This is a genomic window from Hansschlegelia zhihuaiae (assembly GCF_004103825.1).
GTDB lineage: Bacteria > Pseudomonadota > Alphaproteobacteria > Rhizobiales > Methylopilaceae > Methylopila > Methylopila zhihuaiae.
On sequence record NZ_RYFI01000018.1, the window covers coordinates 1 to 48,975 of the forward strand.

At 68.5% G+C, this 48,975-nt stretch carries 44 protein-coding genes, 1 tRNA gene and 2 pseudogenes; 13 read left to right on the forward strand and 34 right to left on the reverse strand.

Translation table 11 applies throughout. The features are described from left to right. Positions 1–48: 48 nt before the first annotated feature. The 4 genes from yihA to rpmH all read right to left on the reverse strand — a co-directional run bounded on the left by yihA (position 49) and on the right by rpmH (position 3,287). Positions 49–702, reverse strand: a complete 654-nt coding sequence (yihA, locus tag EK403_RS16995) for a ribosome biogenesis GTP-binding protein YihA/YsxC (protein WP_128778666.1) — start codon at positions 700–702, stop codon at positions 49–51. 157 nt (positions 703–859) lie between these two features. Next, a complete protein-coding gene (yidC, locus tag EK403_RS17000) occupies positions 860–2,710 on the reverse strand; it encodes a membrane protein insertase YidC (RefSeq protein WP_128778667.1) in 1,851 nt (616 codons plus the stop codon). Then, the gene (rnpA, locus tag EK403_RS17005) at positions 2,711–3,118 is read right to left on the reverse strand and encodes a ribonuclease P protein component (RefSeq protein ID WP_128778668.1); all 408 of its coding nucleotides are present in this window, start codon (positions 3,116–3,118) and stop codon (positions 2,711–2,713) included. It lies immediately after the preceding gene. Between the two features lie 34 nt (positions 3,119–3,152). Then, on the reverse strand, positions 3,153–3,287 hold the full coding sequence (gene rpmH / locus EK403_RS17010) for a 50S ribosomal protein L34 (protein ID WP_020179492.1): 135 nt from the start codon (positions 3,285–3,287) through the stop codon (positions 3,153–3,155). Between the two features lie 320 nt (positions 3,288–3,607). On the opposite strand from rpmH, the gene EK403_RS17015 reads away from it, so the two are divergent. After that, complete coding sequence (locus EK403_RS17015; RefSeq protein ID WP_128778669.1) at positions 3,608–5,074, forward strand: sensor histidine kinase; 1,467 nt, start codon at positions 3,608–3,610, stop codon at positions 5,072–5,074. 121 nt (positions 5,075–5,195) lie between these two features. Beyond that, a tRNA-Arg gene (locus EK403_RS17020) sits at positions 5,196–5,272 on the forward strand. Here the strand turns inward: EK403_RS17020 and EK403_RS17025 are convergent. The 16 genes from EK403_RS17025 to hpnI all read right to left on the reverse strand — a co-directional run bounded on the left by EK403_RS17025 (position 5,273) and on the right by hpnI (position 20,136). Next, a complete protein-coding gene (locus tag EK403_RS17025; protein WP_128778670.1) occupies positions 5,273–6,346 on the reverse strand; it encodes a tyrosine-type recombinase/integrase in 1,074 nt (357 codons plus the stop codon). Next, positions 6,336–6,599 (reverse strand): helix-turn-helix transcriptional regulator, encoded by a 264-nt coding sequence (locus EK403_RS17030; RefSeq protein WP_206659569.1) that lies wholly within the window; start codon positions 6,597–6,599, stop codon positions 6,336–6,338. The genes EK403_RS17025 and EK403_RS17030 overlap by 11 nt, the downstream gene beginning before the upstream one ends. Before the next feature lie 16 nt (positions 6,600–6,615). Beyond that, positions 6,616–7,152 carry a hypothetical protein gene (locus EK403_RS17035; protein ID WP_206659570.1) on the reverse strand — a complete coding sequence of 179 codons (537 nt, stop codon included), beginning with the start codon at positions 7,150–7,152 and terminating at the stop codon, positions 6,616–6,618. Between the two features lie 158 nt (positions 7,153–7,310). Further along, on the reverse strand, positions 7,311–7,943 hold the full coding sequence (locus tag EK403_RS17040; protein WP_128778672.1) for a hypothetical protein: 633 nt from the start codon (positions 7,941–7,943) through the stop codon (positions 7,311–7,313). 451 nt (positions 7,944–8,394) lie between these two features. Beyond that, complete coding sequence (locus EK403_RS17045; RefSeq protein ID WP_128778673.1) at positions 8,395–9,480, reverse strand: hypothetical protein; 1,086 nt, start codon at positions 9,478–9,480, stop codon at positions 8,395–8,397. Next, positions 9,431–9,691 carry a hypothetical protein gene (locus EK403_RS17050; protein WP_128778674.1) on the reverse strand — a complete coding sequence of 87 codons (261 nt, stop codon included), beginning with the start codon at positions 9,689–9,691 and terminating at the stop codon, positions 9,431–9,433. The genes EK403_RS17045 and EK403_RS17050 overlap by 50 nt, the downstream gene beginning before the upstream one ends. Before the next feature lie 345 nt (positions 9,692–10,036). Beyond that, on the reverse strand, positions 10,037–10,240 hold the full coding sequence (locus EK403_RS17055) for a hypothetical protein (RefSeq protein ID WP_128778675.1): 204 nt from the start codon (positions 10,238–10,240) through the stop codon (positions 10,037–10,039). Positions 10,241–10,713: 473 nt separating this feature from the next. Beyond that, the gene (locus EK403_RS17060; protein ID WP_128778676.1) at positions 10,714–11,346 is read right to left on the reverse strand and encodes a hypothetical protein; all 633 of its coding nucleotides are present in this window, start codon (positions 11,344–11,346) and stop codon (positions 10,714–10,716) included. Next, positions 11,343–11,513 (reverse strand): hypothetical protein, encoded by a 171-nt coding sequence (locus EK403_RS22480; protein ID WP_164919649.1) that lies wholly within the window; start codon positions 11,511–11,513, stop codon positions 11,343–11,345. The genes EK403_RS17060 and EK403_RS22480 overlap by 4 nt, the downstream gene beginning before the upstream one ends. A gap of 49 nt (positions 11,514–11,562) precedes the next feature. Next, positions 11,563–12,060, reverse strand: coding sequence for a hypothetical protein (locus EK403_RS17065; protein ID WP_128778677.1), 498 nt, complete (start codon positions 12,058–12,060; stop codon positions 11,563–11,565). Between the two features lie 169 nt (positions 12,061–12,229). Further along, positions 12,230–13,507: a phage major capsid protein gene (locus EK403_RS17070; RefSeq protein WP_164919650.1), complete on the reverse strand. Its 1,278-nt coding sequence runs from the start codon at positions 13,505–13,507 to the stop codon at positions 12,230–12,232. After that, entirely contained in the window at positions 13,504–14,205 is a 702-nt protein-coding gene (locus tag EK403_RS17075) for an HK97 family phage prohead protease (RefSeq protein WP_128778679.1), read from the reverse strand. The genes EK403_RS17070 and EK403_RS17075 overlap by 4 nt, the downstream gene beginning before the upstream one ends. 1,464 nt (positions 14,206–15,669) lie before the next feature. Next, complete coding sequence (locus EK403_RS17080; RefSeq protein WP_206659571.1) at positions 15,670–16,656, reverse strand: lysylphosphatidylglycerol synthase domain-containing protein; 987 nt, start codon at positions 16,654–16,656, stop codon at positions 15,670–15,672. Beyond that, entirely contained in the window at positions 16,653–17,483 is an 831-nt protein-coding gene (gene hpnK / locus EK403_RS17085) for a hopanoid biosynthesis-associated protein HpnK (RefSeq protein WP_128778681.1), read from the reverse strand. The genes EK403_RS17080 and hpnK overlap by 4 nt, the downstream gene beginning before the upstream one ends. Then, positions 17,480–18,910, reverse strand: a complete 1,431-nt coding sequence (gene hpnJ, locus EK403_RS17090) for a hopanoid biosynthesis associated radical SAM protein HpnJ (protein ID WP_164919658.1) — start codon at positions 18,908–18,910, stop codon at positions 17,480–17,482. Before hpnJ ends, hpnK begins: the two co-directional genes overlap by 4 nt. Continuing rightward, positions 18,910–20,136, reverse strand: a complete 1,227-nt coding sequence (hpnI, locus tag EK403_RS17095) for a bacteriohopanetetrol glucosamine biosynthesis glycosyltransferase HpnI (protein WP_206659572.1) — start codon at positions 20,134–20,136, stop codon at positions 18,910–18,912. Before hpnI ends, hpnJ begins: the two co-directional genes overlap by 1 nt. Here hpnI and hpnA point away from each other — a divergent pair. The 6 genes from hpnA to EK403_RS17125 are packed head-to-tail and all read left to right on the forward strand — an operon-like array spanning position 20,135 to position 26,718. Then, positions 20,135–21,148 (forward strand): hopanoid-associated sugar epimerase, encoded by a 1,014-nt coding sequence (gene hpnA / locus EK403_RS17100; RefSeq protein WP_128778683.1) that lies wholly within the window; start codon positions 20,135–20,137, stop codon positions 21,146–21,148. The two genes, hpnI and hpnA, sit on opposite strands and share 2 nt — an antisense overlap. After that, complete coding sequence (gene hpnC / locus EK403_RS17105; RefSeq protein ID WP_206659573.1) at positions 21,145–22,011, forward strand: squalene synthase HpnC; 867 nt, start codon at positions 21,145–21,147, stop codon at positions 22,009–22,011. The genes hpnA and hpnC overlap by 4 nt, the downstream gene beginning before the upstream one ends. Beyond that, positions 22,008–22,847 (forward strand): presqualene diphosphate synthase HpnD, encoded by an 840-nt coding sequence (gene hpnD / locus EK403_RS17110; protein ID WP_128778684.1) that lies wholly within the window; start codon positions 22,008–22,010, stop codon positions 22,845–22,847. The genes hpnC and hpnD overlap by 4 nt, the downstream gene beginning before the upstream one ends. Next, positions 22,844–24,097, forward strand: coding sequence for a hydroxysqualene dehydroxylase HpnE (gene hpnE, locus EK403_RS17115; protein ID WP_128778685.1), 1,254 nt, complete (start codon positions 22,844–22,846; stop codon positions 24,095–24,097). The genes hpnD and hpnE overlap by 4 nt, the downstream gene beginning before the upstream one ends. Before the next feature lie 9 nt (positions 24,098–24,106). Then, positions 24,107–26,038, forward strand: a complete 1,932-nt coding sequence (shc, locus tag EK403_RS17120) for a squalene--hopene cyclase (protein ID WP_128778686.1) — start codon at positions 24,107–24,109, stop codon at positions 26,036–26,038. Positions 26,039–26,076: 38 nt separating this feature from the next. Next, positions 26,077–26,718 (forward strand): phosphorylase family protein, encoded by a 642-nt coding sequence (locus tag EK403_RS17125; protein WP_206659574.1) that lies wholly within the window; start codon positions 26,077–26,079, stop codon positions 26,716–26,718. Here EK403_RS17125 and hpnH read toward each other — a convergent pair. From hpnH to EK403_RS17155, 6 genes and pseudogenes are all read right to left on the reverse strand, one after another. Beyond that, the gene (gene hpnH, locus EK403_RS17130; protein WP_128778688.1) at positions 26,641–27,786 is read right to left on the reverse strand and encodes an adenosyl-hopene transferase HpnH; all 1,146 of its coding nucleotides are present in this window, start codon (positions 27,784–27,786) and stop codon (positions 26,641–26,643) included. The two genes, EK403_RS17125 and hpnH, sit on opposite strands and share 78 nt — an antisense overlap. Before the next feature lie 23 nt (positions 27,787–27,809). Beyond that, positions 27,810–28,757 (reverse strand): 4-hydroxy-3-methylbut-2-enyl diphosphate reductase, encoded by a 948-nt coding sequence (ispH, locus tag EK403_RS17135; protein WP_245479759.1) that lies wholly within the window; start codon positions 28,755–28,757, stop codon positions 27,810–27,812. A 163-nt stretch (positions 28,758–28,920) separates the two neighbouring features. Then, a complete protein-coding gene (gene hpnN / locus EK403_RS17140) occupies positions 28,921–31,518 on the reverse strand; it encodes a hopanoid transporter HpnN (protein WP_128778689.1) in 2,598 nt (865 codons plus the stop codon). A 44-nt stretch (positions 31,519–31,562) separates the two neighbouring features. Beyond that, positions 31,563–31,838, reverse strand: a pseudogene (locus tag EK403_RS17145) (1-deoxy-D-xylulose-5-phosphate synthase N-terminal domain-containing protein); the annotation flags it as partial. A gap of 232 nt (positions 31,839–32,070) precedes the next feature. Further along, entirely contained in the window at positions 32,071–33,912 is a 1,842-nt protein-coding gene (locus tag EK403_RS17150) for a putative bifunctional diguanylate cyclase/phosphodiesterase (protein WP_128778690.1), read from the reverse strand. Between the two features lie 144 nt (positions 33,913–34,056). Beyond that, positions 34,057–34,929, reverse strand: a complete 873-nt coding sequence (locus EK403_RS17155; RefSeq protein WP_164919651.1) for a LytTR family DNA-binding domain-containing protein — start codon at positions 34,927–34,929, stop codon at positions 34,057–34,059. Between the two features lie 145 nt (positions 34,930–35,074). Between EK403_RS17155 and EK403_RS17160 the strand changes: the two genes are divergently transcribed. Next, complete coding sequence (locus EK403_RS17160; RefSeq protein WP_128778692.1) at positions 35,075–35,911, forward strand: MipA/OmpV family protein; 837 nt, start codon at positions 35,075–35,077, stop codon at positions 35,909–35,911. A 195-nt stretch (positions 35,912–36,106) separates the two neighbouring features. Further along, positions 36,107–37,783: a CYTH and CHAD domain-containing protein gene (locus EK403_RS17165; protein ID WP_164919653.1), complete on the forward strand. Its 1,677-nt coding sequence runs from the start codon at positions 36,107–36,109 to the stop codon at positions 37,781–37,783. Between the two features lie 61 nt (positions 37,784–37,844). Here the strand turns inward: EK403_RS17165 and EK403_RS17170 are convergent, their stop codons facing one another. The 8 genes from EK403_RS17170 to gspD are packed head-to-tail and all read right to left on the reverse strand — an operon-like array spanning position 37,845 to position 45,138. Then, the gene (locus tag EK403_RS17170; protein ID WP_128778694.1) at positions 37,845–38,729 is read right to left on the reverse strand and encodes a type II secretion system minor pseudopilin; all 885 of its coding nucleotides are present in this window, start codon (positions 38,727–38,729) and stop codon (positions 37,845–37,847) included. Further along, a complete protein-coding gene (locus EK403_RS17175) occupies positions 38,726–39,607 on the reverse strand; it encodes a PulJ/GspJ family protein (protein WP_128778695.1) in 882 nt (293 codons plus the stop codon). Before EK403_RS17175 ends, EK403_RS17170 begins: the two co-directional genes overlap by 4 nt. 3 nt (positions 39,608–39,610) lie before the next feature. Next, the gene (locus EK403_RS17180) at positions 39,611–40,096 is read right to left on the reverse strand and encodes a PulJ/GspJ family protein (RefSeq protein ID WP_128778696.1); all 486 of its coding nucleotides are present in this window, start codon (positions 40,094–40,096) and stop codon (positions 39,611–39,613) included. Further along, the gene (locus EK403_RS17185) at positions 40,093–40,590 is read right to left on the reverse strand and encodes a prepilin-type N-terminal cleavage/methylation domain-containing protein (RefSeq protein ID WP_245479760.1); all 498 of its coding nucleotides are present in this window, start codon (positions 40,588–40,590) and stop codon (positions 40,093–40,095) included. The genes EK403_RS17180 and EK403_RS17185 overlap by 4 nt, the downstream gene beginning before the upstream one ends. Continuing rightward, positions 40,562–41,038 (reverse strand): type II secretion system major pseudopilin GspG, encoded by a 477-nt coding sequence (gene gspG, locus EK403_RS17190; RefSeq protein ID WP_128778697.1) that lies wholly within the window; start codon positions 41,036–41,038, stop codon positions 40,562–40,564. The genes EK403_RS17185 and gspG overlap by 29 nt, the downstream gene beginning before the upstream one ends. Before the next feature lie 10 nt (positions 41,039–41,048). Continuing rightward, positions 41,049–42,260 carry a type II secretion system F family protein gene (locus EK403_RS17195; protein ID WP_128778698.1) on the reverse strand — a complete coding sequence of 404 codons (1,212 nt, stop codon included), beginning with the start codon at positions 42,258–42,260 and terminating at the stop codon, positions 41,049–41,051. 7 nt (positions 42,261–42,267) lie between these two features. Next, positions 42,268–42,810 (reverse strand): prepilin peptidase, encoded by a 543-nt coding sequence (locus EK403_RS17200; RefSeq protein WP_128778699.1) that lies wholly within the window; start codon positions 42,808–42,810, stop codon positions 42,268–42,270. Between the two features lie 6 nt (positions 42,811–42,816). Then, positions 42,817–45,138, reverse strand: a complete 2,322-nt coding sequence (gene gspD, locus EK403_RS17205) for a type II secretion system secretin GspD (protein WP_245479761.1) — start codon at positions 45,136–45,138, stop codon at positions 42,817–42,819. A 786-nt stretch (positions 45,139–45,924) separates the two neighbouring features. Between gspD and EK403_RS17210 the strand changes: the two genes are divergently transcribed. From EK403_RS17210 to EK403_RS22485, 3 genes and pseudogenes are all read left to right on the forward strand, one after another. Then, on the forward strand, positions 45,925–46,641 hold the full coding sequence (locus EK403_RS17210; RefSeq protein WP_128778701.1) for a heme-binding protein: 717 nt from the start codon (positions 45,925–45,927) through the stop codon (positions 46,639–46,641). 113 nt (positions 46,642–46,754) lie between these two features. Further along, complete coding sequence (locus tag EK403_RS17215) at positions 46,755–48,437, forward strand: GspE/PulE family protein (protein ID WP_128778702.1); 1,683 nt, start codon at positions 46,755–46,757, stop codon at positions 48,435–48,437. A gap of 67 nt (positions 48,438–48,504) precedes the next feature. Further along, a pseudogene (locus tag EK403_RS22485) lies at positions 48,505–48,975 on the forward strand (pilus assembly protein PilM); the annotation flags it as partial.

The following is a 48,975-nucleotide window of genomic DNA, read 5'->3' on the forward strand; positions in this document are numbered from 1 at the left end:
CCTTGAATCAGCACGCAGTCCACACCGCAAATCTATTGGGTACAGACCCTAGCGCCGCTCGTCGATCAGCCGCGCGATCGCCGCGCGGACCTCGGCGATGCCGATCCCGTCGCGGCTCGAGGTCGCCAGGACTTCCGGAAAGGCCGCCGGCCGGCGTTTGAGCGCCGCGAGCGTCTCTTCGATCCGCGCGTCGCGCTCCGCGGCCTTCAGCTGGTCGAGCTTGGTCAGCACGACCTGATAGGAGGTCGCCGCCTGGTCCATCAGGCCAAGCGCGTCCTTGTCGACCTCCTTGATCCCGTGGCGGGCGTCGATCAGCACGAAGACGCGCGCCAGGCTCGCCCGGCCGCGCAGATAGGCTTTCACCAACCGCGTCCAGTCCCGCACCTGCTCGACCGGCGCCTGGGCGTAGCCGTAGCCCGGCATGTCGACCAGATAGGCCTGGCCGCCGAGGTCGAAATAATTCAGCTGCTGGGTGCGGCCCGGCGTGTTCGAGGTCTTGGCGAGCGTCTTGCGGCCCGTCAGCGCGTTGACGAGGCTCGACTTGCCGACGTTGGAGCGGCCCGCGAAGGCGACCTCCGGCCGGTCCATGCCCGGCAGCTGCTCGAGCTTGGCGCAGCTGCGCAGGAAGTCGCAGGGCCCGGCGAACAGCTTGCGGCCGAACTCGGGATAGGGGTCTTGGTCCAGCTCCGGCGCTTCGGACATCCCGCTCAACGTCTCCGCACCGCCGCCCTCAATGTCCCGGCCTTGAGCCGGGACCCATTCGGCTCCGGCGTTCGGAACCTTCACGGCGTGCGCGCCGCTTCTCTCGAAGTCGCCGCGCAAAATGGGTCCCGGCTCANNNNCGGGACACGATCTCAGCTCACGTCTTCGTCGCGTCCGCGGGCTTCTTTTTGAACACGTCCATCGTGTTGCCGATGATGTCCACCTTCACGCCCTGGCGCTTCATGATCACCCATTGCTGGAGGATCGACAGCAGGTTGTTCCAGGTCCAGTAGATCACCAGCCCGGCCGGGAACGACGCCAGCAGGAAGGTGAAGAACAGCGGCATCCAGTTGAAGATCATCGCCTGGGTCGGGTCCGGCGGAGCCGGGTTCAGCCGCATCTGCACGAACATCGTGACGCCCATGATGATCGGCCACACGCCGATCAGCAGGAAGTGCGGGACCTCCCAGGGGATCAGCCCGAACAGGTTGAACAGCGAGGTCGGATCGGGCGCGGCGAGGTCGTGGATCCAGCCGAAGAACGGCGCATGCCGCATCTCGATGGTGACGAACAGCACCTTATAGAGCGCGAAGAACACCGGGATCTGGACGACGATCGGCAGGCAGCCGGCCAGCGGGTTGATCTTCTCCTTCTTGTAGAGCTCCATGAGCTCCTGCTGCTGGCGGGCGCGATCGTCGGGGAAGCGCTCCTTGATCTTCGCCATCTCTGGCTGCACAAGCTTCATCTTCGACATCGAGACGTAGGACTTGTTCGCCAGCGGGAAGAACAGCAGCTTGACGATGACCGTCACGACCAGGATCGACAGGCCGAAATTGCCCAGCAGCTTGTAGAAGAAGTCGAGCGCGTAGAACATCGGCTTGGTGATGAAGTGGAACCATCCCCAGTCGATCAGCAGCTCGAATTTCTGGATCGTCGGCCGGTTCGGATCGTAGCGCGCGCCGATGAGGCGGCCGACCCAGCCCGGATTGTTCTCGTATTTGTCGATGACCGAGACCTGCTTGGCGCCGGCGAACAGCTGGCCGGTCACTTCGCCGGTCGCGCCGGGCGCGACGCTGAGCGCGTCGAGCAGATAGTCGCTCTGATAGGTCTTGCCGCCCTCGGTCGTCGAGGCGAAGCGCGCCTGGAAGCTCTTGTCCTGCGGCGGGATCAGCGCCGCCGCCCAATATTTGTCGGTGATGCCGAGCCAGCCGCCCGTGCCCTTGAAGGTCTGCGCGCCCTCCGAGACCTTCTTGTAGGAGACCTCCTTCAGGCCCTCCTCGCCGATCACGCCGATCAGGCCTTCGTGCAGGATGTAGTAGCCCGAGACATGCGGCTCGCCGTGCCGCGAGACGAGCGCGTAGGGGTAGAGGGTCTGGGCCGCCGAACCCTTGTTCTCGACCTGGTCCTTGACCGTGAACAGATAGTCGCCGTCGACCGAGATCGTGCGGCGGAAGACGAGTCCCTGGCCGTTGTCCCAGGACAGCGTCACCGGGTTGTGGGGCGTCAGCGCCCCTTGCGTCTCGGCCTTCCACTCGGTGCGGCCGTCGGGCAGCCGCGCGGTCCCGCCGGAGGCGTTCACGAAGCCGAACTCGGCGTAATAGGGCTGCGGGCTGCCGAGCGGCGCGAACAGCACGATCTCGGGGCTCTTGGGGTCGACGGTCTCGCGGTAGTCCTTGAGCTGGACGTCGTCGACCCGGCCGCCGACGAGCGAGATCGAGCCGTCGAGCCGCGGGCTGTCGATCTTGACGCGCGGGCCGGAGGCGAGCGCCTGCTCGCGGGTCTTGACCGCGGGCGCCGCGCCGGCAGACGGCGCGCCAGGCGCCGTCGTCGGGGTCGGGGCGACGCCGGCCGCAGGCGTCGCCGCGCCCTTGTTCTCGCTCGTCAGCGCCTGCTGGGTCTGCTGCTGCTGGCGCTGCGCGTCGAGCTGCGGCTTGGCGAAGAAATACTGCCAGCCGATCAGCACCATGATCGACAGGACGACGGCGAGGATTGTGTTGCGATTGTCCATCTATCGTCCGCTTTCGCGCCGCCGTTCCGCGCGCCCGGCGTCCCGGCCGCCATCGGCCTTTCCGTGCGCGCGCCTCAGCTGTTCGGAAAGGTCGCGCAGCAGCCGGTCGAAACCCGCGTCCAGCACCGCGCGGCGCGCCACCAGCACATAGTCGCAGCCGGCCCGGGCCTCGCCCGCGAGCGCCTCGCCCGCGGCGGCGCGCAGCCGCCGCTTCATCCGGTTCCGCTCGACCGCGCCGCCGATCCGCTTGGTCGCGGTGAAGCCGACGCGGGGGCGCTGGTCCGGCGCGGCCCGATCCCTGAGCTGGAGCGAGATCAGCGGCCCGCCGACCTTCACGCCCGCCTTCGTGGCGGCGACGAAATCGGCGCGCCGGCGCATCATGTCGAGCGATCGCGCGACCTTCGCCATGGCGGGGCGACCGGACGCGGCGCGAGCCGTCCGGTCAGGCGCTCAGCCGCTTGCGGCCCTTGGCGCGGCGCGCCGCGATGACCTTGCGGCCGCCGACCGTCGCCATGCGCGCGCGGAAGCCGTGCCGGCGCTTGCGGACGAGCTTGGAGGGCTGATAGGTCCGTTTCACGAAACTGATCTCCGGTCGCCGAAGCCTTCGGGCTCACCGCCCGCGCCTCATCGGCGGGCGGCCACGCAAGACATGCGGCCAAACGAAAAAACCCGCGGTCTCCGCGGGCGCGAACATGGCGCGGCTTATACGGGCGCCCCGCGCGGCAAGTCAATGACGCCGGGGCGCCCAGACCGCCTTGTCGCGATGCTTTGATCGGTCCCAGAGGGTCAAGGCGGCGGCGAACGGGGCGCGCATCGTTTGACGCGGCCTCGGGCGCGCCGCATCATCCGCCCCGTCCGACGCCTTGGTGATTTGATCCGCCGCCCCGATCCGCACAGATGACCGACGAGCACGCAATCGACGACCAGCCGCAGGGCCGCCTCGGGCTGTCCGGCAAGCTGCTGGCGCTGACGGCGCTGTTCGTGATGGTGTCCGAAATCCTGATCTTCGTGCCCTCGGTCGCGAATTTCAGGCTGAACTATATCGACGACCAGCTGAACCGCGCGCGCACCGCGGCGCTGGCGCTCGACGCCGCGCCCGACGGCATGGTGGCCGAGCCGCTCGCCCGGAAGCTGCTGCGGGTCGTGGAGGCCCGCGCCATCGTGATGAAGACCGGGGAGGCGCGCCGCCTGCTCGCGGTCGCCGACATGCCGCCCGAGGTCGCGATCACCGTCGACCGGCGCGAGAGCGTAGGCCCCTCGGCCGTGCTCGAGGCCTTCGACGCCATGCTGAACGGCGACAGGCGCCTGGCGCGGGTGATCGCCGACGGCCCGTCCGAGGGCGACGTGATCGAGATCGTGGTCGACGAGACCGCGCTGCGCAACGCGATGCTCGCCTTCTCGAGCAAGGTGCTGCTGCTCGCGCTGGTGATCTCGCTCGTCACCGGCGCATTGGTCTATGTGACGCTCGACCTGATGATCGTGCGCCCGGTGCGCCGCCTCACCGAGTCGATGGTCGATTTCGCGGACGCGCCCGAGGATGCGAGCCGCGTCGTGGTGGCGTCCGGCCGGGCCGACGAGATCGGCGTCGCCGAGGCCGAGCTCGAGCGCATGCAGCTCGAGATCCACGGGCAGTTCCAGCAGAAGTCGCGGCTCGCGGCGCTCGGCCTCGCGGTCTCCAAGATCAATCACGACCTCAGGAACATGCTGGCCTCCGCGCAGCTGATGTCCGACCGGCTGCAGTCAGTCTCCGACCCGACCGTCCAGAAGCTCGCGCCGCGGCTGATCGCGACGCTCGACCGCGCCATCAACTTCTGCCAGTCGACCCTGTCCTACGGCGCGGCGCACGAGAACCCGCCGAGCCGCCGCATGACGCCGCTCGCCGACGTGGTCGAGGACGTGCGGACCGCGCTCGGGCTGGCTTCCGGGGGCCCCGTGGGCTTCGTGTCCGCGGTCGAGCGCGGGCTGACGGTCGACGCCGATCCGGACCAGATCTTCCGCACGCTGCTCAATCTCGGCCGCAACGCCATGCAGGCCTTCGAGAGCCGCGGCGGCCCCGATCCCACGCGCGACCAGATCCGCGTGCTCGGCCGCCGCGAGGGCGCTGTGGTGGTGATCGAGCTCTCCGACACCGGCCCCGGCCTGCCGCCCAAGGCGCGCGAGCATCTGTTCGAGCCGTTCCAGGGCTCGACCCGCACCGGCGGCACCGGCCTCGGTCTCGCGATCGCGGCCGAGCTGGTGCGCGCCCATGGCGGGTCGATCTCGCTGGTCGACGGCACGATGGGCGCGACCTTCCGCTTCACGATCCCCGACCGTCCGATCGACCTCCAGGCCCGCGCCCGCGAACGCGAGCGCGCCCGCGCCTGAGGGTTCGCTCGTGGGACCCCTGGCTGTCGCTGGGATCGCCGGTCGTTCGTCAAATGCTTGCCAAGGCGGCGGCGAGCCGCTAATGACCTCGCCTCCCGCGCGGCATGATCCGGCGGGACGCGCGCCCGTAGCTCAGCTGGATAGAGCACCAGACTACGAATCTGGGGGTCAGAGGTTCGAATCCTTTCGGGCGCGCCACTACTTAGCCTCAGTGCTCCCATTCCGTTTTGCAGAACGTTTTGCGGATTTCGTTCCGAAGCTGTTCTCGAGCTTCGCGATCGCCTGCTCGGCGAGTGCGCGCGTCCGAGGCAGATATTTCTCAAGGATCGCGTCGACCGATCGCAGCGAATGGCCGGTGATCGACGCGATCTGAGGCACGGTGCAGTCCGCCTCCGCGAGCATCGTGATCGCCGTCCCGCGCAGGTCGTGAAAGTGGAGATCGGCGACGCCAGCCGCCTTCGCGGCCGCGTCCCATTGCGCCGCGAAGTAGCGCGCCGACCAGGCGCGCGCCGTCTTCGTGACGAGGATCAGCGGCCCGCGGCGCGTCTGCCCGTCGAGCGTCGCGCGGAGCGCCGCAGTGCACGGGATGACGACGCGCCGGCCGCCCTTGCCCTGCCGGAGCGTCAGCGCCGAGCCGTCATAGGCCGACCACGGCAGTTTCAGCAGGTCGCCGCGCCGCTGGCCGGTGTGGAGCGCGAGCATCATCGCCGGCGCGAGCTCGTCGGGCGCCGCCTTCAGGAACGCCGCGACGTGCTCCGGAAGCCAGATCTTCTCGGAGCGGTCGGACTTGTAGACCCGCCGCCATTTCTGCAGGACGTTCGCCTCGATGTGCCCGCGATCGGCCGCCCAGGCGAGGACGCTGGCGAGGATCGTGACGCGGTTGTCGGCCTCGCGCGGCGTCCGGATTGCGAGCTCGTCGCGCCAGGCGAGGACGTCGCGGCGGAACCCTCGCGCCACGAGGGCGCCGGCCGGCACGGTGCCGAACTTGGCGTCGATCGCCGTCGTGATGCGCTTGTATTCGGCGCGCGTCGACACGGCGCGGGCGCGGTGCTCCGCGCTGTTCTCCCAGTCGCGGATGATCCCGGCGAGCGTGCCGCCCGTCCGGTTCCGCCGCCGCTCCTCCGCGTCGGCCCAACTCCGCGCAAATTCTGGCGTGCCGGGCTCGCCGTCGAGCCGGTCGCCGGTGTCGCGGTGATAGTGATAGGTCGCCACCTCGCCGGTCGCGAGCTTCCGGCGCACCGTGTTGACGCGCGGGGTCCTGCTAGCCGGCACGGCGCGCCTTCCACGCTTCGTATTCGGCCTCGGCCGAGGTGTTCGGGACGCGCTGCACGAGCCCGCCGACCTGGTCGAGCCAGGCGTCGAGCGCCGCCCGATCCCAGATCTGCGAGCCGGGGATCGGGCCGGGCAAGTGGCCCTCGCGCACCCGCGCCATGAACTGGCGAGGCGTCAACCCCAGATAGGCGGCGGCCTGATCGCGGGGCAGCCCGCGCGGAATGATTCCGGGAGGCAGAGCAGCGCTAACCATCAAGCCGCTCCGGAATCTAGGCGTCGACTGTCTGAGACATCCGGCCGACCTCTTTGTCGCGGACGGCTGCTAAACCCGCCGCGACGCTTTCATGGAGCCGGTTGAGGTTGATGACGATCGCGCTGGTGTGCTCGAGCATCGTCGCCACGAGCTCGATATAACCAGCCTCCCGGTCTGCCTTCACGACGAGGGGGCGTTGACCGTGCCCCGCGGCGACGAGGAACGTCGTAAAACGCTCGCCCTTGTACATCTCGCCAGGTCCCCGCACCTCTTCGTCGAGGCCGACGATCCCGATATCTCCGAACTCTGTGAAAGCGCTGGTGATCTCCCACGCTCGGCCGGCAAAGAGCCCGTCCACGCGGGTGAGCCGCGCCATGATCGCGACGCGCATCAGGCTGCGTTCCCCGATCTGGTGCGGGAGGCCCGCCGCCGGTGCTGTGAGATCCTCGTCGTCGTCGAACCAGAACTGCTTCCGCTGGACCCAATTGCGCAATGCGCCCACCGGGATTCCGACGACGGCGGCGACTTCTGAAAGGAGATATTTCCGGGACACCAGAGGCCTCCATCGGTTGATTAAGGCACCATACCTTAATCAACCGATTTAGCAAGTTCGTGGCCTGACGCCCCCAAAAGCTAGGGCCGACCGCATCACTGCGGTCGGCCCCTGTGCTTACGCTGTCGTGGCGCCCCGGCACCGCACGGCGAAGGTCGTTATGCCAAGAACGCCTTGAGAATGTCCTCGGGCTCGTATTCCAGTCCAGGAGTGATCGCCGTGCTGGATATGAGATAGCGGGCCTTCCGGCGAACTTCGTCGATGGTGCGACAGGGACATTGGAAGACAGCGTCGCCGGCGGCGAACGCCGCCTCCATCGCCGTTTGGTGCCGCCCCTCCGCCGCAGTCAGTCCGAATGCGTCTTCGCGTGACCGCCTGTCGTCGAAAAGCCGATCGACGCGCGCGAGAGCTTCGGCCTCCTTGGCGACCAACGTCACGCGCACTGACTCGCCAATCTCGGGATCCATTCTAGCCAGAAGGTCCCCGCAGCCCCGCAACTGGTGGAAGTCGAGCTTGACGAGATCCTTGCACTTCTCGGACGTCATGCGGGATGAGATATGTGCTCCCAAGCTCCAAGGGGTCGCCGGCAGCATCTCGACGGGATACGCCTTGTCGTATGCTTCCGCGATCTCAAGGTAGGCGCGCTGGGCCGCCTCCAACTCCTCGACAGCCGCCTCGTGGCGACGGATCGATATGTCGAGTTGGCTCTCGACGACCCGCGGCTTGGGCGCCGCCGGGCGGGCGGATTGGCCGGAAGCGATGGTCAGAGCTGCGGCGGCTGAGGTTGTCATGGCGGTTCTCCTGTTCATGGCCGCGCCTCGATCGGCGCCGGCTGCTCGGTGTCGAGCTCAGGAGAAACGCGGCGGCGGGCGATGACAGCCCTGCCGTCTAGACGGCAGGCTTCAGAGCGGCGTGTGCAGGCGTTCATGGTCGGGCTCTTCAGATGATACGGCTTTCCAAGGCCGTCGCCGGTCGACGGGGCCGGCAGCCGGGAGTTGGAAACCTGCTGAAGAGACAGGCCGACGCGCTTTTAAGCCGAGGCTCTGGACATGGCGCACCGCTCCCGGCCTAATGGCCAGGTTCGGCGCGCCGCCAAGCGCGTCCGCTCACAGTTCGACCGCGCTCCAAAGGAGCGGCCCTCGCCAAAGGGTTGTTCAGTCTATCTTCAGTCCGGGTTTCCAAGCCCACGGACACGCTGCATCAGATCCCGCGATTTGCCAAGTTGCCCCTTCGGGGGCGCATTCAGTCCGACTTGCCCGCCTGCTTCAGCGCTTTCGGGCCCCACTCGACCTCTCCGCCGCCTGGCAACGCAACACGGAGAGCGGCCGCTTTGCCAAGAAGTGCAGATGCCAAATAATCCGCAGGATGCATGTCAGCGCCCTCATCCTTATCGGATTTGGTAAATAAATTCCGAGAAATACTTTCTAGAAGATGCGTAGGCATAGGACTGTCTTGTACTTGTCGCCATTCTAGAGCCGTTTCGACGACCCAGCTTGCTCTATCAATATCTAACTCTAACTGTTTCAATTGAAATTCTGCGCTGGAATGTTGCTCAAACCATCGGTTCATCCAACGCAGATACCATGTACCGAGACCCAGCATCGCCAAGGTTAGCCCAAGCGGCTTAATCAACAGCGTTATCACGAATATCCATGATGTCTCCTGAAGCGACGGCGCAAGAGCGGCAGACGAAAAATAAAATATAAGCGCACCAAGACCAATTAAACCTGACCACACACCCACATGGACCGGCCAACGCATTCTTCGAGTAGTATCTGAGACCGTGAATTTATTCGAGTGTTGCTCTAATCTTTGCTTAAGATCTCTCCGGATTTGCCTCCGGACGTGCGTGTTATTGCGATCATCGAGTTGCTTTGCTCGATTTTCTAGCTCCTGCTTTTGCCGACTAAAATCGACTAATCTTTCATCGATTTCCGCGTTTAGAGTAGCATGTTTATTTGCAATCTCTTTTTCGAGAGTAGAACGTCTCTCGGCGTACTCTACCTCAAGAGAATGTCGTGCATCCACTGCTTGCTCGCTTATGGCAAGCACCGTTTTTTGAAGTTCCCCAACTTGTTGCTGATGAGATGCTATCAGCTGCGAAAATATCCTTGGATTCTTGAAAAGCTGACCAAGAGCAGCCGCATCTTGCTCAAAATGAGCATTTATAAGTACATTTAACTTATGTATCTGATCTGAACCAACGTCAGGTTCTTGTTGATCATATCCAGGATTATTATTGACATCGATAACATCTAAAATATAATTACTGCCGTCGTCAGACTTGCCTCTCCTGTAATAGAGGCTGAATGTTTTTTTTTTGAACATATGCTTCGTTTATGGCGTAAATTTCTGAGTCTGCATAAATCGATAGAGAATTTTGATCTTTTTCGTCGTCAATATTTAATCTTAAGTGTTTGGCAGCACCGAGCTCTAATATCCCGATTTCATTTGTTTCAATGGCGCGACATGCCTCGACCATAAAGCCGAGCACATCCTTGTCCTTCGCCCTCGGAATAAAGATCGCGCTTTTGGCCATCCGAGTCTCTCAGTGTAAATTTTCCCTCGTCCATTTTTTGTGAATGGATATCTCCCGTCGAGTCGCATCGACAAGTTGTGCACAGCGACGCCCAAACCCGGCACTCTGGATTTGCAGATTATGCTATCCGCCTCACCTCACGAGCCGCACGCCGGCGTTCAGCTCGCGATAACCAGCGCACGGCGCTGAACAGTTCGGCCGCCGGCTCCCGCCGCGCCCGAGCCCGCACCCTCTCGACGTCGTCGCCCCCGCGTCGAGCCAACGTTTCGTCACGTCGTGCCAGACGAGGTTACAGTCACATTGGTCATAGAGGCGGGGCCGAAGCCCCGCCTCCCTGTCGGCGGCTCAGGTCGCCGCCGGGATCGCCGCGAACCGGTGGCCCGTCTTGATCTCGCTGATCCGTCCGGGGTTCACGTCGTAGTCGGCCGCGATCCGGTTCAAGAACTCACCCAGGCGGATGCGCTTCTTGATGGTCGGAACGTCTTCCGGCTTGATGCGGCGTGACGGCATGCGGAGCCCGGCCGCGCCGGGCTTCTTTGAGCTGGTCATAAATGCTCTCCATACGACCAGTTGACAGGCAGTCGCCTTGATCGCGAGAGCGAACAGCGCTACGAATGTAGCATCGGAGTTTGCTCTCATCCGTCCTGCAGCGACCACGAGTTTCGCAGGACCCGCTCCGATCCAAACGGCCTGAGGATTGCAGCCTCGGGCCGTTTTTCTTTTCGGCGCGGTCAACTTCAAAGCCTAGAGCGAGTCTTTCTCAGCCGTCGAGTCTGGAATCCCCCTATCCACGGACTGACCGCTATCCCTCGTGGAAACAACGACCTTTCGCCCACTAAATTTAGTTTCAAAGAACGCGTGAATCAAAGGTTGACGATGGTGAGGGCCGCCGCGAGACAAGCGGCTCTATAGCGGCCGGACGTCCGCCGTCCGCATGTATTCTCGCCACCCGTTGAATGATCGCGGCGAATTGGACGCCGTCCGCGCTAAGGCGGCGCGCGCCTCGCCGCCGGACGCTGCGCTCAGGCGCCCTGGAGCTTCAGCCGCTCGCCTATGACGTCGGGCCATCTGTGCGGCACGTGGTACACAGGCGGGCCCTCGGCGCTGACGATCGCGTGCATGACGAAGCCCCCGATCTGCGTTCCGAGGCTCGCCGCCGGCGCGCGCCGCGCTTTCTCCATGGCCGCGACGCCGTCGGCGACGGTGAACGTCGCCAGGTCGGCGGGCATGTCCCCGACGTCCCCGGTCGTGAAGCACGCGACCTCATAGACCTCGCCGGCCGTCGCGCCGGGCAAGAGATCATGCATGGCGCGATAGAGCAGCATCGGCGCGCCCCGCCTCGTCGACCAGCCCGCGATCAGCAGCTCGGTCGGCTGCCGCAGGAAGGGCTGCATGGCGGCGTCGTAGATCTCGAGGACCGCCGGCAGCCGATCGACGAAACTGTCGAAATCCGGCGCGCCCACGGCACTGCAGGCCGCCATGAACGCCCCGAAGCTCTCGCCGGCTCCGCGCGCGGTGAACACCGCATTGACGTCGGGCACCCGCAGGATCTTCTCCGCGACGGCCTTCAGGCGGTCCGAGCCCGGCGGGAAGACCGCGGCGTCGGCCAACAGGTGAACGCGGTCGGCCTGGACGACGCCGATCATCGCGCTCATTTGCGCGGGGCCTCGAGGAGCACGACCGGCGCGACCATGGCGCCCAGCGCCTCGCCGGTCGGTCGAAGGACCACCGGCGTCAGCGCGCCCGACGCGAAGAGCGCCCCGATCGTCGTGCTGACGCCGGCGAACCCGGCTGTGATCAGCGGCGCAACCAATGCCGGCATCTCTGCTTTCTCCTTCAAAAGGCGGCGCTTCGCCTGCAGGCGGGCTCGCTCAGCCCATGTGAAAATTGTCCGTGCATTCGATCGGGGCAGTCGCGGGAACGGACGGATCTGCCGCGACCGTCGCGGTGAGCCACCACCGCGCCGGGGTCACCAAATCCGCGCCCGCCGCCAGGTCGCCCGCGAAGCGTATCGTCTCGCCCCGCCCCATCGACCGGGTCCATACGATCGCCGATTCTTCGAACGCTCCGAAGCCCGCGGCGCGATGCAGCCTCAGCGTCACGGCCGCACCGCTCGGCGACGGACCGACCACGAACCCCGTCACGTCGAAAAATATTCCGAAGGTCCGATCGCCGGCGAGCGCGACGTGACATCCCCGCCTCAAGTAAAGTGTATTCTGGGGAGAGCTGGACGGCGGCAGCGTCGTGTCGAACCACGAGTGACCGGAGGCCGCAGCATCGCCATAGCTGATGCATAGCCTCCTCGGGTCGAGCGGGACGACTGGCTCGATCGGCATCTCGTCACCAATTTTGCCTCCGATATACGCCATTGGTTCGGACCGTTCCTCCCCCGTCATCGCCTAATCGGCCCCGCCGGACCAGCGTCGCTGAAGTCGCCGGCCGCGCGCCCTCTGTTGGAAGGGCGCCGCCGGCTGTCGGGGTTGTTGCGGACACTCGCCGACTTGTCCGGCGGACGCGCCGAAGCGCGCCCGCAAGCCCTCACGCCGCGGGAAGGGCTTTGAGAACCTTGATGGCGTTGGTGTCGTAGGGCGATCCGCCGACCCGCTTGGTGCAGTAGAACAGCACGTAGCCCTTGCGGGTGTACGGGTCGCGCAGCACCCGCATGTCGATCCGGTCGACGATGAGATAGCCGCGGTTGAAGTCGCCGAAGGCGATCGGGAATGTCCCGTTCGCGACGTCCGGCATGTTCTCGTCGATCTCGACCGGATAGCCCAGCAGCGTGGAGGGCTGGCTGCGCTCGACGCTCTGCCGCCACACGTAGTTGCCGTCCGCGTCCTTGATCTTGCTGATGATCCCGGCCGTTTTCGAGTTCATCAGCCAGGTCGCGTTGGCCCTGTACCCGGCCTTGAGCGTATAGACGAGGTCGATCAACTGATCGCACGAGGTCGGCTTGCCCGTTTCCGTGTCCAACTGCAGGGAGACGAATTCGATCTTGCCCCACGCTCGAACGTCGTCGCTCTCCGCGACCAGAGGCACGCTCAGGAAGCCGAGCGGCTTCGACACGCCGTCGCCTGTGATGAACGCGGCGTTCTCCTTCTCGTTGAAGGTGATCCGCACATCCTCCTGGAGCACGTTGAGGACGTCGAACGCCGAGTCGTCGAGCAGCTGCTGCGTCACAGCCGGCTGCGCGTACACTTCATTGGTCGGGACGGAGAGCATCCCCCACTTCGGGGCGTCGGTCTCCGGACGGTCGTCATGCTCGGTCACCCAGCCGGCCGACAGCCCGCCCTTGTTGACCGGGATCTTGAACTCCGCAGCCCTGGACGTCGCGAGGCGCGAGATCCGGCGCATCGCGCTGCCGTTGCGCAGGAACGTCATGATCTCGCGCGCCACCTCCTCGGGCACGAGATAGCCGCCGTCGACCTCGCTGCTGACCTGCAGCGGCGCGGCGAACTCGCTGTCCGCCACGGCCGTGAGGGCGCGGTGGTCCCCCGTCCGCATGAAGGCGAGCATCACCCCGCGATCGCGATCAAGGCGCCCCGCCCGATCCTCGTCAGTCGCCATCTGCGAGAGCGCCACAGGCCGGCCATCGACGATACGCATCGGTCCCTGACGCCGGCCGACGCCAGGGATCACCCGCCGGTCGCGCTCGTCGAGCTGGCGGCGAAGGTCGTCGATCGTGTCATTCGCTCGGCCGAGCGCCTCGGTCGTCGCCTGCGTGTTCTCCTCGAACGCGGCGGCCAGTTCCTCGAAAGAGCCGCTGCCGGCCAGCGGAGTGGCAGCGAAGGTCACGCGCGGAAGGGAAGTCGAAGTCATCGGGAATGCTCCTTCATGGCGGCCGTGGCCGCGCGGACGCGAGCGGCGAGTGCTTTCGCGCGAGCCGCCTGGTCGGACAGAGGGGATCGGCGCGCATCGACCGCCGGCCATCCGCCGGCGGCGAGCTGCGTCGCCATGGTTTTCGAGAAGCCGACGCCGCGCAGCATCCGGTTGAAGTCGCGCTGCGTCGCGACGCTGGAAGCCGAGAGCAGCTGAGCCCTCGGGTCGGCCCCGACGGGGACCAGCGACACCTCGTGAAGGTCGATTTCAAGGACCGTCGCCGACTTCACGGCGTCCCGATTGTGACGCACGTCACGGGTCTGGAAGCCGATCGACAGGCCCGTGATGTCGCGAGCCTCGATCTGCTCGAACACCTCGGAACCCCAACGCGACTTGAGATTGATCTGGCCGGCAAGCCTCAGACCGTAGGAGTCGACGCTCATCTCGCTCCAGCGGCCGACGACGCGGTCGCTCTGATGGCCCAGCAACATCGCGGGCATCGTTCCGCGCTCCCGATGCTCCCGGATGGTCGCGTCGAGGGCGTGGGGGTCGATGATGAGATTGGCGCGGTTCGGGCTGGGCGTGAACGTCACCCCGTAGCCCGAGATTCTGCCGTCTCGCGGCTTGGTCGCGCTGACGTCGAGCGCGAGGACCGGCCCGACGTGAAGTCCTGAGAAATCGAGTTGCTGATCGCTCATCGGCCACCTTTGGCGAAGCAAAACCCAGCGGGCGGCATGATGGCCGCCACGTAGAGCCTTGACCGAGCATCCCGCCCGCGCCGAAGGAGCCTCGAACCGCGCGCCCCAGCATCCCGCCGGCGGCGCTCCTCAGTTCGATGAGCAGGTGAAGCGTAAGTCCGTCTCGAGTGATTTGACAAGAGGCCTCGTCGGCCTCCCGAAACCCTTGACCCCGCAGCCCCACTCGTCAGCAGGTCGCCGCCGGGGGCGGGTTCGGTTCGTTCGATGGCCAGAGATTCACCGGCGAAGCGACCCGCGGCCTGGTGAGCAAGCACATCGTTCGCGACAGAAACGATGTCCGGCCGGCGAGCGCCGGCGGCCTCGACGCGTCGCCCGACGCACGGTCTCTCCCGTGCGCCAAGGTGGCCTAAGACTATGATCGATAAAAAAAATCTCGCGCTGAGTTTCGCGGCGGTTTTCGTTGCATTGACCCACCGGTCCGGGGCTGAAGGGTCCGAACTTTTGACCCGCCCCCCGCGGGGGCGGCCACCGACCTTGCGAGGGTTGCGAGGGTTCGCGAGGGTTCCCGTCAAACCCTCGCGGCCGAAATTCATATTATATATTAGATACTTATAAACATCTTGCGAGGGTTGCGAGGGTTTATAGACATGCACATAAGAGATTTCAGAAGTCATCCGCCTCTCCAATCGCTGTGTACGCGTGGGTGCGTAAACCCTCGCAACCCTCGCAAGCTCCTCAATCCTGAGGCCAGAACCCTCGCGCAAACCCTCGCCGAACCCTCGCAACCCTCGTCGCGCGAGGGTTGCGAGTACGGGGAACTATTCATGGTGGGTTGCGGGTTGGCGGGGCGGCGGACCTGGAAACTGTCGGCCGACCCGATGAGGCAATGCCTGGTCGCGGCGCGCGGTGGCAGGCTCCGCGGTCCTTACCGGCCGCCAGGACGATCAGCCGAATCGGACATTTCAGCGAACGCCCAATAGCTGTGTCCCTAACGCCGGGAGGCGAAAGCCTGCCCCGCACCCCGCGGCCTTGAGAGGGCCGCGGGGTGCAACCCTCGCGGCCAAACCCGTATCGATCGAAGGGAGAGGTCAGCAACATTCACGCGGCCCCTTTGAGGGTGCATCGCGTTTTGCAGTCGGCTTCAGAGAGCGTTGATCTTCTAAGGCGTCAGTTCTTGGCGTTTGTCAGAAGAACGCCTGATTTCCCAAAGGCCTAGTCGAAACTACGAATCTGGGGGTCAGAGGTTCGAATCCTTTCGGGCGCGCCAGAATTGCCTCCGGTTCGAACAAGACCGCGTATTTGGGCGCTTCGCGAGAGCCCCAAGGCCGACTTGGGCTCGGGCGAACTCGAAAGATCGACTCAGCTCTGCGGTTTGAACCGAGGACGACGACGATCCGTAGCGGATCGAAGCCGTCCGCCACGCCGAGCGCCCACCTTTTCAGCCCGCAAGGCTCTTGCGGCGGGTCACCTCCGGGCGTCGGCGAGCGCGCGATATTCGCCGACCTGCCAGAGCAGGATCGCCGGAACGCCGATCGCCAGGTCGCGGCCGCGCTTCAGCAGCGAGAGCGCCACGGCGGTCGCCGGCGGCAGGCCGAACAGCGGCCCGATCAGCACATAGGCGGCCTCCTGGATGCCGATCGCGCCGGGCACCGCGAAGGCGACGCTGCGCAGCGTGAAGATCAGCGCTTCGATCGTCATCACCCCCCAGAACGGCGTGTCCGCGCCCATGAAGACGAGCGCGATCCACGCTCCGGCGGCGCTCGCGATCCACGCCAGGAGATTGAAGACGAAGGCGGCGAGGACGCGGCGGGGTCGTCGATAGACGGCGTCGAGCTGTTCACGCACCGCCGTCATGACCGCCTCCGATCCCGGCAGCAGTCTCGCGCCGAGCGCGCCGGCGAGCTGGAGCATCGGGCGCTGGGCGAAGGCGAACGACGCCGCGAGCGCCGCGAGCGCCGCCAATCCGCCGGCGGCCATGGGAGCGATGTTCGCCTGAACGGCGCTGTCCGTCACCACCAGCAGCAGCAGCGCCGCGACGCCCGCCAGACTGAACAGCAGTTGCGAGGCCATCTCGGTCGTCAGGTCCACGATCATCGAGGCGTAGATGACCCGGTCGGAAATGCCGCGCGCCGCGAGCGTGCGGACCCCAACCGCGATCCCGCCGAGGTGCGAGAACGGCAGCACATCGGTCGCGGCCTCGCGCGCCGTGCGCGCCCAGACGAAGAGCGGCAGGCGCGCAAGCGGCTCGTCCGGCGCGACGACGAGCCACGCCATGCCGAGCAGCGTCAGAACGCCTCCCGACCAGAGGATGAACACCACCATGCCGATCCAGCCGATCGACGCCATCGCGTCGAGCACTTGCCGGCCCCCGACCGCGCCGATCGTCCAGGCGGCGATCGCGAAGCCGATCACGGTCGCAAGCAGCAGCAGGGCGCGGCCGTATCGCCTCACGGGAGATCCCCGAAGCGCGCCAGCGCCATGCCCTGCTCGGCGACCACATCGCGGAGGGCCATGAGCGCGGCGAGTTCGTCCGCATAGCGATAGCCCGGCGCGTGGCCCGGCCATGCGTCCGCGACGGCAGGATGGACGTAGATCTCGGTCACGCCGTCCGGCAGCGCCGCCAGCAGGCGTCTCAGCCGCTCCGCATGCATCGCGCCGCTCCAAGCGAGGCCGAACACCTGATCGGGAACGATCACGCCGGCGCGGCGGAAGCGTGCGGCGAGAAGGCGCGCCCACAGGATCGCCGGATCCCGCCGCGCCGTCACGCCAGGCTCCGCCGCCGCGAGCACGGCGCGCGGCTCGACCGGCGCGCGGGCGGCGCGCATGCCGTATCGCCTGCCGATCCTCAGGATCAGAGACGCGATGACGGGGTGGAGATGGAAATGCTTGTGCGCGTTGACGTGGTCGAGCGGCAGGCCGTTCGCCGAAAAGGCCGCGAACTGCGCTTCGATCTCGTTCGCGAGCTGGCGGCGCGCGGCGGGTCTGACTGTCACGCCGATCGCCGCCCGCAACATGTCGCCGCGGAACCGGCCCGAGGAATCGACGAGATGCGAAACCTGTTCCGGCGGCAGCGTCGGGCGGCCCTCCACCAGCACGAGATGGAGCCCGACCCCGAGAGACGGCAGCCGGCGCGCGCGCTCGACGGCGTCATCTGCGGCGGGCCCGGCGACCATCAGGCTCGCCGCGGTCAGCACGCCGTCGCGATGCGCCCGCTCGACCGCCTCGTTGACCGCGACGTCCGCGCCGAAATCATCGGCGGTGACGATAAGGGTCTTCACCCAGCGGCGTCCGCTTCCTTGCGCCGCCGCAGAAAGTCGAAGAACTCGACGCCTTCGCGCAGGCGCCGCTTCATCATGTCCCAGTCGCGCAGCATCTCGGAGACGATCGACCAGATCTTCGACGGCCTGAAATAGAACCGCTTATAGAACTCCTCGACCTTGTGGTAGATGACGGCCGCCGGCAGGTGCGGATAGCTCAGCTGCGCGATCTGGTCGCCGCCGTCGGTCAGGAGGTGATCGCCGCCGTCGAACCAGCCGTTCTCGGTCGCCTGCCGGTAGAGGAACGTGCCCGGATAAGGCGCGGCCAGCGACACCTGAATGGTGTGGGGGTCGATGTCCTTGGCGTACTCGATGGTTTCTTCGATCGTCTCCTCGGTCTCGCCCGGGAGGCCGAGGATGAAGGTGCCGTGGATGACGATGCCGAGCGCGTGGCAATCCTTGGTGAAGCGGCGCGCCACGTCGGTGCGCATGCCCTTCTTGATGTTGTGCAGGATCTGCTGGTTGCCGCTCTCGTAGCCGACGAGCAGCAGGCGCAGGCCGTTGTCCTTCATCACCTTCAGCGTCTTGTACGGGACGTTGGCCTTGGCGTTGCAGGACCAGACGACTCCGAGCCTGCCGAGCTCGACGGCCAGCTCCTCGACGCGCGGCAGGTTGTCGGTGAGCGTGTCGTCGTCGAAGAAGATCTCCTTCACCTCCGGCATCTCGGCCTGCACGTATTTCACCTCTTCGATCACGTGGGCGATCGACCGGGTGCGGTAGTTGTGGCCGCCCACGGTCTGGGGCCAGAGGCAGAAGGTGCAGCGGCTCTTGCAGCCGCGCCCGGTGTAGAACGATACGTAAGGGTGCAGCAGGTAGCCGCCGAAATACTTCTCGAGCTGCAGGTCGCGCTTGTAGACCGGCGCGACGAAGGGCAGCAGATCCATGTTCTCCAGCACCGGACGATCGGCGTTGTGGACGATCTCGCCGGCTTCGTTGCGGTAGCTGATCCCGGCGATGTCCGGCAGCGGAAGCCCCATCGCGACGTCGAGGATCGTGAAGTCGAACTCGTTGCGCGCGACGAAATCCACCGCCGGCGCCGCCTCGAGCGACGTCTGCGGCTCGACCGCCACCTTCGCGCCGATCATGCCGATGACGAGCTTCGGATTGCGCGCCTTGAGCAGCTCGGCGGTGCGGACGTCCTGCCGGAACGACGGCGTCGAGGTGTGCAGGATGACGAGGTCGCGCTCGTCGGCCTCATGGCTGATGTCGTCCCAGCCGAGGCCGTGCGCCGGGGCGTCGATCAGCTTCGAGCCTTCGACCAGGGCCGCGGGCTGCGCGAGCCAGGTCGGATACCAGAACGACTTGACCTCGCGCTTCATCTGGTAGCGCGCGCCGGCGCCGCCGTCATAACCGTCGAAGGAGGGCGCCTGGAGGAACAGGGTCCGCATCATGATGTCTGGTCCCGACGGTTCTCGAGGCGACCTGCAGCGTCCACGGCGAAGGTCGCGCCGCGCCATTCAACTGAACCCCTGAAGAATGTCCAGACGAACACGGCGAAGGAAAGGAGGTCACGCGCCGGGATCCAGCGCAGCGGCGCGGCGCGCGCGGCCGCCCGCCGGTCGACCAGCAGCGCGATCGTCAGCCGGGCCGCGAGCGCCGCGCCGATCGCCGCCAAGGACAGCGGCGTGAATCCCAGAAAGGCCGCCCCGACGAGCGCGGTCGGAAAGGGATGCAGAACGACGCTGCCGGCGAAGCCGGCCTTGTCGAGGCGCTGGATCGTGAGGCTCCAGCGCAGCTCCTGCCGGAGCAGCGCCTTCAGGCTGGTTTCGGCGCAGGCATGGGTCAGCAGCAGGTCGGCCAGGACGACCTCTTCGCCTCGGGCCCGGACGGCCGCGCCGATCGCATAGTCGTCGGCGAGACGGTCGGAGAACGCCGCAAATCCGCCGATCGCCTCGAGCGTCCGCGCTCGGAGCGCGATGGTCGATCCCATGCATGGGCTGGCGAGGCCGAGAGCCGTGCCGAGCAGGACGCTCGGCAGGAAGTGGGCGTTGATCCCCATCGCGGCGAGCCGCGACCATCCCCCGGCGTCGCCGCGCCCGCGGTAGAGGCAGGTGACCGCCCCCACGCCCGGCGCGTCGAGCGCCGCCGTCACGCGCGCCAGATAGTCGCGGCCGACGGCCATGTCGCTGTCGCTCACGATCAGAACGGCGTGGCGGGCCTTGGCAGCCATGTTGACGAGGTTGGAGATCTTGGCGTTCGCGCCGTGGATCGTAGGATCGACCACCAGCGTGATGTCGGCCTGCGGGCGCGCCTCGCGCAAGGCTTGCACGACGGCGATCGCCGGGTCGGAGGCGCTCTGGACGCCGCAGACGAGCTGAACCGGACCGTCATGATTCTGGTCTAGGAAGCTCGCCAGATTGGCGAGCAGCTCCGGCTCCGCGCCGTGCAGCGGCTTCAGGATGGTCACAGCGTCGGCGCGGATCGCCGCGGGGGATCGCGGCGCGAACCGAAAGAGGCGCGCCGCGGCGACCAGCAGGCACGCCGTTCCGGCCGCGGACAGCAACAGCAGGGCGTAGCCGGCATAGTCCATGACCGACCAATGCCCCAGTCGCGCAAGAAGGTCGATCTCTGCTTCTCGCGATACGGTGAGGCGTTTAGGGTCGATCGTCGTCATGGAGGAAACGCTGACCCGATCGTCCGACCTTGTCCTTCTGACGGGCGCGTCAGGCTTTGTCGGGGCGGCCGTCGCGCGCGCTTTGCTGCGGCGCGGCTACAAGGTGCGGGCGATGGCGCGCGCGTCGAGCCCAAGGACCAACCTCGCCGACCTCGACGCGGAGATCGTGGTCGGCGACTTGCTCGACCGCGCGTCGCTCGATCGCGCGATGGCGGGCGTCGCGCGCCTCTGCCATGTCGCCGCGGACTACCGCATCTGGGCGCCGGATCCCGAGGAGATCGTCCGCAACAACCTGGCCGGAACCCGTAACCTCATGGAGGCGGCGCTCGCGGCCGGCGTCGAGCGGATCGTCTACACCAGCAGCGTCGCGACGCTGCGACCGGACCCCGCGGGAGTCGCCGACGAAAGCCGACCCGCGGCGCCGGACCAGGCGGTCGGCGCTTACAAGAGAAGCAAGGTCGAGGCGGAGCGGATGGTCGAACGGATGGTCGCCGAGCGCGGCCTGCCCGCGGTGATCGTGCTGCCCTCCACGCCGATCGGGCCGCGCGACGTGCGGCCGACGCCGACCGGACGGATCGTCGTCGAGGCGGCGTCGGGACGGATGCCGGCCTTCGTCGAGAGCGGGCTCAACCTCGTCCATGTGGACGACGTCGCGGAAGGCCACGTGCTGGCGCTGGAGCGCGGCCGGATCGGCGAGCGCTACATCCTGGGCGGCCAGGACGTTTCGCTGCGCGCGATGCTGGCGACGATCGCGCGGCTCGCCGGGCGCCGGGCGCCGACGATCAGCCTGCCGCGCGCGCCGCTGTTTCCGCTCGCCTGGGTCAATGAGCGGATGGCGCGACTGACGGGCAGGGAGCCTTTCCTGACGCTCGACGGACTGCGCATGGCGGCGCATGCGATGTATTTTTCGAGCGCGAAAGCGCAGAACGAGCTCGGCTACAGCGCGCGGCCCTACGAAGCGGGGCTGAAAGACGCCATCGACTGGTTCCGGCGCGAGGGAATGATCGCGTGATCGACATCGCGACGGCGGCCGGGAGCACGACCGCGGGGAAGCTCGCATCCGGCAAGGACCACCGACAGGAGAATTTCCCGGTCGCCTCGATTGTGCTGAAGCGCGAGCAGCGGGCGCCCATCATGGCGTTCTACCGGTTCGCGCGGGCCGCCGATGACGTCGCCGACAATCCGACGGCGAGCGCCGCGGAGCGGCTGTCCGTGCTCGCCGCGATGCGATCGACGCTGGCCGGAGAGAGCGACGAAAGCGAGGAGGCGCGCGCCCTGCGCGCCGTTCTGACCGAGCGCGGGCTGACGCCGCGCCACGGCCTCGACCTGCTCACCGCGTTCGAGCGCGACTGCACGGTCGCCCGCTACCGGACATGGGACGACCTGATCGGCTACTGCCGGCATTCGGCCATGCCGGCCGGGCGCTATGTGCTCGACGTCCATGGCGAATCCCAGGCGACCTGGCCGGCCTCGGACGCGCTGTGCGCGGCGCTGCAGATCATCAATCACCTTCAGGACTGCGCGAAGGATTTCCGCGCGCTCGATCGGGTCTATCTGCCGCTCGAGATGCTGGCCGAGAACGGGGCGGAGGTCGGCGATCTCGGGGGCCCCGCGGCGACGCCGGGATTGCGGGCGACCATCGAACAGATGGCGACGCGAACCGACGATCTTCTGGGCCAATCCGCAAGCTTCGCCGCGCAGATCCGCGACCGGCGGCTCTCCGTGGAGGTCGCGATCATCCACCGTCTCGCGACGAGCCTGACGGCGCGACTGAAGACGCGCGATCCACTCTCGCAACGGGTGCATCATCGCCGGCGCGAAGCGCTCTGGCTCGCGGCGACCGCCGGGCTGTCGCGCCTGGCGGGCCGGTCATGACCGCCAAGGCGGCCCCGGCCTCGCTGCAGGCGCAGGTCTCGGGGAGCTCGTTCTATGCCGGGATGCGCGTGCTGCCCAAGGCCGAGCGCGAGGCGATGTACGCGGTCTACGCCTTCTGCCGCGCGGTCGACGACATCGCCGATGACGCGACCGGCGATCGCGCCGGGCGCGCCGCAGCGCTCGACGCGTGGCGCGACGATATCGAGGCGCTCTATGCCGGGCGCGATCCGGGCAAGGCGGCGTTCCTCGCCGAGGCGGTCGCGCACTTCGGGCTCGACAAGGCCGATTTCCTCACCGTGATCGACGGCATGGCGATGGACGTCGCGGGCGACATCCGCTGGCCGCCCTTCGCGACGCTCGATCTCTACTGCGACCGGGTCGCGTCGGCGGTCGGGCGGCTTTCGGTCCGGGTTTTCGGGATGGACCGCGCCATTGGCGTCGCGCTCGCGCGCCATCTCGGCCGGGCGCTGCAGCTCACCAACATCCTGCGCGACATCGACGAGGACGCCGCGATCGGCCGGGTCTATCTCGCGGCCGAGCACCTTCAGTCCGCCGGAATCGCCTTGACGACGCCGCTCCATGTCGTCAGAGACCCGCGGCTCGACGCCGCCTGCCGCGAACTGGCGGCGGTCGCCCATACCCACTATCGGGCGGCCGGCGCGATTCTCGCGAAACGGCCGCGCGGCCATCTGATCGCGCCGCGGTTGATGGCCGCGGTCTACGCCAAGCTCCTGCGCCGGATGGAGGCCGTCGGCTGGGCGCCGCCCCGAATCCCGGTCAAGGTCAACAAGGCGGCGCTGATCTTCACGCTCATGCGCCTGAGCCTGCTTCGTTGAAGAGGCGCGCTTGGGTCATCGGCGCGGGTCTTGCGGGCTTGTCGGCCGCGGTCGAGCTCACGCAGGCCGGCTTCGCGGTCGAGGCGGCGGAGGCCGCCGCGCAGGCCGGCGGACGCTGCCGCAGCCACCACGATCCGAAGCTCGGCCGCGTCATCGACAACGGCAACCATCTGGTCCTGTCCGGCAACGAGGCGGTGGCGCGGTATCTGGCGACGATCGGCGCGAGCGACCGGCTGAGCGGACCGGACGCGGCGGCGTTCCCGTTCGTGGATCGCGCGAGCGGCGCGCGCTGGACGTTCCGGCCGAACCAGGGGCGCTTGCCGTGGTGGATGTTGGCGCGCGACAGGCGGACGCCGGGAACGACGGCCCTGTCGCATGCGCGTTTCGTCTCGCTGATGACGGGCGCGCATGGGCAAACCGTCGCCGCGCGGGTCGACCCACAAGGGCCGGTCTGGGACAAGCTGCTGAGGCCGGTGCTGCTCGCCGCGCTCAACACCGCCCCCGAGGAAGCGTCGGCCGCGCTTACCGCGTCCGTGATCCGTGAGACGCTGGCGCGCGGCGGGCGGGCGATGCGGCCGATGATCGCCGAACCCAGCCTCGCCGCAGCCTTCGTCGACCCCGCGCTGGCGTGGCTCGCGGCGCGCGGCGTCGCGGTCGCGGTCGGCCGTCGGCTCAAATCGCTGACCATCGAGGGGGATCGCATCGCCGGGCTCGATTTCGGCGACGGCGGAAGACCAGTGGCGGCGAACGATGCGGTCGTCCTCGCGGTCCCGCCCTGGGTCGCCGCGGCGCTGCTCCCCGGCCTCACGGTTCCGGACGAGCACCGGGCGATTGTGAACGCGCATTTCGCGTATCGGCCGCCGGCGGAAGCGCCTCGGATGATCGGCGTCATCGGCGGCGACGCAGAATGGATCTTCGCGTTCGACGACCGGATCTCGGTGACGGTCAGCGCGGCCGACCGCCTGATCGACGTCGATCGCGAACAGCTCGCCCGGCGCTTCTGGGCCGACATCGCCGCGGTCCACGGCCTGCCCGTCGCCCTGCCGCCCTGGCAGATCGTCAAGGAGAAGCGCGCGACTTTCGCCGCGACGCCCGCGCAGGACGCCAGACGTCCGCCCGCCGCCACACGCTGGCGCAACCTCATTCTCGCCGGGGACTGGACCCAGACCGGGCTGCCCGCCACCATCGAGGGCGCGCTCCGCTCGGGCGCGACCGCCGCCCGCTTGGCGGCGGCGCTTCGCGTCGTGTAGGCGTCGGTCATGGATTTCGTCCTCGAAACGTCCGACATCATCAGCGAGGCGGACCGATGCGCGAACCGCGCCGCGGAGGCGATGAGAGCGGCGCAGCGCGAGGACGGCCACTGGGTGTTCGAGCTCGAGGCCGACGCCACGATCCCGGCCGAATTCGTGCTGCTCAAGCACTTCCTGGGGGAGCCGCGCGACGCGGCGCTCGAGGCCAAGATCGGCGTCTATCTGCGCCGCATCCAGGGCGACCATGGCGGCTGGCCGCTGTTTCACGGCGGCGCGCTCGACGTCAGCGCGAGCGTGAAGGCCTATTTCGCCCTCAAGGTGATCGGCGACGACGTCGACGCGCCCCACATGGCGCGCGCCAGGGCCGCGATCCTGGCCGCCGGCGGCGCCGAGGCGGTGAACGTCTTCACCCGCATCCAGCTCGCGCTGTTCGCGGCCGGCCCCTGGGACGCGGTCCCCATGCTGCCCGTCGAACTCATCCTGCTGCCGCGCTGGTTCCCGGTGCATCTTTCGAAAATGTCCTACTGGTCGCGCGCCGTGATCGTGCCGCTGCTCGTGCTCGGCGCGCTGAAGCCGGTGGCGCGGGATCGGTCGGTTCGGGTCGACGAGCTGTTCACCGGCAGGCGGACGTCGCCAACCAGCAAGGCCGCGGGCGCGAAGCCCTTGTGGGGCGCGCTGTTCAACGGACTCGACGCCGTCTTGAAGCGGGTCGAGCCGTTCTTCCCCAAGACGCTCCGCCAGCGCGCGATCGACGCCTGCGTCGCCTTCGTGGTCGAGCGGCTCAATGGCGTCGACGGGCTCGGAGCGGTCTATCCGGCGATGGCGAACTGCGTGATGATGTTCGCCTGCCTCGATTACCCGGAAGATCACCCGCACCGGGCGGCGGCGCGCGAGTCCCTCGAGCGGCTGCTCGTGATCGGCGAGGACGAGGCTTACTGCCAGCCCTGCGTCTCGCCGGTCTGGGACACCGCTCTCGCCGCCCACGCCATGATGGAGGCGGGCGACGACGCCTCCGCCCGAGCCGCGCTCGACTGGCTGAAGCCGCTGCAGGTGCTCGATCTGAAGGGCGACTGGGCGGAGAGGCGGCCGGGCGTCCGGCCGGGCGGCTGGGCCTTCCAGTACAACAACGCGCACTACCCCGATCTCGACGACACCGCCGTCGTCGTCATGGCGATGGACCGGGCGAAAGGCCGGAGCGGCGGAGCCTATGACGAGGCGATCGCGCGCGGCGCGGAGTGGACGGCGGGCCTGCAGAGCCGCGACGGCGGCTGGGGCGCGTTCGACGCCGACAACAGCCACCATTACCTCAACAACATCCCGTTCGCCGATCACGGCGCGCTGCTCGATCCGCCGACCAGCGACGTGACGGCGCGGTGCCTCTCCATGCTGGCCCAGCTCGGCGAGCGGGACACGCCCCGCGTGAAGGCGGCGCTGGCGTTCCTCGAGAAGGAGCAGATGCCGGATGGCAGCTGGTTCGGCCGCTGGGGGGTGAACTACATCTACGGGACCTGGTCGGCGCTGTGCGCGCTGAACGCCGCGGGGGTGGACCCGGCGTCGCCCATGGTGCGCAGAGCGGTCGACTGGCTGGTCTCGATCCAGAACGACGACGGCGGCTGGGGCGAGGACTGCGAAAGCTATGCGCTCGACTATGCCGGATATGCGCCGGCGCCGTCGACCGCGTCCCAGACGGGATGGGCGCTGCTCGGCTTGATGGCCGCCGGCGCGGTGCGCGAGCCGGCGGTGGAGCGGGGGGTTCGCCACCTCGTCGCGACACAGGGCGCCGACGGGTTCTGGCGGCAGGACTTCCACACCGGCGGCGGCTTCCCGCGCGTGTTCTACCTGCGCTACCACGGCTATCCGAAGTATTTCCCGCTCTGGGCGCTGGCGCGCTATCGCAATCTCGTGCGCTCGAACGGCTCCTCCGTGGCGTTCGGGATGTGACGATCCTGGTCGCCTGCGGATTGCGGCGCGAAGCCCGCATGATGAGAGGGCGCGGCCTCGTTCCCGTCGTCGGCGGCGGCAGGGCGACCGCGCTCGAGGACGAGCTGGAGCGCCGCGTCACGCGGTTCGCGCCGGTCGCCGCGATCCTGTCCAGCGGCCTCGCCGGAGCGCTCGACCCGTCCCTGAAGCCCGGCGACGTCGTCGTCGGACATCTGGTCGCCTCGGCGGATGGAGGAAGCTCCATTCTGGAGAGGATCAGGGCTCTCCTCCCGCAGGCGCGGGTCGGCCCGATCGTCGGCAGCGACGTGATCGTGGCCACGGTCGAGGAGAAGCGCGCGCTTCACGCCCGCACCGGCGCCGTCGCGATCGACATGGAGTCCCACATAGCCGCCCGCGTCGCCGCTCGCCACGGCCTGCCGTTCGCGGCGCTGCGGACGATCTCCGACGGCGCGGACCAAGAGCTGCCGACCGCGGCGCTTGTCGGGCTGCGGCCCGACGGGCGGATGGCGGTCGGCGCCGTTCTGGCGTCGCTCGCGCGCGATCCGGCGCAGCTGTCGGCTCTCATGGGCGCCGCGATCGGCGCCGAACGCGCGTTCCGGGCGCTACTCCGCAGCCACGACGTGCTTGCCCGCGCGGGGATTGGCGGCGCGGATCCGGGCCAGCTCCCGCTCGACATGTGAGGCGTGGACGTCTTCGGCCGGCCTCTGGTTCGCCAGGCTGACATCGGGCGCCATCGGCCCGTCCGTCCGCACGCCCTTGCGGCTGACGCTCAGCATCTTGAGCGGGTGACGGAGCGAGTCGGCGGCGGCCGTTCCCTCGAACCCGCAATGGACCATGCAGTCGGCGCATTTCTCGTACTTGCCGACGCCGTACTGGCTCCAATCGGTGCCGTCCATCAGCTCCGCGAATGTCGAGACGTAGCCTTCGCCGACCAGGTAACACGGCTTCTGCCAGCCGAAGACGGTGCGCAGCGGCATGGACCAGGGCGTGCACTCATAGGTCTGGTTGCCCGCGAGGAAGTCGAGGAACAATGGCGAGTTGGTGAAGCTCCAGGCCTTGCCGCCGCGTCCGCGCTTGAACAGGTCGCGGAAAAACTGACGCGTCTTCTGGCGGCTCAGGAAATGCTCCTGATCGGGCGCGCGCTCATAGGCGTATCCCGGCGAGATCGTGATCTCGACGCCCATCTCCTGCATCTTGTCGAAGAAGCCGGCGAGCCGCTCGGGGCTCGCGCCGTCGAACACGGTGCAATTGATCTGGACGCGGAAGCCCTTCGCCTTCGCGATCTCGATCGCCTCATAGGCGACCTCGTAGACACCCGCGCGGCAGACGGAGTGATCGTGCATCGCCTTGTCGCCGTCGAGGTGGATTGACCAGGCGAAACCGGGGTCGGGCTTGTAGTCGTCGATCTTTTTCTTCAGCAGCAGCGCGTTGGTGCAAAGGATCACGAATTTCTTCTTGGCGAGGAAGCCCTTCACGATCCGCGGCATGTCCCGGTGCAGCAGCGGTTCGCCGCCCGCGATCGACACCGCGGGCGCCCCGCATTCGTCGATCGCCTCCATGCACTGCTCGTAACTGAGCCGCTGATTGAGGATCGGATCGGGATAGTCGATCTTGCCGCAACCGGCGCAGGCGAGATTGCAGCGCAGCAACGGCTCCAGCATCAGCACCAGCGGATATTTGCCGCCCTTGAGGTGCTGCCGGACGGCGTAACCGCCAATGCGCATCATCTGAGGGAGGGGAAGACCCATAGATATCGTCCTGTCGTTCCGGCCTATGCCCGCGCGAGCGGCATGGAAGGCGTTCTCAGCTCGCGCGGCAGGGCGAACTCCAGTTTTTCCTCGACGCCGTCGAGTTGGGAGACCTCGACCGGACAAAACCTGCGCAACGCGGCGATCACGTCCTCGACCAGCTCGTCCGGCGCCGAGGCGCCCGCGGTGACGCCGACCACATCGACGCCGTCGAACCAGGACGGATCGAGCGCGTCGCCATTCGCGACCAGGTGGCTCGGCAGGCCGGCGTCGAGGCCGATCTCGCGCAGACGCCTCGAGTTGGAGCTGTTGTCCGAACCGACGACCAGCAGGAGTTCGGCGACCCTGCAGAGATCGCGCACCGCAGTCTGGCGGTTTTGCGTCGCGTAGCAGATTTCGGAGACGTCGGGCCCGAGCACGTCGTCGAACCGCTCGTTGAGCGCCGCGATGATCTCGCGCGTGTCGTCGACGCTCAAGGTCGTCTGGGTGATGTAGGCGATCGGCGTGTCCACGGCGATGTCGAGCGCCGCCACGTCGTCAACCGACTGGACAAGGCGGATCGGGACGCCGACCTGACCGATCGTGCCTTCGACCTCGGCATGGCCCTCATGCCCGATCAGCACGAGCGCGCGCCCGGTCGCGCCGTAGCGCCGGCCCTGGAGATGCACCTTGGTGACGAGCGGGCATGTCGCGTCGAGCACCGGCAGGCCGCGCGCTTTGGCCTCTTCCTCGACGCGGCGGGCCACGCCGTGGGCGCTGAACACCGTCATCGCCCCGGTCGGGATTTCGGAGAGTTCGTCGACGAACACAGCGCCTTTGCGGCGCAAGGTGTTCACGACATGACGGTTGTGGACGATTTCGTGCCGCACATAGACGGGGGCGCCGTATTTCTCGAGCGCGCGCTCGACGATCTCGATGGCTCGTACGACCCCGGCGCAGAACCCGCGTGGTTTGGCGAGAATGACTTGCAACAGCAGTCTCCCTGGCAATCCCGGCGGAGTGGCGAAGCGGCGCTTGTGATCACCGAATGCGGCTCTTTCAAATAGCCGTGAGCGCCACTTTAGGCACGCTACCACACGATCAGAAGACACCAAACGCGCAAGCGGAGAGATGCGTCGCAGCGCGTGGACGCGCTCATTTCTGAACGGCGCGTTTCGAATGGTCGCGGGGCGGACCGAGCAGAGCCGGCTCGAAGATCAGCGCGCAGACGAGCGTCCAGGCGAGCGAGATCATCAGGATCTTGCCCATGCTGGCGGTCCCGGGATGCTGCGACAGCCACAGGCTCCCGAAAGCGCTTCCCGTCGCCAAGGCGCTGAACAGCACCGCGCGCGCGAGGCTCGACTGGAGCAGATCGGTCGCGCCGCCGCGCCACGCCATGACGAAGTAGATGTGGAACGCGACCCCGACGCCGAACAGCAGCGGAAAGGCGATGATGTTGGCGAAGTTGATCGGCTGGCCGATCAGCACGCAGGTCGCGAGCGTCAGGAATCCGGACAGCACCACCGGCGCAAGCGTGAAGGCCACTTCGCGAACGTCCCGCAAGACCACGAACAACAGCACGCTGACGAAGGCGAGGGCGAGCGCGCCGGCCTGCACGAACGCCCGCGCGACCGTATTGGCCGCCCCTTGCGTCGCGACCGGAAGACCGCTCGCGTCCGGCGCGATCGCGAGGCTCGCTTCGGTGAAGCGGGCGAGGACCCGGTTGTCGTTGCTGTCGCCGCGCGGAAACGCCTGCACGAGAGCGCGGCCGTCCTCGGCGACCCAATCCCGCGCGATCTCGGGCGGCAGTGAGGAACGCGTCACCGGCTCAGCCTGGAGCGATGCGCGCATCTGGGCGAGCGTCGTCTCGAGCGGCTCGATCAGCATTGCGGCTGCGCGCGCGCGTTCCGCAGGCGCCGCCTGAGCCAGTTTGTTGAATGTCTGCGCAAGCGCCTGCGCCTCGGTCGCGGGCTGAGCGGCGCGCGACGCGACCGTGCTCAGTCTGACCGCCGTGGCCTGCAGCGCGCCGACGGTCTCGGCGTCGCTCGGCGGAGCAGCTCGCTCGGGCGGGTTGATCGTCGAATCCAGCTTGAGCGCCGCCTCCCTAATTTGCGCGAGCTTCGCGGGCTGGTCGGAGGGCACGAAACTGTCGATCGTCACCACCGCGGCCACTTCGGGCAGCGCCGAGAGACGCTCCGCCACGGCGGCCGCCTTGTCGGCGTCCGCCGCCAGCAGATTGACGGTGTTGGGCGTGCGGAGCGGGTCCTGCATCAGATCGGTGAGCGCCTGCATGGCCGGGCCGTCGGGGTTGCGCAAATGCAGCGGGTTGAAGTCGAAACGGACGAGCGGCAGCAGCGCGACGCTCCCTGCCAACGACAGCGCGAACGCCCAGAGCACCGCCGCCCGGTTGCGGGCGAGCCAGCGATCGACGACCGCGGCCCTGGCGAAGCCGACCTCCCGGCGCGGGGCGCCGGGCTTCAGCAGCACGAGCAAGGCGGGCAGCAGGGTGACGCTCAGGAACAACGCGATCACCATGCCGAGCCCGGCGATGACCCCGAGTTCCGCAATGCCGATATAGGCGGTCGGAAGAAACGCCCCGAAGCCTAGAAACACCGCCCCCGCCGCGAGCGCGAGCGGCGCGCCGAGCGCCGCGGCCGCCCGCTCCACCGCCTCGCCGACGCCGGCCCCCTCGAGCCGTTCGGCGTTGAAGCGCACGCTGATCTGAATGCCGAAGTCTACCCCCAGCCCGACGAACAGCGGAATGAAGGCGACCGAAATCAGATTGAGGGTTCCGACCGCCAGCAAGCCGACCGCGGTGGTGATGACGAGGCCGGCGAGAATGGTCACGACGATCGCGGCGACGATCCGCGTCGATCTCGTCGCGAACCACAGAACGGCGAGCATCGCCGCCGCCATGACGAGCCCGACAAAGCCGATATTCTCCTGAAGCGTCGCGAACTCTTCGTCGGCGAGCGGCACTTCGCCGGTCACCCGGACCGTGACGCCGTGAGCGGGGTCGAGGCCGAGCGCCGCGGCGTGGGACGAGACCGCTTCGCTCGCCGCGTCGCCCGGCTCGAGAGATCCGTAATCGAGCCTCGGCTGGACCAGGATCAACCGGCGGCGCGGCGGCGCGGCGCCGCCGGCGAAGAGCTCCTGCCATGAAAAATAGGCGGGCTCGTCGCGCATCGACTGGTCGAGGCTTCGCCGCAGGGCTCCGATCGGCGCATCGAGCTGAGCGAGCGGAGTCACGCCGTATTCGACGCCCATCAGCATCGTCGAGATCGCCGTCGTCACTCCGCGGAGCGAAGGATCGCGCGCCAGCGGACCAAGCACCGGCTGCGCCTCGATCAGCGACGCGGCGCTCGCCTTCACCTCCTCGACAGATCCGAACAGCAACCCCTGGCGGTCGAAGAACGGGCCTCCGTCGCTGCGGCGCACGCGGCGGAAATGCTCCGTAGCGGCGCTCAACCGCTCGCTGAGCCGCGCGGCCGCGCTTTCGGCGCGTTCCGGGGTCGCGCCGTCGACGATCACCAGCATCGAGTCGGCGAGATGCGGAAACGCCGCCTCCACCGCCGCTTCGTTCCGCCGCCAATCGACGTCGAGCGAAATCAGCTCGGATGTGTCGGTCGTCATGCCGAAATTGCCGACGGCATAGAGGACCGCGCCGGCGACCGACGCGAGGCTGAGCAGCAGCACGACGACGGGGCGACGCACGCTCGCCGCGACCAGGCGGAGGATGGAGGCGGCGGTCATCCGATCAACGCGGCCCGTCGGCGCCCGGCGCCGTGGACGGGCGAGTCCCGCCGTCCGGTCAGAATCTTGTGCTGATAGCATTGGCGTCCGACGTCCCACACCAGGCGGTCGCGGGGCGTGTCGAACACATAGTGGATCGCTGTGGTGAGCTCGACCACGCCAAGCCCGGCGCCGAGATGCCCGCCAGTGACCGACACCGCCGAAATCACCTCCTGGCGCAGTTCGTCGGCCAATTGCCGAAGCTGCCGGGGCTTCAAGCGGCGGAGATCGTCGGGAGTCGGGACGAGGTCGAGCAGCGGGGTGGAAGAACCAAGGGTCATGAATGACGCGCCCGTGTCGGATACCGGACCCTAGTTCAGCCATCGCTAAGGTCGACGACTCTTTCGCGACGCATGTGCGCCGGTCGCTGGACAGATCGTCGCGCCGACCGCGCCAATGATCCGCGCGGCATATGTGTGCTCCGGCTCGTCCGGACGGCCGCGCCAAAAATCCCCGATCCGATAAAGCGCGAAAGCCTCAAGACCCGGAGACCACAGCGGGCGCCGCCTGCCGTTACGCCGCAAAAATCCCCGACGGCGTCGCGGCTTGCGCAGCTGGGCGTTGGGCGAAACGCTGAAGGACGTCGGTTGTGGCGTCGCGGTCGACGGGACGGCCGAACAGATAGCCCTGGGCGAGCTTGCAACCGAGCCGTTGCAGCTGGTCCGCCTGCTCGCGGCTCTCGACCCCTTCGGCCACGATCCGCATTCCGAGGCCCTTGGCCATTTCGAGAAGCGCCGTGACGATCACCTCGCCGGCGTCGCCCGTGGACACGCGGTCCACGAAGGACTTGTCGATTTTGATGATGTCCACGGGAAAGGTGAGGAGGTGGGTGAGGGACGCGAAGCCCGTCCCGAAATCGTCGAGCGCGACGAGCAGGCCCTCGGCGCGCAGCTCCTCCACCGCGCGGGCGACCTTGCGGTCGTTCTCGCCCATGTAGACGGACTCGGTCACCTCGAGGATGACGTGCTTGAGCGGGGCGTCGCAGCGGGCGAACGCGGCGGAGATGCGCTCGCGCAGATCGCCCTTCTGGAAATCCGCCATCGAGACGTTGACGCCGACATGCTGCAGCGGGATGCCGCGATCGAGCCAGTGCCTGATGTCGGCGGCGACCCGCCCCAGCATGCGGTCGGTGACGAGGCTGCCGATCGACAGGTCCTGCATCGCCTCCATGAACTGGGCCGCGGGCAAGAACTCGCCCTCTCGGGTCCGCACGCGACACAGCGCCTCGACGCCGATGATCTCCTGCGTGTCCAGCCGGACGACCGGCTGGTAGTGCGCCTCGACGCGATCCTCCGCGAGCGCGGCCGTGACGGTCTGCAGGATCTGGAACCGCCGCGCGATGGTGCTGGCGAGGTCCTCGCCATAGAGCACGAACCCGCCCCGCGCGATCTCCTTGGCGTGATAGAGCGCGAGATCGGCGCGCTGCCGAAGCGTCGCGATATCGCAGGGGTCCGACGCCCCTGAGGTCGCGCCGCCGCACGTGACCGCCGACGCGAGCGCATGCCCGTCGCACCGGACGGGCTCCCTCATGGCCGCCAGGATTCTGGCCGCCGTCGCCGGCAGGTCGACGTCCGCGCCCTCGACCAGCACGGCGAACTCGTCGCCGCCGACCCTGAAGGCCCGCCCCGCCGCGACGTTCTGGGCGATCCGCCGCCCGACCTCGCGGATCAGCTTGTCGCCCTTGGCGTGGCCGAGGGTGTCGTTGACGCGCTTGAGGTGGTCGACGTCGACGAACAGCAGGCCGAGACGGCCGCGCCCCGACTCATGCGCGGCGTCCAGCGTCCGGTTGAAATTCGCCCGGTTGCCGAGCTCGGTCAGCACGTCGAAATAAGCGAGCCGGTGGTTCTCGGCCCGGACCTCCTCGCGCTCGAGCAGGATCGAGCAGAGGTCCACGCATTCGGCGACGATCCGCTCCTCCTGCTCGTTTGGGCCGCGGGCTTCGGCGAAGTAGAAGCCGAACGTGCCGATCACGCGGCCGTCGCCGTGCAGGATCGGACTGGACCAGCAGGCCCTGACGCCGAGCGGATCGAGCCGTCTCGCCAGGTCCCCGTAGGACGCCCAGCGGGGATCGGTCGAGATGTCCCGGGTGACGATCGGCTTGCGCAGAAAGGCCGCCGTGCCGCAGGACCCTACGTCCGGGCCGATCACGATCCCGTCGAGCGCCGCGGAATAGTCGTCCGGAATGCTCGGACCCGCGAGAGGGTGCAGGAGGCCGGCGCGGTCGACGGTCAGGATGGAGCACAGGGCTCCGTCCGCCAGGCTCTCCGCCCGCCGGCAGATGTGCTCCGCCGTCTCCTCGACGGAGCGCCCGCGCGCGATCATCTCCAGAATGACCTGCTGAAACTGTTCCAGCACGCAGAGATCCCAATATTGCCGCCTGAGGACAGTCGCCGTGCGACTGTTAAGTTTCGTTTACGGCTTGGTATCAGGAAATGGACTTCAGGGCCTTGGGGCGCTGAGTGATTCCGACGCAGCCCGGACGCTCCGCCTCCTTCGTTTTCAGAGCGACTGCCGATCGGCCGCGGCCAGCTCCGAGATGGTTCGGACATATCGCTGGGACACCGGCGCGGTCAGCCCGTTCCTGAGCTGGAGCCGCCCGACGCGGCCGGTCCGCTCGAAGCTCTCGATGGCGTCGGTCGCCACCCACCATGATCGATGCGACTGCGCCCCGGGCGTCGGCGCCGCGTCCTGGATGGCGTCGCCGAGCCTCATCAGGACCAGGACCGAGCCGCGATCCGTATGAACGCGGACATAGTGGTCCTCCATCTCGAGGCAAATGATCGGCGCTCGAAGAGCGGGCGGAAGTCTTTCCGCCAGGCGGCTGACGAGCGGCGCGACGCTCTCCGGGGCTTCGCCGCCCCGCACGGCTTCCTGTTCGGCGGTCGCGGGGGCTTCGGCCAGCGCGACGACGTCTCTTCGGTCGACTTCGCGCGGCGCCTCGCGTGCGACGGACGACGACCCCAGTATCCCGTCCGACAGAATGACCACGCCGGTGCAGACGAGCACGATCTGCCAGTACATCTCGATCAGTTCCGGCAGCGTGGCTCGCCAACCGAGCAGCGCGGTCGTGGCCGGCGCCACGACCAGAAGCATCGGAAGCGACGCGACGCCGATGAGACAGGCGCGCCTCGCCCAGAGCCCCGCGTTCCGATAGGCGCGCAGCGTCCGCAGCCCGTGTTCGACCAGGGCCGCCACGATGAACCAGCACGCCAGCAGCCCGGCCCAGTAGCCGAGCTTCGGCAGAAACTCCGACTCGTCCGTCCTGAACGGTCCGACATAGGCGAAGGCGAGGCCGAGGCCCAACGCCAGACCAAGCTCGCCGACCCGTTGGCGAAGCCACGATTCGACAGGAAATTTCGCGAATTCACGCATCGCGAACCAGCTCCCCCACTGAAATCTCAGCGCGATCACGAAGCATTCGGCGCAACGGCGAACGCGCTCTCGCGGATCGCCGTGGCGGCCGGTCATAGCTCTCCCCGTCGCGCCGGTCCGTTCGGCGGCGGGGAGAAAAAGCGTGATGGGAAATTTCCGGACGCAGGTCGGCATAGCGGCGATTTTGGCCAGCATCGGGGCGTCTTCGGTGAAGGGCGCGGATATTTACAACGAGAGCCCGCCCGACGCCGCTCTCGTCCCGAACGAGCGCGTGGTTTCCGCCTTTGTCGCGGCCGGCGCCGGCTTCGCGCCCGAATATGAAGGATCGGACAAATACAAGGTCGTCCCGTTCGCGTTCGCGAACCTGAAATGGCAGGGCGTCGAACTCCAGCTTCGCGGCCTGCAGGCGAGGATCGACGCGCTGGGCGACAGCGCGTGGGACATCGGGCCGGTCGTCAAATACCGCGGCAAGCGCGACGACGACGTCGACGGGCCGGTGAGACGGCTGGACGAGATCGACGCCGCGGTCGAGGTCGGCGGCTTCATCGGCTACAAGTTCGGCGGCGACGAGACCGGCCAGGGCGAGATCGGCCTCGAGGCGTCCCTCCTGCGCGACGTCGCGGACGCGCATGACGGGTTCGTGGCGATCGCCCAACTGTCCTACGCCGCGCTGAAATGGGGGCCGCTCTACGCCAATGTCGACGCGCAGACGACTTACGCCAGCAAAGAGTTCAACCGCACCTATTTCGGCGTGACCCAATCCGGATCCGTAGCTTCCGGACTTCGCGCCTATCGGCCGGGCGCCGGCTTCAAAGACGTCAGCGCGGGCCTGACGGTCGGCTACCAGATCAACGAGCGATGGGGCGTCCTCGGCCGCGCGAGCGTGACCCGCTATGTCGGCGACGCGGCGGACAGCCCGATCGTCAAGGATGGCTCGGAGACCGCAGGTCTTTTCGGTCTCGCGGTCTCGTACCGCTACTGACGTCCTCGCTGCGGCCGGCGCGGCCTTCGGCCGGCAGGCCCTCGGCTCGCGCGGAAAACCAATTTCAAGGATCGGGCGACGACGCGCCGTGCTTGCGTCCCCACGCGGCGCAATCGAGAGCCCGACCGCCGATGGCCGCCGTTTCGTCGGCGGCCATCGGTCCGGATTTGTGAAACCATGGGCTCAAGGGAGTCGATGGAATATGACATTTCCTTAGACTATGACGCTTGTGCGACAGAGCGCGAACGCGGCTGCGTCAAGTCTGGGAGCGACACGATCGAAGCGACGCATGACCATTCGACGGCGGCCGCCGGGGGCGAGGCCGCCCTTGGCGACAGCGGGTCCGATCACGAGATCGAGCTCAAATTCGTCGTGCCCGAAGGCGTGCTGAAGGGGCTTTCGGCGCGGCTCGCCGCGCTCGAGGGAGCGGCCAAGCGCGGCCGCGCCGCGCGGCTGGTCTCCGTCTATTTCGACACCGAGGACCATGCGCTTCAGGCCGCCGGCATCTCGTTCCGCATCCGCCGGCGCGGCAGGGGCCGCGTCCAGACCATCAAGAAGGACGCCGGCGGCGCCGGGCTCTACGACCGGCTGGAGCTCGAGCGCCCGGTCCGGAGCGAGGAGCCGAGCCTCACCAATGAGGAGAGCGCCGCGATCGCCGAGATGCTCGGCGGGCCGCTCTATCCCGACCATACGCTCGCGCCCATCTTCGTCACGACGGTCAAGCGCACGATCTTCGACGTCGCGCGCGGCGAGGCCGAGATCGAGATCGCGCTCGACGAGGGGATCGTCGAAGCCGCAGGGCGCAGCGCCTCGTTCCACGAGCTCGAGCTCGAGCTGAAGGCGGGCGACGCCGCGGCGCTGTTCGCGGTCGCGCGCGAGGCCGCCGGCGGAACGCCTTTCAGGCTCGGCGTGATGACCAAGTCGGCGCGCGGCTATGCGCTGCTCGAGGGCAAGGAGCGGAGCTCCTACAAGGAGCAGGACTCGCCGATCGTGTCCGGCATGGACGTCGAGGCTGCGTTCCGCGCAGTCGTGTCGGACTGCCTCGCGCAATACCGCCTCAACGAGGATCTGCTGCTCGACAAGCCGGGCTCGAAGGCGATCCATCGGGCGCGGGTCGGGCTCCGGCGGCTGCGCTCGGCCTTCACGCTGTTCAAGGCTGTGATCTCCGACCAGCGCTCGGAGGCGATCGCGGCCGAGGTCAAATGGCTCGCCGGCTCGCTCGGCGACGCCCGCGACCTCGACGTCTTTCGCGGGCGGCTGCCGGAGGGCGACGAGATTGGCGCCGAAGGCCTCGCGGCCCGCACGGAGGCGCATCGGCAGGACGCCTATCGCGAGGCGCTCGGCGCGATCCGCTCGACCCGCGCGCCGGCGCTGCTACTCGACCTGGTCGAATGGACCACGATCGGGGACTGGAGATCCAACCCCGAGACCGCCGAGGCGCGCGCCGCGCCGATCGAGCGCCTGGCCGCCGAGATCCTGGACAAGCGGCTGAAGAAGCTCCGGAAGTCCGGCCACGGCCTGTCGCATCTGTCGCCGGAGGAGCGCCACAAGGCCCGGATCGCCGCCAAGAAGCTGCGCTACGCCTGCGGCTTCTTCGGCGCGCTCTACGACGAGCGGGCGGCGAAGCGCCGCGACGCCTTCATCGAGCTGATGACCGACCTCCAGGACGAGCTCGGCGCGCTGAACGACATCGCGACCGCGCGCAAGCTCACCACGGGCCTCGCGCGCGAGGCGGGCGCGGAGCGCGACGGCGACGCGGCGTTCTCGGCCGGCCTGCTCGCGGGCAAGGCCGAGGCCGGCATCGACAAGCTGCTGCGCAAGGCCGAAAAGAGCCTCGACCGTCTCTGCGCCGCGAAGCCCTTCTGGCGTTGACGTCAGCTTTGGCGGCCCGGGCGCGCCGCGCTTGGGTTCGCGTCGGCGCCCGGACCCGACGTCAGCGCGACGTCCGCTCGAGCCGGTCGGTGACGAAGTAAAGCGCGTCCGGCGAGCGCGAGGCGACCAGCGTGACGTCGGTCGAGCGGCGCGCGCCCTCACGCTCGATCTCGACCCTCACCGTGAAGGCGATCGGCTTCTGCTCGAGCGTCAGGAACTCGGCGGCGTCCCCCAGCGCCTCCTCCAGCCCGTCCTCGGCGTCCTGCGGCGGGCGCGAGCGAAGCGTGGCGATCCGGTCGACCAGCGAGGAGCCGCCCGGCAGCGCGCGCAGCACCGCGGGCGAGGCGTCGAAGGCCGAAAGCTTGCCGGTCGGATTGTGCACGGTGACCACCGGGGCGAGCGCGCGAACCGCTTCGGAGGGGACGCCGAGGACATATTGCAGGTCGTCGACCTGTTCGAAGGGCGCGTTGGCGGGCTGGAGGGTCGGCCCTGCGGCCTTGTATTCCGCGGCTTCCGCCCCGCCGTTCTTCGACAGTTCGCTGTCCTCGTCGCGATAATCGATCACGCGCGCCGCGAAGGTCTCGGGCCGCATGCCGCCCGGCGCGCCAATCGACGACCAGAGGCCCGCGAGCAGCTCGGGCGAGGCGGCGTTGAGGTCGATCCGGCCGGCCTCGGAGCGCACATACAGCGTGACGACGCCGTCATTCATCCGGACCCGCTGGTTGTTCACGAGCGCCGCCGGCCGCCGCAGCATGAAGAGTTCATAACCGGCGAGCTCGATCCCGGAGCGGGTGAGCACGTCGGTCGAAAGCTCCTGCCGGACGGAGGCCGCGCCGATCACCGCGGTGCGCACCAGATAGGAGACCGCCGCGACCAGCCCGGAGAGCACGATCAGCGCGCCGAGCACCGAGACCAGGATGAAGCCCTCGCGGCCGCGGCGCGTCACTCCTGCTCTCCCGAGGCGCTGGGCTTCGTCGGTTGGGGCGTCTGGCCGGCTGCGGCCTGCGCCTTCTCGACCCGGCTGCAGAAGCTCTTCTGCGGCTCGGCGCAGCCGGGCTCGCCGTCGAGCAGCAGGGGCGTCCTGAGCGACCCCAGCAGCAGTCCGGTCGCCGGATCGGTGCGGTCGATGCGGACTGCGGCCGGCATCTGCAGCGGGTTGGCCCAGACGTCGACGATCACCTCGCCGCCGTTCGGCTGGCGCTCGACATAGGCGAAGCGCAGCCGCTCGGGCCCCGGCTCGATCCGCGCCACCGGGCCGAGCCTGACGGCGCCGGGACCGGTGGCGTTCGGCGGCAGCGCGCCCTCGGCGCGCAGCACCGCGCCGCTCGGATCGATCTGGTAGGCGACCAGGACGGGCGCCCGGAAACCGCTGGCCTGCTCGGGATTGAGCGCGAACAGCACGCGGTCCGGCGAACCCGAGAACACGAAGGGCCGGTTGCGCTGCGCCTCGCTCTGGCCGGGGCCGCCCTCTCCGCCTTCGGCCTCGTCCTGCCGCGCGCCCTGCGTCGGGCGCCGCCGTCCGTCGGGGTCCTCGTCGGCGCGTGGGGCGGGCTGCGCCGGCCCCCGGGCCGGGCCGCCCTGCAGCCCGGGCTCGGCCGCCCAGCGCCTGCGGCTCGCCAGCCGGATCTCGCCCGCGATCGTGGCCAGCGTGCGGCCCGTCACTTCCATGGTCTCGACGCTCGCGGCCGCCCGGTCGGCGGAGCGGCGGAGCAGCCCCATGAGGGAGAGCAGCGCGACCAGGATCAGCGCGCTGAGCGCGAACGCGCTGAGCGCCTCGATGAGCAGGAAGCCCTCCGACCCGCGACGCCGGGCCTCGCCGCGCATCGCTCAGAGCTCCTTGGCGAGGTGAATGGTCTCGACGACCAGCGGCCGGCCGCGGCCGTTCGCGACCATGACGGTGACGCGCAGCGTCCGCCAGCGCTGGGACGGCCCCTCGGACGCGCCGGCGGGTTCGTCACCCGCGTCGCGGGCGCCGGCCTGGCCCGTCGGCGTCGCCTCGCGCGCCGTGGCGCTGTTCGCGGGCGGCGGCGGGGCGGCCGGCAGCGGAACCACGACCGGCTCGGCCGTCACCCGCCAGGCGATCCCATCGGTCTCGCCATCCCTGACGCCCGGAACAGGCGCGAGCCTGTCGAGCTCGGTCTCGACGATCGAGCGGGCCACGGCCTCCGCAGCGATCGTCGACCGGGCGCGGTCGAGGCCGAGCCTCGCCGCCACGATGCCGCGCTGCGCGACCAGCATGACGGCGGCCAGCACGACCAGCGCCACCATGCTCTCGATCAGGGTGAAGCCGTCCCGGCCGCCCGCGCGCGTCATTGCAGGTCGCGCTCCGCGGCGCGGATCTCGACCGCCGAGGTCAGGCGGTCGACCTTGAGCGTCAGCGTGCGGCCGCCGCCGGCGTCGAGAGTCAGCCGGCCGCCGCTCGAGCGGCCGTCGGGGAAGAAGCGGAAGCCCGAGAACCGGTCAGCCGAGAGCCGCATCGCGATCCCGTCGGGCAACCCCACGGCCGTGCGGGCGGAGCCGGAGGCGATGCGCCGGCTCGAGAAATCGACCACGCTCGCGACCTCGCGGTTGACGCGCCGCGCGGCGTCGCGGTCGGCGCGCAGCAGCGCCGCTGTCTCGTAAGCCTTGGCGCGGAGCGCCGCGCCGCCGTCGATCGGCCGCGCCCGCGGCAGCGCGAGCGCGGCCACCAGCGCGATCAGCGCCATCGCCAGCATGACCTCGATCAGGACGAAGCCTTCGCGGCCGTTGCGCCGTGCGGGACTCAGCCGCTCTAGGCGGTCAGTCGCTGACGATGTCGGCGGCGTCACTTTCGCCTCCGCGCCGGCCGTCGGAGCCAAGGGAGGTGATCGCGTAGGCCTTGGTTCGCCCTGGCGTCCGGTATTCGTACTGGTTGCCCCACGGGTCCGCGGGAATCTGGCCCTGCTGGACATAGGGGCCGGCCCATTTGTCTTGGCCCGGAGGGGCCTTGACCAGCGACTGCAGACCCTCGGTCGTCGAGGGATAGCGGCCCATGTCGAGATAATAGAGGTCGAGCGCCGCCGAGAACGACTGCAACTGCAGCCGGGCCGCGCGCTCGCGCGAGCTCGACAGGTAGCTGAGCACGCGCGGGCCGACGAGGCCCATCACCAGGCTCAGGATCACCAGCACGACCAGCAGCTCCACGAGCGTGAAGCCCCCCGTTCTGTCGCGCGGCGCGCGGGCGGGCGGCGCGTCCCTCCGGTCCTCGTGTCTGTCGTCGGTCTTCGGGTCCGTCATGCGCAAGCCCTTACACAAGAAGATCGTTGATGCTCGTCAGCGCCGTCATGACAGAGACGATCAGCCAGGCCACCAGACAGGCGACCGCGATCATCATCACCGGACCGATGACCGCCACAAGACGCTTGAGGCTCGTTTCGAGCTTGGTCTCGTAAAAGCCGGCGATCCGCGCCGCGCTGTCGGGGAGCTTGCCGGCCTCCTCGCCGACGCGGAGCATCTGCGTGACATGCGCCGGAAGGAAGGCGCGGCGCGCCAGCGCTTCCGACAATCGCTGGCCCTGACGCACGTCCGCCATTGCAAGATCGATGGCGGCGGCCGCCGACGGCACCCGGACGATGTCGCGGATGAGGCGGAGCGCGATGGTGATCGGCACGCCGTTGGTGAGCAGGATCGAGAGCGTCCGGCAGAAGGTGACGGTCAGTTCGTGGGACAGAAGCGTCCGGGTCAGCGGCATGCGCGCAAGCCCACGCACGATCAGGTTGCCGCCGCGCCCGACCCGGCTCAGCACGAGCAGCAGCAGCAGGACGCCCGCGACCGACAGCACGATGACGTTGATGTTGTCGCGGAACCAGCGCGAGAGGTCGAACACGAAGGTGGTGGAGGGCGAGAGCTTCGACCGGAAGCCCTGCAGCGCGCCCTCGAATTGCGGGATCACGAACAGCAGCACGAAGGACATAACGCCAATGGCCGCGACCGCGAGGAAGCCCGGATAGGCGATCGCCGAGGTGAAGGACTTGCGCAGCCGCTCGTTGCGCTGGCGCTCCTGGGCGATGTCGGAGAGCGCCTCCTCGAGCCGCCCCGCGGTCTCCGCGACCGCGACGGTCTGGACATAAACCGGCGGGAACAGCCGCGGATGCAGCGCGAGCGCCTGGCTGAAGCTCTTGCCGCCGGCGATCTCGCCATGCAGCGCCTCGATCAGCTTCACCAGCCAGCGGCGGCTCTCCATCTCGGTCAGAATCGCGAGCGCCTGGTTGAGCGGCACGCCGCCCTTGAGCAGCATCGCGAGGTCGAGCGTGAAGCCGGTGATGTGCTCGGCGCTCGGCTCCGGCGTCAGCCGCTCGCGCCAGCTCCGCTTCGCCGCGCCGGCGGTCTCGGCCGCCGAGATCGGCGTGAAGCCCGAGCGGTTGAGCTCGGCCAGCACGTCGGCGCGCGAGGCGCCCTCCATGGCGCCCGAGACCATCTTGCCCGCCGGGTTGATGGCCCGGTACTCGAACGTCGCCATCGCGGGATCAGCCGACCGGCGCGCCGAGCCCGAGCGCCCAGACCGCGAGACAGGCGGGCGCGAGCAGCGCGCCGAGCGGCAGCCTGTCGGCGCGGCCGGCCCGGCGGACGAGGGCGACCGCGAGCCCGGCCATGCAGGCGGCCGCGAGCGCAAGCGCGAAGCCCGACGGCCCGACGAGAATTCCCGCGGCGGCCGCGAGCTTCACGTCGCCGAAGCCGAGCCCGTCATGGCCGCGCAGCCGATAGAACGCCTCGCGCGCCGCCCAGAGCGCGAGGCCGCAGATCGCGCCTTCGGCGAGCGCCCAGGCCGCGGTCTCGACGCTCACGCCGTCGCCCGCGAGCCGAGCGCCGAGCGCGATCGCCGCAAGCGCCGCAGAGGCGCCGTCCGGAATGACGAAATTGGTCACGTCGCGCCAGACGATCCAACCCACCGCAAGCGCGAGCGCGAGCGGCGCCAGGACGGGGCTCGAAGCCGGCGCCAGAACGAGGACCCCGGCGAGGCCAAGAGCCGCCGCGGCGCCGCCGGTCTCGAACCGGGCCTCGCGCGTCATGAAAGTCTACTTGCTGAAAGATGCGGGCACGGCGCCGCCGCTCGTGCTCGCCTTGTTCACCAGCAGCCGCGAGCGGAACTCCTCGGCGACCGACTGCGCGTCCTCGCCCGTGCGGATCACGGTCGGGCGGATGAACACCACGAGCTCGGTGCGGTCCTGGGTCCGGTCGCGCTGGCTGAACAGGCCGCCGACGCCCGGCAGGTCGCCGAGCAGCGGGATGCCGTTCTTGCCCTTGGCGTCGCGCTTGCTGATCAGGCCCGCGAGCAGCACGGTCTGACCGCTCGTGACCGAGATGTTGCTCGCGACGCGGCGCTTCGAGATGGTCGGCGTCAGGGTGTTGGCGCCGCCCGCGACCGCCGAGATCTCCTGCTCGATCTGCATCGTCACCGCGTCGTTGGAGCCGATGCGCGGGGTGACGTTGAGAATCACGCCGGTGTCGCGGAACTCGACGGAGTTGAGCACCGACGGGTTGTTGGGGTTGAGCTGGTTGGCGGTGCCGAGCGACTGGGTCTGGACCGGCACCTCGTCGCCGACCTGGAAGTTCGCGGGCTGGTTCTCGGCGACCACGAGCGAGGGCGAGGACAGCACCTCGACGTCGGTCACCCGATCGAGCGCCGAGATGATGACGTCCGCGTTGGTGTTGGCGCCGAGCAGCACGTTGAAGCCCGGGATCTGTTTCGCGAGCCTTCCGGCCGCGCCGCCGAACAGGCTGACCGAGCCGTTGTCGTTGCCGAGCCCGACGCTGTTCGACTTCACGAAATACTCGACCCCCTGACGCATTTCATCCTTGAGCGTCACCTCGGCGATCGTCGCCTGGATCGCGACCTGCAGGGGGGCGCTGTCGAGCTGGCGGAGCGCGGCGTGGATCTTCTGGTAGGTGTAGCCGTCGGCGTAGACCACGACCGCATTGTTGGCGGGGTCGGCGCTGATCAGCACGTTGGCGCGATCGCCGGCCGCCTGTGTGGTGAGGTCGATCGAGTCGCCGCCGCCGGACGCCGAAGAGTCCGAGCCTCCCGGGGTGGATTGGTCGAAATTCGGATTGTTGAAGGCCGACTGCGATCCCGACGAGCTCGGGCGGTTCTGCGACGATGACCCCGAGCTCGACCCGAAGCTCGAGCCGCTCGAACCGAAGCTCGACGAGGACCGCGACGACGAGGAGTCGGACGAATTGCTGTCGGAGGAGCCGAAGCCCGATCCCGACGCGCTCGCCGAGCGCTGGCCGGTGCTCGCGCTCTGGACCTGGCCGCCGTCGCCGCCGGCCCGGAACAGGCTCGTGACGATGCGCGCGAGCTCCTTGGCGTCGCGATACCGCGCCTTGTAGACGAACACGTTCTCGGAGCCGCTCGCCGTGTCGCGGTCGAGGCGCTTGACCCAGGTCTCGGCCCGCTTCAGCAGCGCCGGGTTCTTGGACACCACCATGACGGCGCGAAGCCGGCTGATCGGCTTGAACTGGATGACGCCGCCGGTCGCGCCCCGCTGCTGCTCGGAATCGAACACGCGGTTGAGCTCGGCCACGACCGCGTCGGGCTGGGCCTGGCGCACTTCGTAGATGCCGACCGCCTGGTTCTGCATCCAGTCGGCGTCGAACGACATGATGGTGTCGACCGCCTCCTGGCGCTTGGAGCCGGGACCGCGCACGACCATGGCGTTGCGCGCCGTGTCGACCCGCAGGCCGTCGTTCTCGGCCACGAAGCCCGCCACCAGCTTGCCCATGGTGGCGGCCGAGACATGGCGCAGCGGCACCACGGAGACGCCGTAGCTCGGCTGGGTCGCGAAGGGCGTGTCGACCACGCCGCCGCCCACCGCGGTCGGCGCGATGCGGTAACCGCCCGTCGACTTGGTCATCGAAAAGCCGTTTGCCGACAGCGAGGATTCGAGCGCCGCAAGCAGCTCCTGGCCGGTCATGGCGCGCGGCGACGAGATCGTGACCTTGCCCGAGACGTCCTCGGTCATGGTGTAGTTGAGCTTCAGCGTCTCGCCGAGCACCGCCTGCACGACCTCGCGCACGTCGGCGTTCTCGAAATTGAGCCGGTAGCTCGCGTTTGTCCCAGACGGCGCTCCGCCGCCTTCGTCGAGGCTTTCCTCGCCCACGAAGGCCATGCGCTGCAGCTTCGCGCCGTCGGAAGCCGGCCCGTCGGTCGCAACCATGCTCGAGGCCGAGTTCGAAACCGACATGGCGAGCGCGCCGTCCTTCTCGGGGCGCGGCTTCTTGGCCGAGAGATCGGTGAACAGCCCCGTGTTCATCAGCGAGGACCGCTGTCCGCCGTCATCCGTCGCCGAGCAGCCGACAAGCGCGGACAGACAGACGCCGATAGCCAGAACGCGCATCGCAACCATCACGATCACCCCGATCGAACGAGGCCCTAAACCTCGCCGTCTCATTCATCGCACGCGCCACGGAAAAGTCAAACCATCGCCGCGTCCGAGACTTGGAGGAAAGACTGCTTGCGCTCGACATAAGATCGTCATGAAAGCAATAGTTTGTTCATAAACAAGACATGTGGTTAAATAATGATTTCCAGCCTTTAATAAGTTGACAAGAGCCTAAATGGAACGACCGACTGTGTTTCGGCCACCGGCGCAAAAACCCGGTCGGCCGAGCCCGTGACGTTGGCGACGGGCGGGAGGGAGCGGCGCGGCGGCGGCGCTACGTGCGGACATCTGTTCGAATGACGATTCCGTTCGGAGCCGCCGCGGAGCCGGACGTGCCGCGCCCGTCTCGTTGAGCTTTGGCGGCAACACTTTGGCGTCGGTCGCCGACGCTTACTGGTCGCAAATCATCGGTTCACGAAGGTCGTCGCGATCGGGGGCCTACGGTTCGGCCGCCGCTCGCGGCGTTGCGACCAGCAGGTGAAATATACCTCGTCCGATTACTTCCTCGGTCTAAGTTGACAGACGTCCTCCGACGGCGCTTGCTTTCTTCGGATCGGGCCAGGCCGCGAAGGGAAACCGCGGCGTCCCGTCCGTCTTCGCGTCCAGCGTTCTCGGGATCACCGGCCATCCGCCGAGCGGCAGCTCGCGTGGCGGGGCTGTTGCAGCCGCACGCGATCATGGCGGCACGCCCTGGCGTCAAGACGCGGAGGCCGGCTCAAGAAAACCCCGAAGAGGCATCAGATGACCATCTCGATCCGACACGCCCTGGCGGGCGTCGCATTTGGCGCGGTCGCGGCCATGGCGGGCGCAGGCCGCGCCGAAGCGGCCGACTGTCCCGTCACCCACGCCGAGCTGAAAGCCGCGCTCACCAAGGCCGACGACCAGGATTCGAGCGGCCTCGGCAACCATTATTGGGCCGTGGTCGTGGACCGCACCGGCGCGGTCTGCGCGGTCGCCTATTCGGGCGAGGGCGTCGACAGCCAGTGGCTGCTCTCCCGCCAGATCGCCGCCGCCAAGGCGTTCACGGCGAATGGTCTCAGCCTCGACGGCGGGCCGATCTCCACCGCCCAGCTCTACCCCTGGGTCCAGGGCAGCCCGTCGGGCGGCAACCCGCTGTTCGGCCTCGCGGCCGGCAACCCGCTCGACGGGGCGCTGGTCTATGACGGCAATTACTCGAAGTTCGGCACGCCCGACGATCCGCTGGTCGGCAAGCGCGTCGGCGGCACCATCACGTTCGGGGGCGGCGTCGGGCTCTACAGGGGCAAGAGCGCGATCGGCGGCCTCGGCCTGTCGGGCGACACCGCCTGCGCCGACCATTCGACCGCCTGGCGCACCCGTTCCCGGCTGAAGCTCGCGCCGTCGGAAGGCAACGACCGGCTGACCTTCGACAACAAGGGCGGCCATCCGCACTGCCCGAACGACGCCGACACGCAGGGCGTGAACGTCCCCACCGGCTGACCCCGCCGGCGCGCGCCGAAACCTTCGGCGCGCGCCGGTTTGGCCTCGCGAGCCTTCGCGACTATGCTCCGCGGCCGGACCAACATGCGGCCGAGCCGCCGCCCCCGCGAGCCATGAACGCACCCACCCACCCTTCCGAACTCGCGGGCCATCTGACGCGCCTCGGGCTGTTGCTCGACGCGCCCCCGCCGCCGCCCGCCCGGCCCGCCGGCGACGCGCACGAGCCCGGCGAGGCCGAGGCGCTGTGGCGCGCGGGCGCGGTCGCGGCCCCCGACCTCGCAGACGCGCTCGCCGCCCTGCATGGAGCGCCGCGCGCGAGCTTCGCCGAAATCGCCGAGGCGCAGCCGCGGATGGAGGGCCTGTCGCGCAGCTTCCTCCGCGACGCCTTCGCCTATCCGTTCGAGCTGGACGGCCGCATCGCGCTCGCAGTGGCCGACCCGTCGGACCGCGGAGGGCTCGCGGCCGTCAAGCTCGCGCTCGGCGCCGAGCCGCGCCTGGTCGTGGTCTCCTTCGAGGAAATCGACCTGCTGTTCGAGCAGGCCGCGCCGGATTCCGTCGGCCGTCCCGACGCCGCCGAGGCGGGCGCCGAGTCGTCCGACGACACCGTCGAGGCGCTGAAGGATCTGGCGCGCGGCGCGCCGGTGGTGCGGCTCGTCGACCAGCTCATGGAGCGGGCGATCGACCTCGGCGCGACCGACATCCACATCGAGACCGGCCGCGACGAGCTCCGCATCCGGCTGCGCGTCGACGGCCATCTGAGGACCGAGCAGACCGCCCCGAAGCAGATCGCCCCCGCGGTGATCTCGCGCGTGAAGATCCTCGCGAGCCTCGACATCGCCGAGCGCCGGCTGCCGCAGGACGGCCGCGCCAACGTGTTCATCGGCCGCAACGAGGCGGATCTGCGCGTCGCCACCATGCCGACCATGTATGGCGAGACCGCCGTGCTGCGCATCCTGCTTAAGGATTCGCGGCTGCTCGAATTCGAGCGCATCGGGCTCGCCGGCCGCGACCTGCAGGTCTTCAAGGGGCTGCTCGCCGAGCCGCACGGCATCGTCATCGTCACGGGCCCGACCGGCTCGGGCAAGACCACGACGCTCGCGACCGCGATGCAGCTGCTCAACGACCCGTCGCGCAAGATCGTGACGGTCGAGGACCCGATCGAGTACCAGATCCCGGGCGTCCACCAGACCCAGATCAAGCCCGCGATCGGGCTCGATTTCGCGCGGGCGCTGCGATCCTTCCTGCGCCACGACCCCGACATCATCATGGTCGGCGAGATGCGCGACCCCGAGACGGCCTCGATCGGCGCGCAGGCGGCGCTCACCGGCCATCTCGTGCTGACGACGCTGCACACCAACTCGGCGACCGACGCCGTGATCCGCCTCGCGGACATGGGCGTCGAGCCGTACCTGATCGCCGCGTCGCTGCGCGGCGTGCTCGGCCAACGGCTGGTCCGGCGGCTCTGCGACCGCTGCAAGCGGCCGGACCCGCGCGAGGACGAGGGCGCGCGGGCGCTCGCCGCCGAGCGCGGCTTCCGCATCGATCCGACCGCCCGCTTCCATGCGCCGCAGGGCTGCGCGGCCTGCGGACACACCGGCTATCGCGGCCGCGTCGGGGTGTTCGAGGCGATGCGCGTCGACGACGACCTGCGGCGCCTCATCCGCGAGAACCCGGACCCGACCGGGCTGCTGGCGTCGGCCCGCCGCTCGGGCCTCACCACCATGCTCGAGGACGGCGTGGCGAAGGCCGGCCGGGGCGTCACAACCATTTCCGAGGTTTTGCGTACGACGGGCTGAGACCGATTGACCGGCGGCCGCCGTCGGTTAAGGGTTCGGCCTCGCAGAGAGAGTTCAGGCGGATCGCATGTCGCTGTCGGGCGCGTTCGGAACGGCGGTCGACGATCTTGTGGCGCTCGCGACCCCGCTGGTCGCGCGCTCGAGCCGCGCTGCGCGTCTTGTCGCCGTCGCGGAAGGCGAGGCGCTTGCGCTCTACGAGATCCCGGCGAAGGGCGAGCCGCGCCGGCTGCCCCCCAACGCCAAGCGCCGCGGCGACGGCCCGGTCGAGCTCCGGCTGCCGGCCGGGGCGGTGCTGACCCGCAGGCTCACGCTGCCCGCCGCGGGCCGGGAATATCTCGATCCCATCATCGAGCACCGCCTGGAGCGGCTCGTGCCGTGGTCGCCGGACCGGGCGCTCTACGGCTATCGCGTCGCGGGCGAGACCGATACGGGCGAACTGGACGTCGACTTCGCCGCGACATCGCGCGACATCGCCGAAAAGTGGCACGCGAAGGCCGAGGCCGCGGGCCTCTCGCCCACGGCGATCGGCGGGTCGGCC

Bases quoted from the DNA above. Each gene is read 5' to 3' on its own strand.
- EK403_RS17175 (WP_128778695.1), bottom strand. From the start codon at position 39,607: ATGCGCGGCGAGGCCCGGCGTCGCGGGTCGGAGGGCTTCCTGCTCATC.
- EK403_RS17015 (WP_128778669.1), top strand. From the start codon at position 3,608: ATGACCGACGAGCACGCAATCGACGACCAGCCGCAGGGCCGCCTCGGG.
- yihA (WP_128778666.1), bottom strand. From the start codon at position 702: ATGTCCGAAGCGCCGGAGCTGGACCAAGACCCCTATCCCGAGTTCGGC.
- EK403_RS17195 (WP_128778698.1), bottom strand. From the start codon at position 42,260: ATGGCGACGTTCGAGTACCGGGCCATCAACCCGGCGGGCAAGATGGTC.
- rnpA (WP_128778668.1), bottom strand. From the start codon at position 3,118: ATGGCGAAGGTCGCGCGATCGCTCGACATGATGCGCCGGCGCGCCGAT.
- EK403_RS17060 (WP_128778676.1), bottom strand. From the start codon at position 11,346: ATGAGCGCGATGATCGGCGTCGTCCAGGCCGACCGCGTTCACCTGTTG.
- EK403_RS17160 (WP_128778692.1), top strand. From the start codon at position 35,075: ATGGGAAATTTCCGGACGCAGGTCGGCATAGCGGCGATTTTGGCCAGC.
- EK403_RS17155 (WP_164919651.1), bottom strand. From the start codon at position 34,929: ATGCGTGAATTCGCGAAATTTCCTGTCGAATCGTGGCTTCGCCAACGG.
- shc (WP_128778686.1), top strand. From the start codon at position 24,107: ATGGATTTCGTCCTCGAAACGTCCGACATCATCAGCGAGGCGGACCGA.
- hpnN (WP_128778689.1), bottom strand. From the start codon at position 31,518: ATGACCGCCGCCTCCATCCTCCGCCTGGTCGCGGCGAGCGTGCGTCGC.
- hpnJ (WP_164919658.1), bottom strand. From the start codon at position 18,910: ATGCGGACCCTGTTCCTCCAGGCGCCCTCCTTCGACGGTTATGACGGC.
- yidC (WP_128778667.1), bottom strand. From the start codon at position 2,710: ATGGACAATCGCAACACAATCCTCGCCGTCGTCCTGTCGATCATGGTG.
- EK403_RS17055 (WP_128778675.1), bottom strand. From the start codon at position 10,240: ATGACCAGCTCAAAGAAGCCCGGCGCGGCCGGGCTCCGCATGCCGTCA.
- EK403_RS17165 (WP_164919653.1), top strand. From the start codon at position 36,107: ATGGAATATGACATTTCCTTAGACTATGACGCTTGTGCGACAGAGCGC.
- EK403_RS17065 (WP_128778677.1), bottom strand. From the start codon at position 12,060: ATGGCGTATATCGGAGGCAAAATTGGTGACGAGATGCCGATCGAGCCA.
- EK403_RS17045 (WP_128778673.1), bottom strand. From the start codon at position 9,480: ATGTTCAAAAAAAAAACATTCAGCCTCTATTACAGGAGAGGCAAGTCT.
- EK403_RS17215 (WP_128778702.1), top strand. From the start codon at position 46,755: ATGAACGCACCCACCCACCCTTCCGAACTCGCGGGCCATCTGACGCGC.
- gspG (WP_128778697.1), bottom strand. From the start codon at position 41,038: ATGACGGACCCGAAGACCGACGACAGACACGAGGACCGGAGGGACGCG.
- gspD (WP_245479761.1), bottom strand. From the start codon at position 45,138: ATGCGCGTTCTGGCTATCGGCGTCTGTCTGTCCGCGCTTGTCGGCTGC.
- EK403_RS17040 (WP_128778672.1), bottom strand. From the start codon at position 7,943: ATGACAACCTCAGCCGCCGCAGCTCTGACCATCGCTTCCGGCCAATCC.
- hpnI (WP_206659572.1), bottom strand. From the start codon at position 20,136: ATGACGACGATCGACCCTAAACGCCTCACCGTATCGCGAGAAGCAGAG.
- EK403_RS22480 (WP_164919649.1), bottom strand. From the start codon at position 11,513: ATGCCGGCATTGGTTGCGCCGCTGATCACAGCCGGGTTCGCCGGCGTC.
- EK403_RS17030 (WP_206659569.1), bottom strand. From the start codon at position 6,599: ATGGTTAGCGCTGCTCTGCCTCCCGGAATCATTCCGCGCGGGCTGCCC.
- hpnH (WP_128778688.1), bottom strand. From the start codon at position 27,786: ATGGGTCTTCCCCTCCCTCAGATGATGCGCATTGGCGGTTACGCCGTC.
- EK403_RS17180 (WP_128778696.1), bottom strand. From the start codon at position 40,096: ATGACGCGCGCGGGCGGCCGGGACGGCTTCACCCTGATCGAGAGCATG.
- hpnD (WP_128778684.1), top strand. From the start codon at position 22,008: ATGACCGCCAAGGCGGCCCCGGCCTCGCTGCAGGCGCAGGTCTCGGGG.
- EK403_RS17070 (WP_164919650.1), bottom strand. From the start codon at position 13,507: ATGACTTCGACTTCCCTTCCGCGCGTGACCTTCGCTGCCACTCCGCTG.
- EK403_RS17125 (WP_206659574.1), top strand. From the start codon at position 26,077: ATGATGAGAGGGCGCGGCCTCGTTCCCGTCGTCGGCGGCGGCAGGGCG.
- EK403_RS17050 (WP_128778674.1), bottom strand. From the start codon at position 9,691: ATGGCCAAAAGCGCGATCTTTATTCCGAGGGCGAAGGACAAGGATGTG.
- EK403_RS17075 (WP_128778679.1), bottom strand. From the start codon at position 14,205: ATGAGCGATCAGCAACTCGATTTCTCAGGACTTCACGTCGGGCCGGTC.
- EK403_RS17200 (WP_128778699.1), bottom strand. From the start codon at position 42,810: ATGACGCGCGAGGCCCGGTTCGAGACCGGCGGCGCCGCGGCGGCTCTT.
- hpnA (WP_128778683.1), top strand. From the start codon at position 20,135: ATGGAGGAAACGCTGACCCGATCGTCCGACCTTGTCCTTCTGACGGGC.
- EK403_RS17210 (WP_128778701.1), top strand. From the start codon at position 45,925: ATGACCATCTCGATCCGACACGCCCTGGCGGGCGTCGCATTTGGCGCG.